The organism is Verrucomicrobiota bacterium, assembly GCA_016871675.1.
Classification (GTDB): domain Bacteria; phylum Verrucomicrobiota; class Verrucomicrobiia; order Limisphaerales; family VHCN01; genus VHCN01.
Map to the genome: position 1 here is coordinate 1 of VHCN01000025.1, position 40,962 is coordinate 40,962.

At 66.9% G+C, this 40,962-nt stretch carries 33 protein-coding genes, 1 tRNA gene and 1 pseudogene; 12 read left to right on the plus strand and 23 right to left on the minus strand.

The features are described 5' to 3' along the window. The 3 genes from FJ386_07410 to FJ386_07420 all read right to left on the minus strand — a co-directional run. The coding region (locus tag FJ386_07410) for an amino acid permease (GenBank protein ID MBM3876531.1) at positions 1 to 919 on the minus strand (919 nt) is incomplete at its 3' end. A 37-nt stretch (positions 920 to 956) separates the two neighbouring features. After that, positions 957 to 2,117 carry an iron-containing alcohol dehydrogenase gene (locus FJ386_07415; GenBank protein ID MBM3876532.1) on the minus strand — a complete coding sequence of 387 codons (1,161 nt, stop codon included), beginning with the start codon at positions 2,115 to 2,117 and terminating at the stop codon, positions 957 to 959. Positions 2,118 to 2,309: 192 nt separating this feature from the next. Further along, positions 2,310 to 3,176 (minus strand): dihydrodipicolinate synthase family protein, encoded by an 867-nt coding sequence (locus FJ386_07420; protein ID MBM3876533.1) that lies wholly within the window; start codon positions 3,174 to 3,176, stop codon positions 2,310 to 2,312. A gap of 186 nt (positions 3,177 to 3,362) precedes the next feature. Here FJ386_07420 and FJ386_07425 point away from each other — a divergent pair. The 3 genes and pseudogenes from FJ386_07425 to FJ386_07435 all read left to right on the plus strand — a co-directional run bounded on the left by FJ386_07425 (position 3,363) and on the right by FJ386_07435 (position 6,151). Beyond that, positions 3,363 to 3,512, plus strand: a pseudogene (locus tag FJ386_07425) (pyrrolo-quinoline quinone). Further along, positions 3,413 to 4,618, plus strand: coding sequence for a glycosyltransferase (locus FJ386_07430; GenBank protein ID MBM3876534.1), 1,206 nt, complete (start codon positions 3,413 to 3,415; stop codon positions 4,616 to 4,618). The pseudogene FJ386_07425 and the gene FJ386_07430 overlap by 100 nt, the downstream one beginning before the upstream one ends. Positions 4,619 to 4,693: 75 nt before the next feature. Continuing rightward, positions 4,694 to 6,151, plus strand: coding sequence for an aldehyde dehydrogenase family protein (locus FJ386_07435; GenBank protein ID MBM3876535.1), 1,458 nt, complete (start codon positions 4,694 to 4,696; stop codon positions 6,149 to 6,151). Positions 6,152 to 6,187: 36 nt separating this feature from the next. On the opposite strand, the gene FJ386_07440 is transcribed toward FJ386_07435, so the two are convergent. From FJ386_07440 to FJ386_07460, 5 genes are all read right to left on the minus strand, one after another. Then, a complete protein-coding gene (locus FJ386_07440; GenBank protein MBM3876536.1) occupies positions 6,188 to 7,696 on the minus strand; it encodes an RDD family protein in 1,509 nt (502 codons plus the stop codon). Positions 7,697 to 7,699: 3 nt separating this feature from the next. Further along, entirely contained in the window at positions 7,700 to 8,245 is a 546-nt protein-coding gene (locus tag FJ386_07445) for a hypothetical protein (protein ID MBM3876537.1), read from the minus strand. Positions 8,246 to 8,249: 4 nt separating this feature from the next. Then, entirely contained in the window at positions 8,250 to 8,858 is a 609-nt protein-coding gene (locus FJ386_07450) for a sigma-70 family RNA polymerase sigma factor (GenBank protein ID MBM3876538.1), read from the minus strand. A 165-nt stretch (positions 8,859 to 9,023) separates the two neighbouring features. Continuing rightward, a complete protein-coding gene (locus FJ386_07455; protein ID MBM3876539.1) occupies positions 9,024 to 10,283 on the minus strand; it encodes a hypothetical protein in 1,260 nt (419 codons plus the stop codon). Between the two features lie 87 nt (positions 10,284 to 10,370). Beyond that, positions 10,371 to 11,153, minus strand: a complete 783-nt coding sequence (locus FJ386_07460; GenBank protein MBM3876540.1) for a polyprenol monophosphomannose synthase — start codon at positions 11,151 to 11,153, stop codon at positions 10,371 to 10,373. A gap of 135 nt (positions 11,154 to 11,288) precedes the next feature. Between FJ386_07460 and FJ386_07465 the strand changes: the two genes are divergently transcribed. Next, positions 11,289 to 12,674 carry a hypothetical protein gene (locus FJ386_07465; protein MBM3876541.1) on the plus strand — a complete coding sequence of 462 codons (1,386 nt, stop codon included), beginning with the start codon at positions 11,289 to 11,291 and terminating at the stop codon, positions 12,672 to 12,674. Between the two features lie 68 nt (positions 12,675 to 12,742). Here the strand turns inward: FJ386_07465 and folB are convergent, their stop codons facing one another. The 3 genes from folB to FJ386_07480 all read right to left on the minus strand — a co-directional run bounded on the left by folB (position 12,743) and on the right by FJ386_07480 (position 15,668). Next, positions 12,743 to 13,303: a dihydroneopterin aldolase gene (folB, locus tag FJ386_07470; protein ID MBM3876542.1), complete on the minus strand. Its 561-nt coding sequence runs from the start codon at positions 13,301 to 13,303 to the stop codon at positions 12,743 to 12,745. A 1-nt stretch (position 13,304) separates the two neighbouring features. Continuing rightward, positions 13,305 to 14,381 (minus strand): NUDIX domain-containing protein, encoded by a 1,077-nt coding sequence (locus FJ386_07475; GenBank protein ID MBM3876543.1) that lies wholly within the window; start codon positions 14,379 to 14,381, stop codon positions 13,305 to 13,307. 75 nt (positions 14,382 to 14,456) lie between these two features. After that, positions 14,457 to 15,668, minus strand: a complete 1,212-nt coding sequence (locus tag FJ386_07480) for an MFS transporter (GenBank protein ID MBM3876544.1) — start codon at positions 15,666 to 15,668, stop codon at positions 14,457 to 14,459. A 114-nt stretch (positions 15,669 to 15,782) separates the two neighbouring features. Between FJ386_07480 and FJ386_07485 the strand changes: the two genes are divergently transcribed. From FJ386_07485 to FJ386_07495, 3 genes are read left to right on the plus strand one after another with little or no spacing between them, the layout of a single operon-like run. Further along, the gene (locus FJ386_07485; GenBank protein MBM3876545.1) at positions 15,783 to 17,075 is read left to right on the plus strand and encodes a tyrosine--tRNA ligase; all 1,293 of its coding nucleotides are present in this window, start codon (positions 15,783 to 15,785) and stop codon (positions 17,073 to 17,075) included. Positions 17,076 to 17,108: 33 nt separating this feature from the next. Further along, the gene (locus tag FJ386_07490) at positions 17,109 to 17,357 is read left to right on the plus strand and encodes a hypothetical protein (GenBank protein ID MBM3876546.1); all 249 of its coding nucleotides are present in this window, start codon (positions 17,109 to 17,111) and stop codon (positions 17,355 to 17,357) included. Further along, entirely contained in the window at positions 17,354 to 18,748 is a 1,395-nt protein-coding gene (locus tag FJ386_07495; protein ID MBM3876547.1) for an APC family permease, read from the plus strand. Before FJ386_07490 ends, FJ386_07495 begins: the two co-directional genes overlap by 4 nt. A gap of 7 nt (positions 18,749 to 18,755) precedes the next feature. On the opposite strand, the gene FJ386_07500 is transcribed toward FJ386_07495, so the two are convergent. The 5 genes from FJ386_07500 to FJ386_07520 form a co-directional block, all read right to left on the minus strand. Continuing rightward, positions 18,756 to 19,214 (minus strand): KH domain-containing protein, encoded by a 459-nt coding sequence (locus tag FJ386_07500; protein ID MBM3876548.1) that lies wholly within the window; start codon positions 19,212 to 19,214, stop codon positions 18,756 to 18,758. Between the two features lie 73 nt (positions 19,215 to 19,287). Continuing rightward, complete coding sequence (gene yidC / locus FJ386_07505; GenBank protein ID MBM3876549.1) at positions 19,288 to 21,156, minus strand: membrane protein insertase YidC; 1,869 nt, start codon at positions 21,154 to 21,156, stop codon at positions 19,288 to 19,290. Between the two features lie 15 nt (positions 21,157 to 21,171). Then, positions 21,172 to 21,462, minus strand: a complete 291-nt coding sequence (gene yidD, locus FJ386_07510) for a membrane protein insertion efficiency factor YidD (protein ID MBM3876550.1) — start codon at positions 21,460 to 21,462, stop codon at positions 21,172 to 21,174. Positions 21,463 to 21,472: 10 nt separating this feature from the next. Continuing rightward, positions 21,473 to 21,844, minus strand: coding sequence for a ribonuclease P protein component (gene rnpA, locus FJ386_07515; protein ID MBM3876551.1), 372 nt, complete (start codon positions 21,842 to 21,844; stop codon positions 21,473 to 21,475). Positions 21,845 to 21,849: 5 nt separating this feature from the next. Beyond that, positions 21,850 to 21,987, minus strand: a complete 138-nt coding sequence (locus FJ386_07520; GenBank protein ID MBM3876552.1) for a 50S ribosomal protein L34 — start codon at positions 21,985 to 21,987, stop codon at positions 21,850 to 21,852. 222 nt (positions 21,988 to 22,209) lie between these two features. Between FJ386_07520 and FJ386_07525 the strand changes: the two genes are divergently transcribed. From FJ386_07525 to FJ386_07540, 4 genes are read left to right on the plus strand one after another with little or no spacing between them, the layout of a single operon-like run. Further along, on the plus strand, positions 22,210 to 24,678 hold the full coding sequence (locus tag FJ386_07525; protein MBM3876553.1) for a DUF1553 domain-containing protein: 2,469 nt from the start codon (positions 22,210 to 22,212) through the stop codon (positions 24,676 to 24,678). A gap of 3 nt (positions 24,679 to 24,681) precedes the next feature. Continuing rightward, the gene (locus FJ386_07530) at positions 24,682 to 26,133 is read left to right on the plus strand and encodes a DUF1501 domain-containing protein (protein ID MBM3876554.1); all 1,452 of its coding nucleotides are present in this window, start codon (positions 24,682 to 24,684) and stop codon (positions 26,131 to 26,133) included. 28 nt (positions 26,134 to 26,161) lie between these two features. Further along, positions 26,162 to 27,298, plus strand: coding sequence for an aminotransferase class V-fold PLP-dependent enzyme (locus FJ386_07535; protein ID MBM3876555.1), 1,137 nt, complete (start codon positions 26,162 to 26,164; stop codon positions 27,296 to 27,298). A gap of 19 nt (positions 27,299 to 27,317) precedes the next feature. Continuing rightward, positions 27,318 to 29,183, plus strand: a complete 1,866-nt coding sequence (locus tag FJ386_07540) for a DUF4976 domain-containing protein (GenBank protein ID MBM3876556.1) — start codon at positions 27,318 to 27,320, stop codon at positions 29,181 to 29,183. A gap of 60 nt (positions 29,184 to 29,243) precedes the next feature. On the opposite strand, the gene FJ386_07545 is transcribed toward FJ386_07540, so the two are convergent. From FJ386_07545 to FJ386_07575, 7 genes are all read right to left on the minus strand, one after another. After that, positions 29,244 to 30,284 carry a hypothetical protein gene (locus tag FJ386_07545; protein MBM3876557.1) on the minus strand — a complete coding sequence of 347 codons (1,041 nt, stop codon included), beginning with the start codon at positions 30,282 to 30,284 and terminating at the stop codon, positions 29,244 to 29,246. Between the two features lie 79 nt (positions 30,285 to 30,363). Then, entirely contained in the window at positions 30,364 to 31,464 is a 1,101-nt protein-coding gene (locus FJ386_07550) for a type II secretion system protein (protein MBM3876558.1), read from the minus strand. Beyond that, on the minus strand, positions 31,413 to 33,680 hold the full coding sequence (locus tag FJ386_07555) for a YfhO family protein (protein MBM3876559.1): 2,268 nt from the start codon (positions 33,678 to 33,680) through the stop codon (positions 31,413 to 31,415). Before FJ386_07555 ends, FJ386_07550 begins: the two co-directional genes overlap by 52 nt. Next, positions 33,670 to 36,033 carry a hypothetical protein gene (locus FJ386_07560; GenBank protein MBM3876560.1) on the minus strand — a complete coding sequence of 788 codons (2,364 nt, stop codon included), beginning with the start codon at positions 36,031 to 36,033 and terminating at the stop codon, positions 33,670 to 33,672. Before FJ386_07560 ends, FJ386_07555 begins: the two co-directional genes overlap by 11 nt. Then, complete coding sequence (locus FJ386_07565) at positions 36,023 to 36,379, minus strand: YfhO family protein (protein MBM3876561.1); 357 nt, start codon at positions 36,377 to 36,379, stop codon at positions 36,023 to 36,025. Before FJ386_07565 ends, FJ386_07560 begins: the two co-directional genes overlap by 11 nt. Positions 36,380 to 36,448: 69 nt before the next feature. Next, entirely contained in the window at positions 36,449 to 39,289 is a 2,841-nt protein-coding gene (locus tag FJ386_07570) for a c-type cytochrome (GenBank protein ID MBM3876562.1), read from the minus strand. Positions 39,290 to 39,402: 113 nt separating this feature from the next. After that, positions 39,403 to 39,483, minus strand: a tRNA-Leu gene (locus tag FJ386_07575). A 366-nt stretch (positions 39,484 to 39,849) separates the two neighbouring features. On the opposite strand from FJ386_07575, the gene FJ386_07580 reads away from it, so the two are divergent. Beyond that, the gene (locus FJ386_07580; protein MBM3876563.1) at positions 39,850 to 40,641 is read left to right on the plus strand and encodes an LmbE family protein; all 792 of its coding nucleotides are present in this window, start codon (positions 39,850 to 39,852) and stop codon (positions 40,639 to 40,641) included. Positions 40,642 to 40,962: the final 321 nt, after the last annotated feature.

Consider the following 40,962-nt stretch of genomic DNA (forward strand, 5'->3'; position numbering starts at 1 on the left):
CGGCCTTCATCGTCCACGGCACCACGTTCGCGCCCTGCTCCACGCCCCCCTTCACCGAGGGCATCGCGAGCAGGATGGCGCAAATCATCACCCAGCCGAACACGCCGGACACCCACACGGAACGCACGATGCCCTTGGGCACGTTCAGCGCCGCGCCAACAGTCTCTTCGCTCGTGTGTGCCGAGGCGTCGAAGCCGGTGATGGTGTAGGCAGGCAGCAGGAAGCCGAGCGCGAAGAGCCACATCAAGTTGTCCTGCTTCGGGAACACCGCGCCGCCCTCGGGCAGTCCGCTGAAGTTTTCGAACGTCCACAGCCGCGCCCACTCGAAGTGTTTCGTCGCGAGCAGCAACGCGACGGTGAGCACCGTTGCCACGCCAAGAATCAAGTAGCCGCTCAGATCCGTGAGCCGCGTGGTGAGATGGATGCCGTAGTGGTTCAGCAGCCCTTGCGAGAGCGTCATCAGCACGATGACCATCGTGCGAGTGATGTCGGTGTTCACTTCCTTCGGCACGTCGAAGGCTGCCGTGGCGAAGTCGTAAGTGCCCGCGTTGATGGCCGCGAGCACGGTGATGAGGCCGGCCAGGTTGAACCATGCCGTCACCCAGCCGCACGCGCGACCGCCGAGGATGCTGCCCCAGTGATACAGCCCGCCCGCCGTCGGGAACGCGCTGGCCACCTGCGCCATCGTCGCCGCCACGCAGAGTGAAAACAGGCACACCAGCGGCCAGCCCAATCCGATGCTCGCCCCGCCCGCGCTGCACAAGCCGACGTGGAACGACGTGATGCCGCCCGCGAGGATGCAGATGATGGAGAGGGAGATGGCGAAGTTCGAGAAGCCGCTCATCCGGCGGGACAGCTCCTGTTCGTAGCCGAGCTGGCGGAGCAGCTTCTCGTCGTCGGGGTGGTGCTCGGAGGGCATGGTGGAAAGCGTAATGCGTAAGGCGTAAGGAGGGCGGCTACATCGAGGCTTCGTAGAGGGTTCGCAAGTCTGCCTCCGTCACGGGAACCGCGTTGGTCCTGTGGCACGGGTCGTCCCAGGCTTGGGCGACGAGGGCGTCGAGGTGCTCCGGCTTCACGCCGTGATCGCGGAGCTTGGTGTTCAGGCCGATGCTCGCAAGGAATTCCCCGATGAAGGCGATGGTGCGTTCGTCGGCCTCGCGGTCCGGACACTTCATCACTTCCAAGCCGCACGCGACGCCGACGCGACGATAGAGGCCGGGTTTGCGCGCGGCGCAGAACTTCATGCTCGCGACAAGGCAGAGGGCGTTCGCGAGGCCGTGGTGGAGGCCGCAGATGTTTGAGAGCGGGTGCGCGAGCGAGTGGACGACGCCGAGATCCTTCTGGAACGCGACCGCCCCCATCGCGGCGGCGACGAGCATCTTGCCGCGCGCGTCGAGGTCCTTGCCGCCACGCACCGCGCGGGGCAGCGCGTCCACGATGAGCCGGATGCCTTCGAGTGCGATGCCATCGCACATCGGGTGGAACGCGGGGCACGTGAAGCTCTCGAGGCAGTGCGTGAGCGCGTCCGCGCCGGTGGCGGCGGTAAGCTTCGGCGGCAGGCCGACGGTGAGTTCGGGGTCGAGGATGACGAGCTTGGCGAGCAGTTCGGGATGGAAGAGCACGGCCTTGCGCTTCGTGGCGTCGAGCGTGATGACGGAACTGCGGCCCACCTCGCTGCCGGTGCCTGCGGTCGTCGGGATCGCGATGAACGGCACGAGGCCCGACCAGTCCGGCTCGTCGTAAAATTTCGCGAGGTCGAAGCCGGGCCGCTTCACGAGCAGCCGCGCCGCTTTGCCCGCGTCCAGGGCGCTGCCGCCGCCGATGGCGAGGACGCCGTCGCAGTGCTTGTCCTGAAACAGCGCCGCCGGCTCGCGCACGTCGGACTCGATGGGATTCGGATGCACGCCGGAGTAGAGGAACCAGTTCGCCCCCTGCGCCGGCACGCCGAGCACCTGCGCGAGCGGGCGGAAGGCGTCGGTGCCGAGCAACCCGTTGTCCGTCACCACCAGCGGCCGGCGCACGCCGAGCTTCGCGAGCCGGGCGGGCAATTCCCCGAGAGCGCCGGCGCCGAACAGCGTCGTCGTCGGAAATGAAAACGTCGCGACCGCGGAACTCATGCGCTGAACAATGTCAGGCGAGGCCGCGCCGCGCACGCCGAATTCGAATCCAGTGCCGCACCACGGCCGAGGTGAACGCTGGTTCGCGCGGCCATGCTCGGCCTCGTTGGAGGGACGTTTCTGCTGGACTGCCTCACGCCGCGCGGCGCGGCGGTTCGAGGATGAGCCCATCGTCCCGCGACGAGCGCCACTTCAAGCGGCGGTCACCGCCGGTTCCACCGCCGGCTGCTGGGGCATCGCGGCCGCGTTCGCTTCCGCAAGAGCGCGCGCCACCGGGGCAATCTGTTCCTGCTGCTGCGCATTCAGCACGGAGAGGAACGGCGGCGTGGGACCGGTCTTGGCGATCCCCGAGAGTTCGACCGCGTGATGCAGCACCTTCGCCGGGCCCCATTGGTCGCGGAGATCCTCGTGTGCGATGAACTTCTCGCGGATGGCCTGAGCCTTGTCGAAATCGCCCGCCGAACACGCCTCGAAGATGTCCTGCGAAGGCCGCGGCGCGATGCAACCGGAACCCGTGGTGAAGCCCGGCAGTTTCCAGTCGCGCATGTGGCACACCGCCGGGCGCTCGCCGATGCCGCTGATGACAAACTTCGACTTCACCCGCTCAAGCAACGCGGCGAGGTAGGTGTCCTCGGCTGGATTCGCGCGCACCACGGCATACTTGATTGCGACGCAAACCCCGTCACGCACGAGGCGCGCGACTGCGTCCAGCCCGGCGTCTTTGTCGGCACCGAAACTGTTTTCCTCCTTGAGGTAGAGAATGAGTTTCGTCTCGCTCGCCTCGGCGAACTCGCGCAGGCCCACTTCGAGTCCGGCCGCGTCGCGAGGGTCGCTGCACGGCAGGTGCATGACGGCAGGAAAACGGTGCTTGCGCAGCAACCGTGTCAGGTCCATGAGCCGGCCGTGGCTCGGGCCCACGCTCGGGATCATCCACCAGTCCTGGGGCGCCGCGGTCATCCAGTCGAAGAGCACCTCGAACTCGGAGTGCCGGAGGTGGTAGAGAAACGCGTTGCCGCCGAAGAGAAACCGCGTGATCCCGCCCGAGGCGATGTGCTGCACGAGTCGTTGGCATTCCCTGAACTCGATCAAGCGTCGCGTGTCGTTCCGGCGGGGCAGCGGGGGCACGGCGAAAACCCCGCGAAGGGTTTCAGGGGTCAGGGGCGCGCGATTCATCGGGCGGCGAAACTCTCACGGGCGCGGGAGCTTTGGAAGAGCGAACTCGGCCGCGCCGGGGATGATCGAGAGCTTCGCGCCGACGACTGGCCGCAATGGCCCGGGCCGCGACGCGACGGTGTGTGGCGTGCCCCCGGCATCATCGAGAAGTTCCCCGCGAGCGGGCCGAAAGTTCGCTGGCGCACACCCATCGGCGCCGGTCACGCCGGGCCCGCGGTCGCGCTCGACCCGGAAACCGGCAAGGTCAACTGGTCCGTCCCGTTCGAAGTCCGCCCCGGGCTCACCGTGCCGGCGCCGCGGCAGTTTGGCGACCCGCACTTCCTCACGAGCCTTTACAACGGCCCGATGCTGCTGACGATCGGCGCGCCCGCCACCAACCCGTTCGACTTCGCCCGCGGCTTCTGATACACACGCGCCCTGTGACCGAGCCCGTTCCAAGCCTGCTGGTGCTCATCCCGGCCTACAACGAGGAGCAACGCATCGAGCCCGTGCTCCGCGATTACGCGGAACATTTTCGCCGGCATTACAACGGCAAGTTCCGCCTCATCGTCGTGCTCAACGGCTGCCGCGACAACACGCTCGGTGTCGTCGAACGCGTCGCGCTCGATTTTCCCGAGGTCAGCGCCGACAACTTCCCCGCGCCCATCGGCAAGGGCGGCGCGCTCATCGAGGGGCTTCGCCTCGCCCCCACCGCGGACCTCATCGGCTACGTGGATGCCGACGGCGCGACCCCCCCGCACGCGTTTCACGAACTCGCGAAACTCTGCGACGGCCGTCGCGCGGACTGCGTGGTCGGCTCACGCTGGCTCCGCGGCGCCGTGCTGCATCAAAGCCAGACGTGGGTGCGCCGCTTTACGAGCCGGTGCTTTCATCTCATCGTCGAGTCGCTTTTCTGGATGCACATCCAGGACACGCAATGCCCCGCGAAGGTGATGCGGCGCGAGGCGGCTCAGAAGATCCACGACTCGCTCCGCATCGCGGACCTCGCGTTCGACGTCAACCTCCTCTACTCGCTCAAGCGCGCGGGCTTCAAAGTCCTCGAAATCCCGACCGAGTGGACGGACAAGATCGGCTCCAAGGTCACATCCTCGCTCTTCCGCGTCTCGCTCACGATGTTCCTGTCCGTCGTGAGGCTGCGGCTGATTCATTCACCGTTCCGGCCGGTGCTCCGCTGGCTGCGCCCGCTCGATGCCTGGATTTACTGCACCCTTCGCGCGCCCGTGCCGCTCACTTCGAAGGAAGTGGCCGAGCGCAAGGCCGCGAGCGCGCAGGTCGCAACGCAGGGCCCGGCCAAGCCGACCACGCCCGGCGCGGGAATCACGTCGTAGTTTGCCGCCCGGCGCGCCCGGCCCGGACCTGCAAGTTCGCTTCCCCGGAGTGCGGCTTCCTGCTACTTCAAGCGCGTGCGCCCTTATCAAAACTTCATCGGCGGCGAATGGACCGCCGCCACGTCCGGACAGACCACGCAGACTTTCAACCCCGCGGACGCGCGCGAGACTGTCGCGCAATATCCGTTGAGCAGTCGCGACGATGCGCTCGCCGCGATCGCGTCCGCGACGTCCGCGTTCCCGTCGTGGGCCGCGCAGACGCCCGTTGCACGCGGGCGAGTGTTGAGCAAGGCCTCGCAACTGATCGAGGCGCGCAAGGCCGAACTCGCCGAACTGCTCACGCGCGAGGAAGGCAAGACGCTCGCCGAGTCCACCGGCGAAGTGCAGCGCACGGCGGACATCTTCCGTTTCTTCGGCGCGCTCGGCTATCAACTCGGCGGGCAGACCATCCCGCACGATTTGCCGGACCAACTGCTCTATACGCGCCGCGAACCGCTCGGCGTCGTTGCGCTCATCACGCCGTGGAATTTCCCCATCGCCATCCCCGCGTGGAAGCTCGCGCCCGCGCTCGTCAGTGGAAACGCGGTCGTGCTAAAGCCCGCGTCGCAGGCGCCCGCGATGTCCTGCGAACTCGCGAAGATTCTCGCCGAGGCGGGCCTCCCGAAAGGCGTGCTCAACCTCGTCATCGGCGAAGGCCGCGCGGTCGGTGGCGAGCTTGCGACGAATCCCGCCGTCGTCGCGCTCTCGTTCACCGGCTCGCACAGCGTCGGTTCGCAAATCTACCGGCAACTTGCCGGCCGCATGGCGCGCGCGCAGATGGAAATGGGCGGCAAGAATCCCACCATCGTCCTCGCGGACGCCGATCTCGACCTCGCCGCGCGGCTCGTGGCCATCGCGGGCTTCGGGCTGACAGGCCAGGCCTGCACGGCGACGAGCCGCGTCATCGTCGAGCGCGGGGTGGCGGACGCCTTCACCGCGAAACTGGTCGAAAAGGCAAACGCCGTCGTCGCGGGCAACGGCTTGAAGGCGGGCGTGACGATGGGGCCCGCGGTAAGCAAGCAGCAGCTCGCGACAAATCTCGGTTACGTGGACCTTGCCGTCGCCGAGGGCGCAACGATCGCGTGCGGCGGGCGGCGGCTCACGGACGGTGACTTCGCCCACGGCCACTTCATGCAACCGACCGTGCTCACGGGCGTCAAACCATCGGCGCGCATCGCATGCGAGGAAGTGTTCGGACCCGTCGTCGGCATCATCGAAGCGGACAACTTCGACGCCGCGCTCGCGGTGGCAAACAGCGTGGACGTGGGGCTGAGCGCGTCCCTCGTCACGCGCGACTTGAAGAAGGCGATGCTTTACACCGAGCGCATCCAGGCGGGCGTGGTGAAGGTGAATCAGATTTCAACCGGCCTTGCCTTGCAGGCGCCGTTCGGCGGGGTGAAGAAGTCGAGCACCGACTCCTTCAAGGAGCAGGGCGCGGGCGCGGTGGATTTTTACACGCGGATGAAGACCGTTTATCTGGATTACTCGGCGTGAGGCCCGGACAGGTCCCATCAGAAACCGTCGTGGCGCTCACGCCACCGTCACACCTCTCGGCACTTTCACCACAATCGTTCCCGCGATGTGGTCGTGCCACGAGCGCTTCGCGCGGCTCCAGCCCGCCCAGAAGAATCCCACAAACAACACCAGCGCCGAGAACACGCTTGCCAGCGCCCGCACGAGTGCCACGGCGAACCCGAGCGGACGGCCATCCTCGCGGACCAGCTTCAACCGCAGTGCCATCCCGCCCACGGTCGAGCCGGCCAAAGTCCAAAGTCCGACGTGATACACAAACCAACCGAGCGGCAGAAGCACAGGCACGGCTTGGGATCGCGTCACTGCCGTCACCAGCAAAACCGCTCCAAGCACGAGCATTGCATCGAGCCCCATCGCGAGCAGCCGGCGCCAGAAACCCGCGCGCGGCCACGCGCCCGCCTGCTGGATGAGTGGAGGCGTCGAGCCCGGCGCGGCGACCGCTGGATGTTCCACCGGGGCGCGAGGCGCATCGCCGCGCCGCATGCCGCCCACTGCGGCGACGACCGCGTTGCCGATGCCGAGCACTGTGAAGCCGCCCCACGCCAGGAACCCCAGCACCGGGATCATGTAAAGCAGGTGCAGCACCGCCGCGCCGGCGAGCAGCGCGACCAGCGGGGATTGCAACGCGGCGACGCCCAGTTGCCGCCCAACCTGCTGGCCCGCGTAGCGATACACCGCGACCTTGCCCAGCAGCATCGCGAGCGCGAGCGCGCACACGAGGAACGGCACGACAAGCAGGCCGATGCCGGTGAACGCGAGCAGCAGCATCGCGGGGGCGAACAGCACCACGGCGAGCAGCCCCGCGAAGAATGACCCCACGGGCTGCCGGTCCAGCGCGTCCACGCATGATTGGAGGGGCTTCGGAAAAATCACCGCGAGCAGCAGGTGAATGAACAGCATGGCCGCGACGACCCACCAAACCCATCCGAGCGACGGTGGCAAGGGACGTCCGAGCAACAGCCCGTGCGTCACCCAGTCCACGCCCATGCGCAGCTTCGGGAATTCCGTCCGCCAGTCTTCGAACCACTTGAACCCGGAGAAGTCGAAGCCCTTGTGCACCCGTGCGCGCGCGCGGATGAGCGCGTCCTCGGGCGCGTGAATCTGCCCGCCGAGCACAAACACCTCGCGCGCCACCTCGGCCTTCGCGTCCGCGCGGAGGTCGCCTCCGAGCACGACGAGTTCACGACGGATTCGCGCCGCGGGGCCGAGCGTTGCCGTCCCGAGAATCACGACGAGGTCGCCCACTTCGCCGTCAATCCTCGCGTCGCCCATCAGCACGACAACGTCCCCGACGGTTTCGCCTTCCTTGATGACAACATCCTTGCCGACACGGACGATCTCGCCGGGAGCGGACCGGACGCGAAGCATCCCATGACGGAGCTCGCGTCGGGTTTCCTCGCGCGAACGGTTCGCTTCCGGCGCGGCTTGCGGGTGAGCTCGGGGGAGAAACGCGAGCAGGCACGCCGCGAGAAGCCCCGCGCGAAGGGTGAAACACCGCGGGCGCATGACTCAACGCCGCAGGCGCGCGAGCCGCCAGCAAAGCGCGCCGAGCGTGAGCGCGCTCACATACACGGTCGAGAGAAGCATCCCGCCGGCGAAAAGGATGAGCGCGAAATCGCTGCGCGCGATCGCGGCAAGCGCGCGCGCCAGCACCGCGAGGAACTCACCCGCGGACGTTTGCGCGAACCAGCCCGCGGTCCCGGTTGTTCCCGCGGTCGCCGATTGCAATGCCCCGGCCGCAAGCCAGCCGACGACGGCCAGCACCGCGACGGCGAGCGGCGCCGAGGCCGCGCGCGCGGCGGCGGGCCATAGAAACCACGATTGCTGCCACCACGCGGGGCGCTGCCGGCGCTCGATGGCCGCGAGCACGCCGGCCGCGAGCGAATCCGGCGCATGAAGCGGCGGCAGCGCGCGGAGCTTCGTGTCGAGCGAACGACGGGCCTCGACTTCAGCGAGCACGCGTGACGCGACTTGCGCCGGGGCCGTCACCTCGGGCAGCGAGCGCAGGCTTTCGGCGAGCGGGGCGCGGCGCGGGTTGGGAGTGGCTGGTTCCATGAACTCAAATCAGTTGCACCGCGCCGGTGCGAAGCAGGTCCGGACCGGCGACTCCCGGAGCGGAGACTCCCGTGGAAAGTTCGCCCTCCTCGCTCAAGCGCAGCTTGCGCCGGAGCGCGGCGCGGCCGCGGTGGATGTCAGTCTTGACCTTGCTGAGTGACACGCCGAGTTGCCGCGCGATTTCCTCGTAGCTCAACTCGTCGAAGTGGTAGAGCACGAGCGGCACCCGCTGCGAGGACGGCAGCTTGCGAAGCGCGGCTTCGAGGACGGCGCGCTCCTGTTCCTCGTCCATCGGCTGCCCGCCTGCGTCGGGCGCGGGGACGTTGGACGCGAAGTCACGGTCATCGTCCTCGCTGCCGAGCTCGCTGAAAAACCTCCACCGCGCGCGGTAGCGCTGGAGGTGGTTGAGGCTGAGGTTGCGCGCGACCGTGCGGAGCCAGCCGCCCGCGGAAGGGCTCGCGCGCAGGTCGTCGAAGTGCTCGTGCGCGCGCAAGAAAACCTCCTGGGAAATGTCGGCGGCGTCCGGCTCGTTTCCAAGCAGGCGCACGGCGGTGCTGAACACCATGTTCTGGTGGTTGCGCATGAACGTCTCAAATTCGCCGATGTCGGGCATCGTTGTCCCGCCGGGACGGGGCGAAGCTACCTCAAGCACACCCGCCCGGCAAAGAAGTTGCAGGGCAATTCGAGGAAGGCGGGCATCGGCTCGACGCCGTGGAGGGCGGATGAGTTCATGCCCCGCCGGCCCGCGGCACGATTCAAACCAAGATTCCCTTCGTCCCTACTGTCCGTGCATCGGACGGTTCGGAGGAGGAGGAGGCAACGCCTTCCACTCAAACGTCGGCTTGTAGCTGATCGCGAGATGCGGGGTGTCGAGGCGGACGCCGCCTTGTTTGCGGGATTGGAACGCCGCCGCCAGCACGCCGGTGACGAGGAGGGTGCGCTCGACAGGCCACGTGGGCTTGCCGCTGAAGATCATCCGCTCGATGCCCTGCGTGAGCAGGGTGAAGTGCGCGAACGGCCTCGCCTCCTGTGTGTAATGCACGGTGGCCTGATGCTCCTTGCGGCCTTCCTCGCTCCACGCGGTGACCCACTCGCTGTTGGCCGAACCGGTGTCGTGCAGGAGCAGCGACTTGAATCCGTCGAGATGCTCGATGAAATACGCCGTCGGCTTGAGCGCGTCCTTGAATTCGCCCTTGAACCGGCCCTTCGCCTCGCGCGCGTTCGCGGCGGCATCGAGCAGGCTCAGGTCGAAGCGGCCCGAGGCGCCGGCCTTCCACACTTCGTCGCCCGCGACGAATTGCACGGACCGCACGCCGCTTTCACCGCCGCGCCGGCGCTCGACGATGGCCTGCATCGCCTCGAGGCCGTGGTAACTGTAGCCCTCCTGCGGGCCGTAGCTCAGTTCGATCGCCTCCTTCGCGCGCGCGCCGAGTTTCATCTCGAGCGCCGGGCGCCGCCACGTGCCAGGCACGGAGGATCCCGCCATGAACGGCACCTTCAACTCGCGCGCGGTGTCATACATCCACTTCGCGTCCTCCCAATTCCATGCAAGGTGCTTGTCGGTGAAGACGGGCACGGACTTTCCGGTGCGCCGGAAGACCGTTGCGGTCTCCTCGAAGAACCGCCGGCGCGGATACATGATCTGGTCGGTGTCGCTGCGCGGATATGTGCCGTGCTCGCCGATGAGCAGCACGCCGTCCACCGCAAGGTCCTTGCCGCCGAGTGTGAGCGCCTCGGCGATGGTCGGGAAAATCTTGAAGCCGTGCTCGGCGGCGAGCGCGCGGCTCATGTCGTTCGGCGGAACCTGATCCACAAACAGGCTGACCAACCTGAGCCTCGGGAAGGGCGGTTGTTTGTCGAGGTTCCAGCCCTGGAGCAGGCGGCTCACAATCACGTCCGCGTGTGAGTTGTGCGTGTAATGCGTGACGATCGCGGCGATGCGCTTGGTCGGCGCGTCCGCGGCGAACGCGCGAGCGGTGAGCGCGGCGGCGCCGGTGGCGGTGAGTTGTCCGATGAAGTGGCGGCGGGTGGTTTGCATGGCGGGATTCAGTGGTGCGGGGCGATGAAACTCATGCGGCGCCCGGGAACACGATGAAATCTCTGACGCCGGCCGCGGCACGCGGCGTCACCCGGAAGGCGCGCGGGCGGACTCGGGCTTCACGGCGGGCGCGGCAGGCTTCGGCCGGGGCGAACGGCGGCATCCATGCTGCAGCCACAGGCTCCAGACCATCCACAGCGCCTCGCGCACGATCTTCTTCGACATCTTCGACGTGCCCAGAAAGCGGTCGGTGAAAATGATCGGCACCTCGGCAATCGTCCACCCGTCGCGCCAGAGTTTGTGCGTGAGTTCGATCTGAAAGCTGTAGCCGTTGGACCGGACGGCCTCGAGGTCGAGCGCCTGGAGCGCATGCCGGCGGAAGCACTTGAACCCGCCCGTCGGGTCGCTGATGCGCATGCCGGTGATGAGCCGGACATACTTGCCCGCGCCGAGGCTGAGCATGAGCCGCGTGAGCGGCCAGTTGATGACGCGGATGCCATTGCAATAGCGCGAGCCGAGCACGAGGTCCGCGTGCTGCGCGGCGGCGAGGAATTTGGGGATGTCATCCGGGCTGTGCGAGAAGTCGCCGTCCATCTCGAGGATGAACTCGTAGCCGCGTTCGAGCGCCCACTTGAAGCCCGCGATGTAGGCGCGGCCAAGGCCGTCCTTCGTCTGCCGGTGCAGCACGTGGATTTGCGGGTGCTTCGCCGCAAGTTCGTCCGCGAGCCTGCCTGTGCCGTCCGGCGAGTTGTCATCCACCACGAGCATGTCCACAGGCACGGGAAGGCCGAGCACGCGCGCCGCCAGCGGAAGGAGATTGTCCTTCTCGTTGAAGGTGGGAACGACGACGAGGGTTTTGCCCGTGCTCATGCTTGCGCTTCCGTGAGACAGAGGGAAGCCAAGCGCCGCTCAAACTTCAAGGCGCAATCTCCGCGCGAATCTCCGCGCGGATCGCGCAAACCATTTCATCGCCACGGCGTTGAACGGGGTGTAACATCCGACGCGATGAAGCCACACACCCGACTGCTGTTGCTCGCGGCCGCGGTGCTCACGTTCGTGCGCGCGGCGGGCGCGGCGGATTCCTTCGTGTGGCGCGCAACGCAGGACCGCGTGGACGCCGACATCCGCGGCTGGGAACTGCCGCAACTTCTCGAGCACATCGCCAGCGCCACCGGCTGGCAGGTGTTCGTCGAGCCCGGCACGCAGCTCAAGCAGCCCGTGACGATGCGTTTCCAAAAACTCCCGCCGGGTCAGGCGCTCGACCGGTTGCTGGGCGACTTGAGCTTCGGCCTCGTGCCGCAACAATCCGGCCCGGACAAACTGCTCGTCTACCACACCTCGCGCGACGGAGCCACGCAGCGCGTCAAGCCGCGCGCCAGGCCGGGCGACGACAAGCGCATTCCCGACGAACTCATCGTCATGCTCCGGCCCGGAAGCGGCGAGGACGTCGACAAGCTCGCCGCCCGGTTCGGCGCGAAAGTCGCCGGCCGCGCGGACAAGCTGGGCGCATTTCGATTGCAGTTCGGCGACGAGGCCGCCGCAAGTGCCGCGCGCTCCGCGCTGCTCGGCAACGACAGCGTCGCCGTCGAAAACAACTATCCCGTGCAACGCCCGGCGGATCCGAACGCGCCCGCCGCCGCAGGCGTGGTCGCCCCCGGACTTGGCGTGAAACCCGGCGCGGGACCGGACTCCGGCCGGTTCATCGTCGCGCTCGTGGATTCCCCGGTGCAATCGCTCACTTCGCCCTACCGGGACTTCATCCTCCCGACCATCTCCGTGGCGGGCGAATCCACGCAGGGCGGCACGTTCCCGACGCACGGCACCTCGATGGCTGAGACCATCTTGCGCGGGTTGGACCGCTCGACGGACTCGACGACGACCCAGATGCGAATCCAACCCGTGGACGTTTATGGGGACTCACCGTCGACGACGACCTTCGAAGTCGCGAAGGGCGTCGCCGAGGCGGTCAACGGCGGCGCGTCCATCGTGAACCTCTCGCTCGGCAGCCCCGGCGACAGCCCGCTGCTGCACCGCGTCATCAAGGAAGGCTTCAACCGCGGCGTGCTGTTCACCGCGGCCGCAGGCAACGAGCCGACGACATCGGCGAATTATCCCGCGGCGTATCCCGAAGTGCTCGCCGTCACCGCGCGCGACCGCTCCGGCGCCATCGCGCCTTACGCGAACCGCGGCACGTTTGTGGACGTCGCTGCGCCCGACAGCCAGGTCGTGAACTACGCCGGGAAAAACTACGTGGTCAGCGGGACGTCCGCCTCGACGGCTTACATCAGCGGATACGCGGCGGGCCTCGTGATGGAGAACGGCGGCAAGCCCATCTCGGCGGCGAAGGCGTTGGTGCCGATCTTCACACCCGTGCCGAGAACGAGACCGTGAGGGTGGGACGAACTCAGAAGTTCCAGGTCTGAAACCGCGGCGGCTGGCCGGCCTTGGTTTCCCTCTCCTTACACCGCCCGGCGCCGGGTGACCCGGACCGCCGTGTAACGCGCCTTCTTGAGGATGAACTTCTTCACCTCCACAGTCACCTCCTGCGCCGGGAATTCCTTCAGCAAGTCGGACACGATGTCGTAAGCGAGCTTCTCGATCAGCTTCCACGCCCGGCCATCGCCAAAGCGCAGCACCCGCTCATACACGCGCTGATAGTCAATCGTGGTGGCCAAAAAATCCGTGGTGGCCGCGGCAGTGAAATCGCTCGTCAACTCGACGGAGATCAGCAGCCGCTGCGGCTTCGACCGCTCCTCGTCTGGAACGCCGACGTGATAGTGGACCTCGACGTCGTGGAGAATGATCCGGTCGGCCGCGGGCAATTCGCGTTCAGCCTTCGCGAGCCGGGAGAAATGGACCGTTGCGGAACCCTTGCTCGACGCCGGCGCGAGTTCCGCGGGTTCGGCGGGCGGCCCCTCGGGAATCACGGGCGCTGGCTCGGCGTTCGGCGGCGGCTCGGCCGGGGCGCGCGGCGCCTTCCCCTCGCCGAGCCGGTCCGGGATTTTCGGGTTCGACCGCATGCTAGTCCGCGATGCCGCGACGCACGGCCTCGAGCAGGACTCGTGTCGGCCGGTTCAAGTCCATTGCCATCGCCTCGTCGGTTGTCGCCCAGCAGAACTCGCGCGCCTCGTCGTTGAGCCGCACCGGGCCCGTGCCTGCCGCGTGACATGTGTAGTTGAGCAGGAGGAAATGTTCATCGCGGCAAAATTCCTTCGAGTGGATGCAATCCTGCACCATCACGAATTGGATGCCCGACACGTCCAGGTTCGTTTCCTCCTTCAACTCGCGGCGCAACGCGTCCTCGGACCGCTCACCCCACCTGATCTTGCCGCCGGGAATGCCCCACAGGTTTGACCACTTGTGAGTCCGCACCAGCAGCACGCGTCGCGATGCATCGAAGATCAGCGCACCGACGGTGGAGACGGGCATGCGGTCGTCGCGATGTGAGGTCGTGTGCGACGCATGAAGCGCCATGCCACCGCGCTCGAGCAGGGCGCGCAATTCGCCGAGGTGCTCGACGATCACGTCGGGGTCCGCCGCGCGCAGTTGATGCAGGTGGTTGTAGCCCGTCAGCACGGCGACGGACCCGATGCCGCCGTGTTTCGCCGTCACGACGTCGTGCTCCATGTCGCCGATGAAAATCGTCTCGCGCGCCGCCAGCCCGTTTTCGGCGAGAATCTGGTGGATCAGCTTGCGCTTGTCCCGCACGCCGGTGTAAGGCCGGTCGATGAAACTCCCGAGCCCCGACCGCGCCGATTGCACCTGCCAGTGATCAGGGTGCACGGTGCTCAGCAGAAACGTCCGCATCCCGCGCTCGCGCGACCACGCAAGGAAGTCGCGGGCGTGCGGCAGCGGCTCGACGGTGTCCTGCACCTCGCGGAAGCGCGCGTGGAACCACGACTCCAGTTGCTCCATCGCGACGCCCGGCAGGTGCCGCTCGTAAAACGGCGTGAACGGCAGGCAGAACTCGGACCGGAACCGGTCGAGCGACAGCGCTTCGCGACCCGCCTGCTCGAAGACGAAGTTCGTCGCGCGCCAGACCGCGGGCAGGTCATCCACCAGCGTGCCGGACCAGTCGAAGATGATGTTGCGGATCATGCGGGCAACGATGAGTGGCTCGCGTGACGTTGCCGGAACGGAGCGGTTTCAGGAAGTCTTTTGAGGCCCCGGGACTCACCCCGCGTCCGGCGACTTGCCGACCGCGAGGCCCTCGCCGCCCCGGCACAACCTCGCCCACGCGAGCCACGCGGCGACGAGCGCGATCCCGGCGCAGATGAGATACGGCCACGAGTGATGCAGGTCAAACAGGCTCGCCGCGAAAATCGGGCCCACGATCCGCGCGAGGCTCCCGGCACTTTGTGCGATGCCCAGCGTCGCGCCCTGCTCCGATTCGGGCGTCAGCGCCGAAATGAGCCCGAAGATCGGCGGACGCGCGAGGCTCGACCCGATGGAAAGCAGCGCCAGCACCACGAGCAGCACCGGCAAGCTCGTCGCGAAGGGCAGCGGCGCGAGCCCCGCGGCCACGAGAACGAGGCTCACCGTGATCAGCTTTGGCTCGCCGAGCCTGCGCACGAGCCGCCCGATTCCCCCGCCCTGCACGGAGGCGCCGATGGCTCCCGCGAACGCAAACAAGTAGCCGACTTGATTCGCATCGAAGTGGAAATTCACATCCACCAGCAGGCCGAGCGTCGTCTCGAAGCACGTGAAGCAAAACGTCGCGAGGAAGAAAAGCCCGATCATGAACCCCACGCGCGGCGCTCGCAGCGTGTGCAGCCACTGGCTCAGGTGCGCCCGCTGCGGGACGGATTCCGACCCCGGCTTGCGGCTCTCCGGCAGCAGCGCGCACGCGAGGAAGAAGTTCACCGCGCACAACGCCGCGGCCACGAAGCCCGGCCCGCGGATGCCAAACTTCTTCGCCGCGAACGCCCCGATCGCCGGGCCAAGGATGAATCCCAGCCCGAACGCCATCCCGATCAACCCCATGCGCCTCGATCGCTCCGCCGGCGGCGTGATGTCGGCGATGTAGGCCTGCGCGACCGTGATGCTCGCGCCGAACAGCCCGGCGAAAATGCGCGAGCCGAGCAGCACCGCGAGGGCCACCGTGCCGGCCATCCCCGACCCGAACGCGAACAGCGCATACGAACCCGTCGCGCCCGCCGTGCTGATGAGCATCACCGGCCGCCGCCCGATGCGGTCCGACAGCCGGCCCCACAGCGGCGTGCAGAGGAACTGCATCATCGAGTAACTCGCCATGATCAGCCCGATGAGCGCCCCCGGCGCGCCGAAGTCGCGGCTGTATACCGGCAGCAATGGCAGCACGATTCCGAACCCCACGAGGTCCATGAACACCGCGAGGAAGAGCACGAGCAGCGACGGTTTTTTCATCACGTCAACATCAAGGCGGCGGAGCCTAGCGGCGGGCGACGGTCGCGGCGAGAAGGATTCCGCGCGAGTTTCCACTTGTCCGCTCCGTGGCGGGTCGCGAAACTTCGCGTGTTCATGAACATCTTCGAAGACCTACAGTGGCGCGGGCTGGTCGCGGATTGCACGGACGCCGCACAGTTGCAAGCGCGGCTCGCAGCCGGACCGATCACGCTCTACTGCGGGTTCGACCCCTCCGCGGACAGCCTGCACGCGGGCAACCTCGTCCCGCTCATCGCGCTGCGGCGCTTCCAGCTTTGCGGGCATCGTCCCATCGCCGTCGCGGGCGGCGCGACGGGCAGCATCGGCGACCCGAGCGGCAAGTCCGCCGAGCGGCAGCTCCTCACCAAGGACGCGCTCGCCGCGAACATTGCGAACGTGAAGCCGCAGCTCGCGCGGCTGCTTGAGTTCGACGCCGCGAAGACGCCCGCCAACAATCCCGCGCGGCTTGTGGACAACGCGGACTGGACCGCAGGCGTGGGCCACCTCGACTTCCTGCGCGACATCGGCAAGCACTTTTCCGTAAACCAGATGGTCGCGAAGGAATCCGTCCGCGCGCGGATGGAGGACCGCGAGACGGGCATCAGCTACACCGAGTTCAGCTACATGCTGCTGCAAGCGTTCGACTACTACGTGCTCTGCCGCGACCTCGGCTGCGAGCTGCAAATCGGCGGCTCCGACCAGTGGGGCAACATCACCGCGGGCATCGACCTCATCCGCAAGAAGCTCGGTCGGCACGCGTTTGCGCTCACGCTGCCGCTCCTCACGAACGCCGACGGCACGAAGTTCGGCAAAACCGAGGCCGGCGCCGTGTGGCTCGACCCGCGGCGCACGAGCGTCTACCGCTTCTACCAGTTCTGGATTCGCACGGACGACCGCGACGTGGTGCGTTACCTGAAGTTCTTCACGTTTCTCGGTCACCACGACGTTGATGCGCTCGAGCGGGAACACACGGGCAATCCCGGCGCGCGCGCAGCCCACACAGCCCTGGCGAAGGCGGTCACGGACCTCGTGCATGGCGAGGACGCGGCTCGCGAGGCGCAGCGCGCGAGCGAGATTCTCTTCGGCGGCGGCCTCGAAGGCATCAGCGAGGCGACGTTCGCGGAGATCGTCGGCGAAGTGCCGTCGAAGTCGCTCGACGCCGCGCGCTTCGACGGCGCGGGGGTGCCGCTCATCGAATTGCTCCAGCACGCGGGACTGTGCACGTCGAAGGGGCAGGCGCGAAAGGACATCGAAGGCGGCGGCATCTACGTGAACAACGTGCGGCAGCCCGATGCGCACGCGACCGTGACGCGGAGCAGTTTGAACTTCGGAAAACACGTCCTCCTGCGAAAGGGCAAGCGCAACTATGCCGCGGTGACGGCGGTGTAGCGCAGGCTGTTCGCTCGACTTCGCGGCCGGGGTGTGCTGAAACTGCCCCACGCGATGGAGCCCGACGAGAAGTTCATCCCGCCGCCGTCCAGGAGCGCGCCGCTGCCGTCGCGCGGGTTTCGCGTGTTCGTGCTGTTCATCTTCGTGGTCGCATTCATCGTGCCGCTCGTCGTCGTGCTGCTGCTGCTGGCCAAGGGCAAGCCGAAGTGGATCAAGCCCAAGCCCGCGCCGGCACAGGCCACGAACGCACCGCCCGTGAACCCCGCGCCCGCGCCGCGATGAACCCGCCCGGCCCGACCGATTCGGCGCCCACGCCGCACCTGCACCGGCGTTTCGGGATGCTCGAGGCGACGGCGCTGAACATGTCGAACATGATCGGCATCGGGCCGTTCATCACCATCCCGGCGCTGATGTCGGCGGTGAACGGCGGCGGGCCGCAGGCGATGCTCGGTTGGTTTGTGGCGCTGCTCATCGCCATCCCCGACGGCATGGTGTGGAGCGAACTGGGCGCGGCGATGCCCGGCTCCGGCGGCACGTATCACTACCTGCGCGAGGGCTTCGGCCGGGAGAAGCTTGGCCGGTTGATGGCGTTCCTGTTCATCTGGCAGTTCGTGCTGAGCGGGCCGCTGGAAATCGCGTCGGGCTGCATCGGCTTCGCGCAGTATCTCGGCTTCCTGTATCCGCCGCTGCGGCAGGCCGATCATCAGTGGATGGCGAAGGGCGTCGCCGCGCTGGTCGCCGCGCTGGTGGTGGCGCTGCTTTACCGGCGCATCGGCACGATCGGCAAGCTGACGGTGACGCTGTGGGCCGGCACGATGCTCACGGTCGGCGTGGTGGTCGCGGGCGGCGCGATGAACTTTGACCCGAAGCTCGCGTTCGACTTTCCGCCGGGCGCGTTTGATTTCTCGATCGGCTTCGTGTTCGGCCTCGGCGCGGCGTCGCGCGTGGGGATGTATGACTACCTCGGCTACTACGATGTCTGCTACATCGGCGACGAGGTGAAGGACCCTGGCCGCGTGATCCCGCGCTCGGTGCTGCTGAGCCTCGTGACGGTTGCGGCGATTTACTTCGCCATCAACCTGTCGCTCATCGGTGTGGTGCCTTGGCGCGAATTCGTGCCGGCCAAGGATCCGCCCGACCCGGTCGCCTCAATGTTTGTCGAGCGGCTGTGGGGCGCGAAGCCGGCGGCGGTGTTCACGGTGATGGTGCTGTGGACGGCGATCGCGTCCGTGTTCGCGCTGATGCTCGGTTACTCGCGCATCCCGTATGCGGCGGCGCGCAACGGGGATTTCTTCTCCGCGTTCGGCAGGCTGCATCCGTCGAAGGATTTCCCGCACGTGTCGCTGCTGCTCATCGGCGCGGTGTCCATCCTGTGCAGCTTTGTGAACTTGATGACGGTGATCGAGGCGCTGCTGGTGATGCGCATCCTGGTGCAGTTCGTCGGGCAGGTCGGCGCGGTGATGCTGCTCCGCAGGACGCAGCCGGGCCTCGCGCGACCGTATCGCATCTGGCTGTATCCGCTGCCGTGCTTCGTCGCGCTGGCGGGCTGGCTGTTCCTCTTCGCGACGTCGGATTGGAAGGTGATCGTGTTCGGCCTTTCGACACTCGTCGCCGGGGTCGTCGCGTTCTTCTTCTGGTCGAAGGCGAAGAAAACGTGGCCGTTCGCGGCGTAGCGCGAGACTACTGCGACGCTTTCTTCGGCTTGAGGAGCATCGCCTTCTTGTCCGTGCCTTCGACCTCGATGCTCTGCGTCTCGATGTCGGGATCGTCCTTGAGGGCCTGATGGACAAGGCGGCGGTCGTAGGCGTTCATCGGCTCGAGTTCGACGATGTCGCCCCACTTGCGGACTTTGTCGGCGGCATCCTTGGCGCGCTTGAGCAACGCATCGCGAGCCTGTGCGCGGAAGCCGCCGACATCCACGGTGACTTTCGGGGCGGCCGGGTCGAGTTTGAACAGCAGCCGGTTGAGCACATACTGGAGTTCGCCGAGGGTCTGGCCCTGCCGTCCGATGAGCCGGCTGGATTCGTCGGCGGCGACGCTGAGCATGACGCCGCCGTCGTAGGGTTGCTCCTCGATGGTGGCTTCGAAGCCGAGGTGTTTCAGGAGTTGCTCGAGCGTGGCCTTGGGTTGGGTGGACATGGGCGTGTCGGTTTGGAATTCCGGGTTCCGCGGTTCGCGACTGTCGCACTGTCGCACTGCGCCAACCGGCGCGTCACTGCTTCTTTTTCTTGGGCGCAGCCTGCGCTGGCGCGGCGGCGGCGGCGGCGGCGGCGGCTTTGTCCTTCGCGTCCTTCGCGTAGGTGTATTTGGTCTGCGCGATGGTTAACAGGTTTTGCACAGTCCAGTAAAGCGTCAAGCCCGCGGAGAAGGTGTAGAGCATGACCACGAACATGAGGGGCATGTATTTCATGATCTTCTGCTGCATGGGGTCCATGCCGGGCGACGGCGGCATGAGGCGCGCCTGCCAGAGCATGGTGGCGGCCATGACGATCGGCAGCGGGTTGATCGGGAATCCGGCCACGGTCGCGACGGTGTCGGCTTGCGACAGGTCGCACGCCCAAAGGAACCGCTCGCCGCGCAGCTCAATCGCGCTCTGGAGCATCTGGTAAAACCCGATGAAGACGGGAATCTGCACAAGCATCGGCAGGCAGCCGCTCATGGGGTTGATTTTGTGCTCCTTCCAAAACTCCATCATCTTGCGCTGCTGCTGCTGCGGGTCGTCCTTGTATTTGTCCTGGAGCGCCTTGATCTGCGGCTGGAATTCCTGCATGCGCTTCATGGACCGGGTGCTCGCGGCGGTGAGCGGCCAGAACAGCAGCTTGATGATCAACGTGATGGTGATGATGCATAGCCAGTAGGGAAAACCAAACCGGTTGAGCCCGTTCATCGCGAGGAGCAGGCCCTTGGAGAAGAAGCCGAAGAAGCCGCCGAAGCCCATCTCCTGGTCCATCTCGTTCTTGAACTGGTGCGCCAGCCGCGCGAGCAGGTGGTATTCCTTCGGCCCGGTGAACAGCGTGACCTCGCGCGTGACGAGGCTGTTGGACGCGCCGGCCGGGGCGAGCGTCGTGATGCCGAAGAGCAGCGCGGTCTGGAAACCGTGCGGCTCGGCGACGATCTTGGAGTCCTCGGCGAGCAGCGCCTGCGCGGGCTTCGGCAGCGGCACCCGTCGCGACACGACTTCGGCGGCGGCGTCGTTCGTCGGCGTGATCGCCAGCATGCTGAAGAACTGATTGTGCACGCTCGCCCACGAAACGTTGCTCGCGCCTCCGGTGTAAGTCGGCCGCGGCGTGCCGGGGAAACACCCGAGCGTGCTGTTGGCAAACCAGCCCGTGCCGACATCCTCGGTCTTCTTCCCGTTGAACCACCGCGTGCCCATCAGCAAGCCCTGATCATGCAGGTCGATCGGCGTGGCCGTGCCGAACACCCACTCCTGCGGCGGCAGAAGCAGCGGCGTCGCGCCGCGGTTTTCGAGGCGCATCGTCGCGCGCAGGAGGTAGTTGCTCGAGGGCGTGAACTCCTTCGCGATCACAAGGCCGCTCGGGAGCTGCTTCTCCGCGATCAAGCCCGTCGCGGTGCGCGTCAGCTTGAACGGCGCGCCATCCTGCAACGCGTCGTTCCCGATCAGCGCAAACGCCGGCACCGGCGCCTGTGTGTTGAGCGACGCGAACTTGTTCGTGTCCTGCTCGCCGCGGAAGCACGCCACGGACTCCCGGTGGCGCTTCAACTCCACAAGCTTGAGCCCGCCGCCGTGCGACGTGAACGTGTAGCGCACGTCGGGCGTGTCGAGCACCTCGAGTTGCTCTCGCGCGGCGACGACTGGAACGGAAACGTGCGCGAGCGCCGAAGAGACCGGGGAAGCGGGCGTGTTGGGCGCGGCCGGCGGCGGGGTGATCGCGGTGGTGTTCGTCGCCGCGGGAACTCCCGTGTTCGTGACTCCGCCCGCGACGTTGGTCGCGCCGGCAACGGCATTTGTCCCAAGCGCCGAGGGATCCGCCGGCGGATACCACTTCTTCACCAGCTCAAACCAGAGCATGATGACCAGGAACGAGACGGCGAGAATGATGAGCGATTTGCGGTCCATGAAGAATCAGTCCGGTCAGCGCGGCAGCATCGCGCCCGCCACGCGCGAAACGCGGGCCGCGCGGGGCGGGGCGGTCTCGGGAACGGAGTCGTGTCCGCAACCGCCCCAGGGATGACATCGCGCGAGCCGCGCCGTCGCGAGCCACGCGCCACGAAGGGCACCGTGTCGCCGCACCGCCTCGATCGCGTAGGCCGAGCAACTCGGCGCGAACCGGCACGCGTGTCCGAACAACGCCACGAGCGCGGGCGACACGAGCCGTTGGTAGGCTCGGACCGCGAGGACGAGTGCGTGCTGGACAACGTTCATATCGGGACTCCTAACACGTGCATAGCCGCGCCTGTTTCAACGCCGCAACCAGGTCGGCTTCCACCATCGCGAGCTTGCGCCCGACGATGGATGGCCGCGCGACGAGCACGAGGTCCGCAGGTCGCACGATTTCATGCTGGTGCAATCGAAACGCCTCCCGCATGAGCCTCCGCGCGCGAGTGCGCACCGTGGCCTGGCCAATCTTCCGGCTGGTCACCACGCCGACCCGGCTCGTGGCCAGGTCGGGACGCTCGATCCAGTTGAGCGCGAGGCAGCCGCGGACGACGCGCTGTCCCACGGCTTTGGGACGCAGGAAATCGCGGCCCGTCAGGAGCCGTCGCTCACGCGGAAGTCTGCGCCGCGGTGTCGGGCCGGCGGGCATGAGGATCAAACCACCGTGAGACGCTTGCGGCCCACGCGGCGCCGGTTGGCGAGAATCTTGCGCCCGCCCTTGGTGGACATGCGCGCGCGGAAACCATGCTGCCGCACGCGGCGGATTTTCGACGGTTGATAGGTGCGTTTCATGGGTTCAAATCGGCTGGCGGCTCCGCGAGGCTCAACCTTCCGTCATCGCGGAGCGCGAAAGGTATCAGTGGCGATGGGAGTGTCAAGCGTGCCAGCGGCCATGAATAGGCTTTGCAAGCACAAGTCGAAATCGTGTCGTCCTCCCGACGCCACGCACCGCGCGATTTCGCGGGATTGCGCCGACGGGTTCGACGCGGCAGAGTATCCGCAAACCAGTCTTTCATGCGCTCCGCAGTCATTGATTCTCCGAACCACGCCAGACGGTCACGCACCGGGCCCGCGTCCGCACTGCTTGCGAGCGCCCTGCTCGCCGCCTCCCCCGCGGCGGCGCAGGACTACGAATTCTTCGAGAAACGCATCCGGCCGATTCTTGTCGAGCATTGCTACGACTGCCACAGCGAGGCTTCAAAGAAAGCCAAGGGCGGACTGCGGCTCGACACACGCGAGGCGCTGCTCAAGGGCGGCGATTCCGGCCCCGCGCTCGTCCCGGGCGAGCCCGACAAGAGCAAGCTCGTGCTCGGCGTGCGTTACGCGGACAGCGAATTCCAGATGCCGCCGAAGTCCAAACTTTCCGACGCGCTCATCAAGGACCTCGAGGCGTGGGTGAGGATGGGCGCGCCCGATCCCCGCACTGCGGCCGCGAGCGCAACGGCGCCGCGGCCGATCGACATCGCGGCGGGACGCAAGTTCTGGGCGTTCCAACCGCCAAAGGACCCGCCCGTGCCCCGAGTTCGAAACTCCTCGTGGGCGAAGTCGTCGCTCGACAAGTTCATCCTCGCGAAGCTGGAGGAACACGGCGCGAAGCCTTCATTGCCCGCGGACCGCCGCGTGTTGCTGCGCCGTGCCACCTTCGATCTCACCGGCCTTCCGCCCACGCCCCAGGAGATGGACGACTTCCTCGCGGACAAGTCGGCGGACGCGTTCTCGAAGGTCGTCGAGCGGTTGCTCGAATCCCCGCACTACGGCGAACGGTGGGGACGGCACTGGCTCGACGTCGCGCGCTACGCGGATTCGAACGGCCTCGACGAAAACGTCGCGCACGGCAACGCGTGGCGCTACCGCGACTACGTGGTGAACGCGTTCAACCGCGACAAACCCTATGACCAGTTCCTGGTCGAGCAGATCGCGGGCGACCTGTTGCCGCCGACGGCGAGCACCACGATCCGCCACGAGCGGCTCACCGCGCTCGGCTTCCTCGCGATGGGTCCGAAGCTCCTCGCCGAACCGGACAAGGTGAAGCTCGAGATGGACCTCATTGACGAGCAGATCGACACGCTCGGCCGCGCCGTCACCGCCATGACGCTCGGCTGCGCCCGCTGCCACGATCACAAATTCGACCCGCTGCCGACCGACGATTACTACGCGCTCACCGCGATCTTCAAGAGCACGCGCACGATGGACGACCTCAAGACCATCGCCAAATGGCACGAGCCGCTCGTTGCGTTGCCGGCGGACTTCGCGGCGAAGGAGGCGCACGAGAAACTCATCGCCGCGCAGAAGCTCGCCGTCACCAACGCCGTCGCCGAGGCGAACAAGGCGCTCCTCGCAAGCCTCAACACGAACGCGCTGCCACCGCAGCCTGAAAGCCGATACCCGACGAACACAACGGCGGCGTTGACGAAGTTGCGCGACGAACTCGCACGGCTCGAGAAATCGGCGCCCGAACTGCCGAGCACGATGGGCGTGACCGAGGCGACCAACATTTTGAAGGCGTTTCCCGTGTTCATCCGCGGCAACCCGCTCACACCCGGGCGCGAAGTGCCGCGGCGCTTCCCGCAAGTCATGAGCGCGCGCGAGGAGAAGCTCGGCGACCAGCAGAGCGGACGGCTCGAACTCGCCCGCTGGCTCGCGAGCGCGGAGCATCCCCTCACCGCGCGGGTGATGGTCAACCGGATCTGGCGCTGGCACTTTGGCACGGGGATCGTCGCGAGCACGGACAACTTCGGCCAGCTCGGCGAGCGGCCGGTAAACCAGCCGCTGCTCGACTGGCTCGCGCACCGCTTCATCGAAAGTGGCTGGTCGGTGAAACAACTCCACCGGCTCATCCTGCTCAGCGCGACATATCAACAATCGTCGGGCGGCGCCACGTCCGCCCACGCCGACGGACGCCTTCTCTCGCTATTCCCTCCCCGCCGCCTCGAGGCCGAGGAGATTCGCGACGCGCTGCTCGCCGTCAGCGGACTGCTCGACCGCACGATGGGCGGCAAGACCATCCCGCAGAAGAACCGCGAGTTCGTCTTCAACCACACGTCGAAGGACGAGACCGGCTACCAGTCGCTGCGCCGGTCGCTTTACCTGCCGGTCATTCGCAACAACGTGTATCCCGTGTTCGACCTGTTCGATTTTCCCGACCCGGCGCAGCAGACCGGCAACCGCGCCACCACGACCGTCCCTTCACAGGCGCTCTTCTTCATGAACAGCGACCTCATGCAGCAGGCGTCCGCCAAGCTCGCATCGGGCCTGCTCGCGGACGGCTCGTTCGACGACGCCCGCCGCGTTGCGCGCCTCTACTCGCTCGCCTACGGTCGGGCGCCGTCGGGACTCGAGCTTGGCAAGTCACTCGTCTTCCTCGACCGCGCCGCCTCGCTGGTCGAAGACCGGCAGCCTGACGCCGCGCAGCGACACGCGCAGGCCTGGACCGCGCTCTGCCAAGCCGTGCTGTCGGCGAATGAGTTTGTGTATCTGAATTGAACCATGAAACCGCGCCCCGTCGCATCCCTCTCCCGCCGCGACGCGCTCCAGCGCGCGGCGTCGGGCTTCGGCTGGCTCGCGGCTTCGGCGCTGCTCGCGGACAAGAGCGCGGCCCAATCCGCAATTCGCGGTCCGCAAGCCGCAATTCCCGCCAACCCGCTCGCCGCGCGGCCGCCGCAATTCCCGGTGCGCGCCCGGCGCGTCATCTTCCTTTTCATGAAGGGCGGGCCGTCGCACGTGGACACATTCGACTACAAGCCGCTGCTCCAGCGTGACGACCGCAAGCCGCTGCCGTTCGCCAAGCCGCGCGTCACGTTCGCCAAGACCGAAAACCTCCTCGCGTCGCCGTGGAAGTTTGAGAAGCGCGGCCAGAGCGGCATCGAGACCAGCGATCTCTTCCCGCACGTCGCGCAGTGCGTGGACGACATGTGCTTCATCAACTCACTCCACGGCACGAACCCGGCGCACGGCGGCGCGTGCCTGAAGCTCCACACGGGCAGCGACAACTTCGTGCGCCCGAGCATGGGCGCGTGGGTCGCCTACGGGCTCGGCACGGAGAACCAGAACCTGCCCGCGTTCATCACCATCTGCCCGACACTCGCGCACGGCGGGCTCAACAACTGGGGCTCGGCGTTCCTGCCCGCGCCGTTCCAGGGCACGCCCATCGGCAACGCGAGCGTGCCGTCCGACCAGGCCGCCGTGCGCTACATGAAGAACGACGCGATGCCGCGCGACCTTCAGCGCGCGCAACTCGACTTCCTCAACGAGATCAACCGCGAGCACCTCCGCCGCTCGGCCGACGCCGCGGCGCTCGAAGGTCGAATCGCATCGTTCGAGCTCGCGTTCCGGATGCAAAACGAAATGCCCGGCGCGCAGGACATTTCCGGCGAAAGCCCGGCGGTGAAGCAACTCTACGGCCTCGACGACCCGGTCACGGCGCCGTTCGGCCGGCAGTGCCTCATGGCGCGGCGGTTTGCGGAGCGCGGCGTCCGGTTCATCCAGGTGTCGCACAGCGACGGCGACGTGCAGTGGGACCAGCACGGCAACTTGCGCAAGGGCCACACGAAAAACGCCGCCGAGGTGGACAAGCCCATTGCCGGGCTGTTGAAGGACTTGAAGTCCCGCGGCCTGCTCGACGACACGCTCGTGATGTGGGGCGGCGAGTTTGGCCGAACGCCGACTTCGCAGGGCACGGCTTATGACGGGCGCGACCACAGTCCGGAAGGATTCACCATGTGGCTCGCCGGCGGCGGCGTGAAGCCCGGCATCCGCCACGGAGCGACGGACGACTACGGCTACTACGCACAGGTGAACAAGGTCCACATCCACGACCTGCACGCGACGCTGCTCGCGCTGCTCGGGCTCGACCACGAACGGCTCACCTTCCGCCACGCCGGCCGCGATTTCCGCCTCACGGACGTGCACGGACACGTCGTGAAAGAAATCTTTGCCTGAGCCCGGACCTTCGCGCAATCTGCGCCGCATGTTCACCGCAGAAAGCCGGCGGCGTGATTTCCCGTCCCTCGGTGGCATGGCCTACCTCAACACCGCGGCGGAGTGCATCCCGCCGGTGTGCGTGCGCGAGGCGCTCGAAACCTACTGGGCTGACAAGTCGCTCGGCATGCGCGGCCGCGAGGCGCACTACGCCACGCTCGAATCGGCGCGGCACGTCGCCGGGAAATTCCTCGGCCTGAGCCCCGGCGAAGTCGGCTTCTGCTCCTCCTCCTCCGAGGCCTACAATCTCCTCGCCACCGCGCTCGACTTGAAGTCCGGCGACGAAGTGGTGGTGAGCGACCTCGACTTCCCGTCGGGCGCGACACCGTGGCTCGCGTCGTCGAGCGGATGCAAGACCCGCCTGTGGCGGTCGCGCGAGGGCGCCCTGCTCGCGGACGACCTCGTGTCGCTGCTCAACGAGCGAACGCGGCTGGTGCAGGTGTCGCTCGTGAGTTTCTACAACGGCTTCCGGCTTGAGTGGGAGCCCTTCCACGGGGCCGTGCGCAGCCTCGCGCCGAACGCCGTGCTCTCCGTCGATCTCACCCAGGCGCTCGGGCGCATCGTGCTCGATTGTCCCGGCGCGGACATCGCCATCGCGAGCAGCTACAAGTGGACGCTCGGCATCCACGGCGGCTGCATCATCGGCGTGCCGCAGGACCGCGCGGGCCGGCTCACCACGCGCGCAGGCGGCTGGTATCACCTCGCGAACGCGTTCGACACGGACCGCTTCGAGCGCGCGGTGCCCAAGCCCGGCGCGGCGAGCTTCATGGTCGGGATGCCGTCCTTCCCGGCCGTTTACGCGCTGAATGCCTCGCTCCACTACCTCGATTCGATCGGCGTCGTCAACGTGGCGCATCACGCCGACCCGCTCGTGCAGCACATGCACAACGGCCTGCGCGAGCTCCGCCTCAAGCCGATGGCGCCGCACAACCCGGCCGCGTCGTCCGGCATCGTCGCCTTCCGCCACCCGCATACGGCCGAAATGCACAAGGCCCTCGAGGCCGCGGACATCCACGTGATGCACCAGGCCGGCCGCATGCGCATCGCGCTGCACGGCTACAACACCCACGGGGACGTGCGGCGCTGCCTCGACGTCCTCGCGCGCGAATTGGACAAGTCGCCCTGAACCCGCAACCCGCCCCGACATGAATTCCCATCCCGTGAGCCGCCGACTCGCCGCGCTCTTCCTCCTCCTCGCGCCCGCCTTCACGCCGTCCCTCAATGCCGCGCCCGCGCCGCCGCTCAACTTCATCTTCATCCTCATCGACGACTTCGGGTGGACGGACCTCGGCTGCTACGGCAGCAAGTTTTATCAGACGCCGAACCTCGACCGGCTCGCGGCCGAGGGCATGCGTTTCACCGACGCGTATTCCGCGTGCCCGGTGTGCTCGCCGACGCGCGCGGCGATCATGACCGGCAAGTATCCCGCGCGCCTGCAGATCACCGACTGGCTGCCCGGCCGCTCCGACCGCCCGACGCAGAAGTTGCTGCGCCCCGTCATCAAGCAGCAGTTGCCCCTCAGCGAGACGAGCCTCGCCTATGCCCTCAAGCCGCCCGGCTACACAAGCGCGAGCATCGGCAAGTGGCATCTCGGCGGCGCGGGCTTTTCGCCGCGGGCGCACGGCTTCGACGTGAACATCGCGGGCGACCACACCGGCACGCCGATGAGCTACTTCGCGCCGTTTCGGAACAACACCGGCCAGATGCCCGGCCTCGGCACCGCGCCCGAGGGCGAGTATCTCACCGACCGCCTCACGGCCGAGGCGGAGAAGTTCATCACCGCGAACACCAACCGGCCGTTCTTCCTCTACCTGCCGCACTTCACGGTGCACATCCCGCTGCGCGCGAAGGAGGCGCTCGTTGCGAAGCACGCCGCGCGCACGCCGCCCGTGGGCTCCACGCACACCAACGCCATCTACGCCGCGATGATCGAGAGCATGGACGACAGCGTCGGCCGCATCCTCAAGAAACTCGACGACCTCAAGCTCGCCGACCGCACGGTGATCTTCTTCACCGCGGACAACGGCGGGCTCGCGGTGAAGGAAGGGCCGAACACGCCGAGCACCTCAAACGCCCCACTGCGCGAGGGCAAGGGCTACCTCTACGAAGGCGGCATCCGCGTGCCCCTCATCGTCCGCTGGCCCGGCGTGGTGAAGCCCGGCGCCGTGAACGCCACGCCCGTGAGCAGCATTGATTACTTCCCAACCTTGCTCGAACTCGCGGGCGGCAAGGCCGACGCGTCGCGTCCGGTGGACGGCACATCACTCGTCCCCGTGCTGAAAGGCGGCGAACTCAAGCCGCGCCCGCTCTTCTGGCACTATCCGCACTACGCGAACCAGGGCGGCAGACCCGGCGGCGTGGTGCGCGAGGGCGATTACAAGCTCATCGAATTCTATGAAGAGGGCCGCTGGGAACTCTACAACTTGAAAGACGACCTCTCCGAGCAAACCAACCTCGCCACCAAGGAACCCGCGAAGGCCGCGCAGCTCGGCCGCAAGCTCGACGACTGGCGCGTCGCCGTGAAAGCCCAGATGATGCTCCCCAACCCGAACTTCTCCGCCGCGGCCGAGTCCGCCCCAAAGAAGGAAGCCACGCTCGTGCGGCAGGATGCGGACGGCACGGTGCTGCTTCACTCGCGCGACGCCACCGTCCACGGCGCAACGCTGCGCTACGAGCCGCAGACGAACAAAATCACGCTCGGCTTCTGGACCAAGAAGGAAGACTGGGCGAGCTGGGACTTCCAAATCGTGAAAGCCGGGCGGTTCGAGGTGGAAATCCTGCAAGGCTGCGGCAAAGGAAGCGGCGGCGCGGAGGTGGACTTCCTCGTCGCGAACCAAAAGCTCAAGCACACGGTGGTGGACACGGGGCACTTCCAGAACTTCCAGCCCTACAAGCTCGGCACCGTGGAGATCACGGTGCCCGGCCGCTACGAACTCGCCGTCAAGCCGCAGACCAAGCCCGGCGTGGCGGTGATGGATTTGCGGCAGGTCACGCTCAAGCCCGCGAAGTGACGGGAGACGCCGGGACACGGGGAGACAGCGTCCGCGTCGCCGCGTCGCCGCGTCGCCGCGTCACTTCCCCTTCTCCGCCCGTATCTGCCGTCGCGCGAGGTAGGACTTCAGAAAGGTGTCTTCCGGCGCTTCCTGCCACGCCGTGAACCAGAGGTCGCCGAGCAGTTGCGCGCCCGCGGCGAGCTGTTTGTGAAGGAAGGGCTTGCCCTGCAGCCCCAATTCGCCGTCACCGGAGAGCTTGCCGTCCTTCTCCATCTGGTAGAGCGGCTCGACGAGCTTGAACTGGTCCTCGACGAACTTCATCGCCTCGGGAAAGACGTTCTCGCGCTTCTTCGCGCCGGGGTCGAGCCACACGCGACGCGCCGGGCGCATCTCGGCGTTGAGCATGGCCTGGTCGATGCCGACCTTGCCGAGATAGCCGCCGTCAATCCACGCGTGGAACGAGGTGCGCGTGGTGTAGCCCTTCGGATTCGCCGAGGTCCAGCCGTTGTAGTTGCGCGTGGTGTGGAGCGGCTGCGAGGCATCGCCCGCGAAGTGCCCCATCGTGCCCATGAGGGCGATGATGTTCTGCTGCGCGTTCGCGATTTCTTCTGCCGCGCCGCCGTTGGCTTCATAGGTCTTGAGGTAGGAGAAGGCGGACTTGAGCTTCGCATAGTTCTCGGTGAGCACCCACGGGAGAAATCCGGGCAGCTCGCGGGTGTTGTCCTGGTTGCGCGCGGCGTCGAACGCGGGGAAGCGCTCCGGGTGGGCCTTGCGCTTGGCGTAGACGTGCGCGGTAAAGAGGTAGCGAAAGTGCGGCACGTCGGCGGGCTTGAGGTCGAGCCACGCGAGGTCCTCCATGTCGAAGTAGTGGTCGAGGTTGTTGACGTGGCGCAGCGGCAGGTCGGGCGTGTTGCGCCAGCGGTCGGGCTCGCCGGAAAGGAACGCGATGCGCTCGCGGGCCTCGGGCTTGAAGACGAACGACGGGAAGTTGGTGGGCAGCGAGGCGAGCGCGAGAAGGTTGACGGCGCGGTGGCCCTCGTAGTCCCACGCGCGCAGCGGCAGGGTTGCAAGGGCGAAGGCGGCCACGCCAGCAAGAGTGAGAATGGGAGTGAGTTTCATGAACCGGCGGGATTGACGGACCGTCCCGGCCGGGTGTTCACCGGGAGCAATGAACTGAAACCGCGCATGGGGTCGCGGCTTACGGGAACCGATTGCGATGAGCCTGATTCCAAATGACAGGCGCGCCGTTGGTCGGTTCGCCCAAAGCCGCCGTCCCTCCGGACATCGTGGCGCCGTTGGTGATGACGGACTTCTTGAAGAGTTCGGCATGGCCGTCCACGAACGTGATGTTGCCGCCAGTCTTTCCGTGGCGGTTGGCGAAGCTGCGGTAGCGATTCGCCGGGTTGACGGAATTGAAGTTGTTCGGCGTGCCGGGCACGTTCGACTCTTCGTTCGGACTGAATGACGTGTCATACATCAGAACCGTTCTGGTTGGATGGATGATTTCCGGCAAACGCGGCATGACCGGATAGGCGGATGGTCCGATCGCCTTGAGGTCGATGTTGAACGTCCAACTGAAGAAACCATTCAGCCCGCTGCCGCCCAGGGCGATGGATGCATCGTCATTCCCGATGAAACGCGCGCCCGGGCAGTGCCAGACCTTCGGATGTGTGTTGCCTGGAAACGGCATGTTCGCCTTGTTGACGGAGACGACGGAGGAACCTGGCGCAACCCAATAATTGGAAAGCGGACGCTCATTCATCCCGGCGCGGGGCAGGAGGTTGAACCACGCCGCAGGATCATCAGGGCGGCCGGTGTTCACGGCCGGTGGCCCGGCGAACACATTTCCAGGATAGAGCCCGTTCTCGCCCATGCCGTCCCGCGGAATCTTGTCATCGTAATCGCCGGAGTAGATCTGAATGGCCAGACCCCACTGCTTCGCGTTGTTGAGGCAGGTGGCTTGCTTCGCCTTGTCCTTCGCCTTCGCGAGTGCGGGCAGGAGCATGCCCGCCAGAATCGCGATGATCGCGATGACGACGAGCAGTTCGATCAGGGTGAACGCCGAGTCGGCGCGGCTGGAAGTTCGGTTGGCAGTCATGGTCGGGGCGGTCAAGGTTCGGGTCATGCCACGGCCCGCGCGAAGCACTGCTCGGCACGGTCCTGTGAATGGAGCGGACGCTAACGACGCTGCTCGCCCAATACAATCCCAAAACAGGTGAAGTTCAAGTGCCGAAGCTGCCACAATGCTCAGGCCGCCTGCGGCAACCCGCGCTTCGTGCCGCGCCAAATCCAGGCGCACACGAGCAGCGCGAGCCCGCTTAGCGCAGCGCCCGCCGCGAGTCGCGGCTCGCGATACTCCAGCACCACGCGCTTTGCCCCCGCGGGCAGCTCGATGGCTTGGAACGCGTGGTTCGCCCGCCACACGCGCGTGGCTTGGCCATCCACGGTGGCGGTCCAGCCGGGATACCACGTTTGCGCGACGACGAGCATCGCCGCGCCCGCGGTCTCCACCGTTACTTCCACGCGCCGCTGCGTGAAGCGGGCATCGAGAATCTTGGCACGCGAAGTGTCCGTCGCCTTCACGACGGCGGCGGCTTCCGCCGGGAGCAGAACTTCAACGTCGGGCTGAAACTGCTTTGAGCCCAGCGCGCGCGATGTGGCCTCGGCATCGGCGAACACCGGCCGCTGGCCGATGCTCACCCACAGACGCGGGCTGGCACGCGGCACGAACTTCATCACTTCGCCCGGCGCCGTCACATGCGACACGCCGAGGAAGTCCATCAACCGCGGGAACTCGTTCGTCGAGCCGTAGAGCAACCGGTTCACCTCCGCCGACTCGCGGGACACGAGCGTGGTCGCGCCGTTCACCTTTGGCAGGTGGTCGAGGTGGTTCAGGTTGCCCCAAAGCGCGACGCGCTGGGCTAGGAAGTCGTTCTTAAAGTCCGGCAACATGCGCGTGTGCAGGTCGAGCTCCGCGCGCGGCGAGAGCATCGCGCGCCCCTCGCCCACGCGGGGTGCCGGGTCGAGCTTGTGATACGCCTGCGCCAGCCCCGGCCCGAAGACGTCCGCCGGGATGGTCGGATTCTGTCGCGGGCTGTGCGTAACGAGGTCGAGCCAGAACAGAGCGAGCACGCCAAGCTGGAGCGCCAACTTCATGGGCTCTCGCGACTGGCCGGCGACCAGCCGCGCCACTGCCAGCACGAGCGCGAACAAGACAACCCGGACCACGGCATTCACCGCCGTCGATTGAACGTCATCCGTCGGCAGTGCCGAGTGCTTCGCCCACAACAACACGACTCCGACCACCGCAGCCGCAAGCACTGCGAAAGTGCCCGCACGTTGAACCTTGAACTTCGAACCTGGACCTTCGCCACAAGCGAACGCCGCCATCAGCGGCAGCGTGAACGCCGTCAGCAAGATGAACTTCACCGGGAAGCGCATGAACTCGACGGGCGCCAGCATCGCAATTACCGGATAAAGAAACCCGTTCGTCCCCATCGCCATCAGCACCGCGAGCGCCGTCGCCGCCGCGAGCACCCACACGCGCCGGTCGCGCATGCGCCACACGGCCAGCGCCGCGAGTGCGAGCACGCCCAGCCCCGCGTAGTAGCTCGGCAGGAACGATTGTCCCGCCTGCACGTAGATGCCCTGCGGCGTCTTGAAGCAGTGGAACAGCGGCACGATGAAGTTCGCCCAGCCCCACGCCGGCAGCGACCAGAAGCCCGCGCCAAACTCTCCGCCGCCAAAGCCCCTCGCCCGTTGTGAGACGGACAGCAGTTGGAAAAATGGCATCAAGATCACCGCGCACAAACCGGCCACCAACGCGACGGTCGCGAGAAACCGGCCGGCGACCTGCCGCTTATTGACCCGTGACCCGTCATCCGTAGTTCCAGCAAGCGCCGCGCACAGCCCCCAAGTCATGAGAATGAGTTCCGGCGCGCCCGACATCATCTGCATCGCGCCGGCGAGCGCGGCAAGGACGACGTTCCGGCCGCCTTCCGCGCCCGCGCGTTGCACGAGCAGCACCACCCACGGCATCCAGCCGAACGTGACGAGGTAGTTCGGATAGATGTGGCTTGTCAGCGACGTGCCGCCGAACACGAACGCCACGCCCGCGACGCCCGCGGCGAAGGACGAACCCGTCCAGCGATGCGCCAGCGCGTGCATGCCAAGGCCGCCGAGCATCCAGTGCGCGAGGCAGAACACGCCCAGCCCCCACGGCAGCGGCAGCAGCAGGTAGATCAGCGAGCCCGGATACAGCGCGAGCGTGTTCCATTGCGCGAGGAACGGCGCGCCGCAGTTCACGTAGGGATTCCACAGTGGCAGCTCGCCATTCCAGAAGCACTCGCGCGCGTAGAACACGAACGGATAGCCGAGGAACCCGTAGTCGCGGTAGAAAAACGCGCCCGTCCCGAGCACCACGCCGGGAAACGTGGCGAACAACAGCACGCCGAGAAGGAGCGCGAAGCGGCGCGGATTAAACCAGGCGGAACCGTCCATTGCGTCATTGGCCATGGGTCAATCGCTTCCCCCGCCTCCACATCACGCCGCACACGGCAAGCGCGGCGAGCGAGATGAGGCAGCCGATGCGGAACTTCCGGTCTTCATACGCGAGGCGCACGCGGTGCGTGCCCGCGGGAACTTCAAGCGCCTGAAACGCGTGGTTCGCGCGCAGCAGCGGCACGGGCTTGTCGTCCACGTATGCCTTCCACGGATGATAAAACGTCTGCGCGATGGCGACGAGGGCGGGGACGTCCGCCGTGACTTCGCATTCCACACGATTTGCCGACCAAGACTGCTCGCGAAGGCTCGCCAATGACGGGCCGGTCACCGCAACCTTCGACCGGTATTCGGCCGGCAGGTGCACCTGGCCCCGTGGGTCGAACAAACCAGAGAATAGCAACTGCAATGTAGCCGAACTTTCCCTCTTCTCCCCGAACAGGGGCCGTTGACCGGCAGTGATGAATGGGAGACTTGATGGCCGACTCACCCCGGCAAGATTCGTCATCCCTGTGAGCACGTTTCCCACCCCAAGGAAGTTCAACAGCGCTTCGCTTGGCGCTGCATTCGAGGCGTAAATCCAGCTTTGCAACTCGTCCTGCTCGCGAATGCGCAGCGTGGAGGAGCCGTTCACCTTCGGCACACCGTCGAGCGCGTTGAGGTTCGACCAGAACGCGCGCCGCTTGAGGGCGAATTCCTGCGCCCAGTTCGTGGCACCGATGTGGAGCAGCGTCCGCTCGGCATCAGGCGAGATCATCAGCCGGCCATCGCCAGGCCTGAGCGCGATGCCTGTGGCTTCACGGCCGAGATTCGGCGCGAAGAGCTTCGCATCGAGCGTCGGATTCTGGTTCTTCAGATGCGTCAATCCGTCCGCCGCAATCAAGGCAAGTGTTGCAAGCCCTGCGAGCAAGCTCGTGCGCTGGCGCGGTCCGGCGCAGGCGTTGAACAGCATCGCCAGCGAACAACCGAAGAACAGCATCCGACCAACCGTGTTCGCCACGGTTTCGTCGAAGCGGTCGTAGGTCAGCGGGTGGCCGCGCATCCACCACAGCACGAGCAGCGCGATCGCCGGCACCAGCGTGGCGAGGACGAGCAGCGGCTGCCATTCAGTCGCCGATGGCCGATGGCCCATGGCCCATGGACCTGATGCCGTCGCGTCGCTCGCGCCGTCACGGGACAGGCACCACTTCACGCCGAATGCCGCGAGCAGCGACACGACGAACGCGACGAGGATCAGGAACTTCACCAGGTAGCGCGCGATGCCCACGACCGGGATGACCTTGTGCAGGAGCGGGAAGAGCGGCCCGTTGTTGCCCATCGCCAGGAGCACGGCGACCACGCCAAGCGCGGCGAGCAGCACCACGCGGCGGTCGCGCACGCGCCACACGGCCAGCGCCGCGAGCGCGAGCGCGGCGGCGCCTGCGTAACACGAGGTGAGGAACTCCTGTCCCTGCATGAAATAGAACTCCTGCGGCGACATCGCGCAGCGGAACATCGGCACGAGCAGGTTCGCCCAGCCCCACGCGGGCAGCGCCCACTTGCCGACGGCCTGCGACGGGTCGCGCTGCGAATGCGTGAGCAGGTCGAAGAATGGCAGCAGTTGCGCGGCACAAAGGGCCGAGACGAGTGCGAGGATGAGCGCAAATCGCAATCCGTAATGCGTCACCGGAACCCGGCTTCCGTCTTCCGTCTTTCGTTCCACGGATTCCACCGACAGAAGGCCGCCCAGCACGATCCACGTGAACACCACAATCTCCGGCGTGCCCGCAAGCATCTGCATCGAGGCGGCGAGCGCGGCGAGGACGACTGTGCGGCCGCCTTCCTTCCACGCGCGCTGGACAAGCAGCACAACCCACGGCATCCAGCCGAGGGCGACGGTGTAGTTCGGCCAGATGAGGCACGCGAGCGTGATGCCGTTGAAGACGAACACCGTTCCCGCGACAGCCGCGCCGAAGCGCGAATGGGTCCAACGCTCCGCCAGCTTGAACATGCCGATGCCGCCGAGCCACAAGTGCAGGAGGCAGAACACACCGAGCGACCACGGCAGCGGAAGCAGCACGTAGAACAGCGTGCCCGGATAGAGCACCATCGTGCCCCATTGCGCGAGGAAGGGCGCGCCGCAGTTGCTCAGCGGGTTCCACAGCGGCAATTCGCCCGACCAAATGGACTCGCGATGGTAATGCACAAATGGATACGCGAGCACGCCGTAGTCCGAGCGGAAAAACGACTCCGCGCCGAGCCACACCGTCGGGAATGCGGCGAACAGCGCCGCGAGCAGAAACAGCGCGAACCTCGGCAGCGTGAAACACGCGTCGAGTGTGGCAACACGGCCGCCCGCGCCCGCCGGAATGGTTGCATCACGGCTCATTCGGAGCGCCTCGGCGAAACCGCGAGACTGCGAGTCCAGCCACGCAGATCAACAGCCCGGTCATCGACAGCAGCACGCCAAGCCGGAATGCCCTGTCCTCATACACCACGCGCACGCGGCTCGAGCCGGCGGGCACTTCGAGCGCTTGATACGCGCGGTTCGCGCGCCAAAGGGTCGTGGGCTGGTCGTTCACGCAGGCTCGCCACGGATGATACCAAGTCTGCGCGAGCACCACGAGCGCGGGGTGGAGCACGAACAGGATCAACGCGACGAGCGCGAGGAAGCGGCCGGGAGTGAAATGCGCGCCCACCTCGCTGATCGGGCGGGCGGGCACGGAGGCGGTCATGCGCGATGAGTTTTCCAAAAACTGCAAGCCACCCAAAGGCAAAAGTCCGGCGACCCGCGGGGCAGGTCGTCAACGCGCGCCCGCGCGGGGCGGGGCCGCGCCGGTTTCGAGAAACGCGATCAGGTCGAGGATTTCGTCGCGCGACAGGGTGTCGAGGAGATTGCCCGGCATCGGCGAGACGGCGGAGACGCGGCTCGATTTGACGGCGGCCTTCGGCACGCGCGCGACCTGCTCGGGCGCGAGTGACGTGCGGATGTGGAGCACGCCGGCTTCCTCGCGCACGAACTGGCCGGCCACGGTCGAGCCGTCCTGCAGCGTGTATTCCGTGCCGCGGTGCTTCTCGTCCACCACGCGCGAAGGATCGAGCATGGATTCGAGCATCGCGCGGCGGTCGAAGCGACGCCCGACATCGGTGAGATCCGGCCCGAGGCCGGCGCCTTCGCCGCCGAAGCGGTGGCACGCGGTGCACTGCGCCGCGGCGAACGCCTCGCGGCCGAGCTTGATGGATCGGCCCTTGAGCGGCGCGGAGACATCGGCGAGCAAGTCGTCCATCTGCCATTGCCTGACGAATATGCGCGGTTTCGGCGGCGGCGCCGCGACGGGCTTGGGCGGCGGCGGGTCGAGCAGCGAGGCGAGCGCGGCGCGCTCGGCACTGGTGAGCGTGGCCATCGCGTCCTTCCGTGTGTCGGCAATGTATGCCGGCAAAGTGCGGCCGCCGGTGAATCCCGCGGCCTTGTCGAACCACTTGAAGCAGGTGCGGCGCTCGTCGAGCGTCCACCCGCGCGCGACGTTGCGGAGCAGGAACATGAACTGCAACTGCTCCTCCTGCGACTTCGCGCGCGCGACGAGCGGCAGCGTCTTGCGGACGACGTTTTGTGATTCGAGGTAGACCAGCAACTCGCACAACTCGGCGTTGAGACGCGGGCTCGAAGTCGGATAGATGGAATCGAATCTCGCCGCCATGCGCGCACACGTCGCAGCATCGGGCCGGCCCAAGCGGACGAACGCGAGCTGATAAGTTCGGCACAGGTCAACCCGCTGGCCGTCGGAGAGCTTTGCCCACGGCAGTTGGTCAAGCGCATCGAGCAAGGCAGGCTGCGAGTTCGTGCCGCCGCTGCGGGCAAGCGCGAGGAGCGCCGTGAGCGCGGCTGGTGTGCGGCGTTCGTTCAATGCGCGCTGCTGCCAGCTTGCGGCGTCCTGATGCTCGATGGCGACTCGCGCCGCGTGGCGAATCCACGGGTCACCGCTTCCCAGTTGGGGCCAGGCAACGTCCACGGCTGCGGCGGATTGCTTCCCGTGATGCGCCTCGAGTTGGCGACGGAGTTCCCTCGCCTCGGCGGCTTCGCGCTCGAGTTTCAAATCCGCAGCGCGCGGCGCGGCCGGTTCCGAGGGCTTCACGCCAGCGACGCGATACAAGCCCGCCTGCGTCCCGCGTCCGCCGGTCGTGAACCACATCGCGCCGTCGGGGCCGAACACCATGTCGGTCACGTTCAGCGGCCTGCCGGTGAGAAACGCCTCGGTCGCGCCCGAATAGCTCGCGCCTTTCGGCTTCAGATGCACGGCGAGGATGCGGCCGTAAGCCCAGTCGCAGATGAAGAGCGCGTCGCGATACTTCGCGGGGAAGTTCGCCGAGTTGCAGAACGCCACGCCGGTGGGTGATGCCACGCCGATGTCCGCCACGGGCGCGAGCGCGTCCGGCCAGTCGGTGGGCCACATGCTCGTGCCGCGGCGCCAGCCGTATTCGCCGCCGGAGACGACGTGATGCACGCGGTTGGGCCGATACCACGGCGCGCCGACGTCCCATTCCATGTCGGCGTCGAACGTGAACATCTCGCCGTGACGGTTGAACGCGAGGTCGTAGGGATTGCGGAAGCCACCGGCGACGATTTCCCAGCGCGTGCCTTCGGCGTCTGTGCGCATCACGTGGCCGCACGGTGCTTTCGCGTCGCTGTCGAAGAGGCGGTTGTCCCACGGGCACGGCAGCAGCCGGTCCTCGGCGAAGTTCTTGTAAGGCGATGTCGGCGCGAGGTCCGCGGGCAGCCGCACGTTGTTGCCGTGGACGAAGTAGATCATGCCGTCCGGTCCAAGCGCCAGGCCGTTGCGCCCGTGGCCGACGCCGCCCCCGGTGGACTTGAGCAGCTTGACCTCGTCGAACGTGTCGTCGCCGCGCGTCGAGCGGAGGCGGTAGAGCGCCTTCGAGTTGTTGGCGTTCACGTAGAGCGCGCCGTGCGCGTAAAGCAGGCCGCGGCATTCGAGGAGGTTCTCGTTGATGACCTCGACCTTCGCGACGCCGCCGACCGGCGCGAGCGTGAAGCGCAGCAGGCCGGACTTTTCGCGCGCGACCGTGAGCCGGCCCTGCGGGTCGAACGCGAGGCTGACCCACGAGCCCTCGTCCTCCTGCGCCGAGCGGACGAGCTCGACTGCGAAGCCCGGCGGCGCGGTGATGTTCGCGACGGGCGTGGCCTGCTTGGTGCCGAGGCTGCCGCGCCACGCGTTGTAGGCGTCGAACGAGCGCGTCGGGTCGAACGGGTCGCCCCACGGCGGCGGGCCGGCGGGGCCGAGCACTTGCACACGCGCCCAGTCCACCGCGACGAATGCGCCCGTGACGGGGTTCGTCGCGGCCGTCGTCGAGGCAAGCCACGAGCCGTCGGACAGAATGTGCGCGTTCACGGCGGTCACGAGCTTGAAAAGAAGCGCGGGCGAGTTCGTGGGATTGGAGGCGCGGACCTCGATGGCGTTTGCGCCCGGACGGAGCAGCGACGAAACATCTGTGGTCGAGGCACGGAGGAAGCCGTGTGAAACCGCGGCGGGCTTGCCGTTGATGAACACGGCGGCTTCTCCGGAGCAAGCCACGGATAATCCGGCCGCGCCGGGCGCAGCGGCGAGGTTGAAGCGCTTGACAAAGAACACCGCGGCGCCGGGCGCTGGAACCGTTGCCGCGCGAATCCACTGGGGCGCAGCGACCGCCGAGGAGGCCGCGGCAAAACAGACGAGGGCGCAGAGGAGCCGGCGCGGCCCGTGGATGCGAGCGAGAGGACTTGAACCTCCAACCCTTGCGGGACCAGATCCTAAGTCTGGCGCGTCTGCCATTCCGCCACGCTCGCTGGAGTTGAGGGGCCGCATTGTGTTCCGCCGGACGCTGCTGGCTCGGAACGCTAGCAGCGGGCGCGCGGCGGGCGCAAGCCCGTTGCCTCATGGAAAAGGTCGGGGGAGGATTCTGAGCCGTGAGGCATGAAGGACCCGCTCACGTTCGGGGTCGCGGGACACTACACGCTAGTGGACATCCTCATCCGTCCCGCGCCGACCACGGCAAACAACACGACGTTCATTCCGGGGGCGAACATCCCCTCGGGCTGGCCGCTCATTCCGTCCGGCTTGGCCAACGGCTCGGTGGCTGCGCCCACCACGAGATGCCACGCTGACAGGTCTTCGCAACGCCGCGCCGACGTGGTAGGAAGAGGCCGTTCGCCATGCCAACTGCCATCGCCATCGCCGCGCATCCGGACGACATCGAGTTCCAAGTCGCCGGCACGCTCGTCTTGCTCCAGCAGGCCGGGTGGGAAACGCACTATCTCAACCTCTCCACCGGCAACTGCGGCAGCGCGACGATGAGCGCCGCCCGGACGCGTCGCGTGCGCCTCGCCGAGGGCGAGGCCGCCGCGCGACTGCTCGGCGCGCACTTCCACCCGCCGATGTGCGATGACCTCGAGATTCTTTACGACCTTGCCACGCTGCGCCGGCTTGCATCGGTCCTCCGCGCCGTGAAGCCGTCGGTCGTGCTTACGCATTCGCCTCGCGATTACATGGAGGATCACATGAACACCTGCCGCCTCGCGGTCACCGCCGCGTTCTCGCGCGGGATGCCGAATTTCAAGGTCACGCCACATCGCGCGCCGTCCGACGCCGACGTGACGCTCTATCACTTCATGCCGCACGGGTTGTGCGACGGGTTGCGCGAGCCCGTGGTGCCCCACGCGTTTGTGAACACGACTCCGGTCCACACGACAAAACTCGCCGCGCTCGCCGCGCACAAATCGCAGCAAGGCTGGCTCGACGTCAGCCAGGGGATGAACTCCTACCTCCAGACGATGGAGGACAGCTCGCGTGAACTCGGCCGGATGTCGCGGAAATTCAAGCTCGCCGAAGGGCTGCGCCGGCATCTGCACCTCGGTTTCAGCGGCTCGCCCGTGGACCCGCTGCGCGACGCTCTCGGGAAAAACTACCTTCTGAACCGGCGCGCGACGGCGAGGCACGAGGCTTGACCGAAGCAACCCAGAATTCCCGTGGCTACACTTCCGCCATCGGCGATGTGCACCAGAAGGTGCTGCCCTTCCCCACCGTGCCGCGCGGCATGACCGGCATTGGCAACGGCAGGTTTGATGTGGCGCTCCACAAGGCTCTGTCCCGTTGGAAAGGCTACTTGGCCAGTTCGCCGATTTCCCCTGCCGACGCCACCCGGTGCAGCACCAACGTCCTCCCCATCAACCCGCGGTAGTAGGCGTCGTGGAAGTAGAAGATTTCTGCGCCGAGGATGAGCGAGGGGACGATGATAGAGTCGGCGGGGAACTTCTTCGTCACGCCTT

Excerpts from the sequence above, each read along its gene's own strand:
- FJ386_07415 (MBM3876532.1), bottom strand. The coding sequence starts at position 2,117 with ATGAGTTCCGCGGTCGCGACGTTTTCATTTCCGACGACGACGCTGTTC.
- FJ386_07440 (MBM3876536.1), bottom strand. The coding sequence starts at position 7,696 with ATGCGCCCGCGGTGTTTCACCCTTCGCGCGGGGCTTCTCGCGGCGTGC.
- FJ386_07445 (MBM3876537.1), bottom strand. The coding sequence starts at position 8,245 with ATGGAACCAGCCACTCCCAACCCGCGCCGCGCCCCGCTCGCCGAAAGC.
- FJ386_07450 (MBM3876538.1), bottom strand. The coding sequence starts at position 8,858 with ATGCCCGACATCGGCGAATTTGAGACGTTCATGCGCAACCACCAGAAC.
- FJ386_07455 (MBM3876539.1), bottom strand. The coding sequence starts at position 10,283 with ATGCAAACCACCCGCCGCCACTTCATCGGACAACTCACCGCCACCGGC.
- FJ386_07460 (MBM3876540.1), bottom strand. The coding sequence starts at position 11,153 with ATGAGCACGGGCAAAACCCTCGTCGTCGTTCCCACCTTCAACGAGAAG.
- FJ386_07465 (MBM3876541.1), top strand. The coding sequence starts at position 11,289 with ATGAAGCCACACACCCGACTGCTGTTGCTCGCGGCCGCGGTGCTCACG.
- folB (MBM3876542.1), bottom strand. The coding sequence starts at position 13,303 with ATGCGGTCGAACCCGAAAATCCCGGACCGGCTCGGCGAGGGGAAGGCG.
- FJ386_07475 (MBM3876543.1), bottom strand. The coding sequence starts at position 14,381 with ATGATCCGCAACATCATCTTCGACTGGTCCGGCACGCTGGTGGATGAC.
- FJ386_07480 (MBM3876544.1), bottom strand. The coding sequence starts at position 15,668 with ATGAAAAAACCGTCGCTGCTCGTGCTCTTCCTCGCGGTGTTCATGGAC.
- FJ386_07485 (MBM3876545.1), top strand. The coding sequence starts at position 15,783 with ATGAACATCTTCGAAGACCTACAGTGGCGCGGGCTGGTCGCGGATTGC.
- FJ386_07495 (MBM3876547.1), top strand. The coding sequence starts at position 17,354 with ATGAACCCGCCCGGCCCGACCGATTCGGCGCCCACGCCGCACCTGCAC.
- FJ386_07500 (MBM3876548.1), bottom strand. The coding sequence starts at position 19,214 with ATGTCCACCCAACCCAAGGCCACGCTCGAGCAACTCCTGAAACACCTC.
- yidC (MBM3876549.1), bottom strand. The coding sequence starts at position 21,156 with ATGGACCGCAAATCGCTCATCATTCTCGCCGTCTCGTTCCTGGTCATC.
- yidD (MBM3876550.1), bottom strand. The coding sequence starts at position 21,462 with ATGAACGTTGTCCAGCACGCACTCGTCCTCGCGGTCCGAGCCTACCAA.
- rnpA (MBM3876551.1), bottom strand. The coding sequence starts at position 21,844 with ATGCCCGCCGGCCCGACACCGCGGCGCAGACTTCCGCGTGAGCGACGG.
- FJ386_07520 (MBM3876552.1), bottom strand. The coding sequence starts at position 21,987 with ATGAAACGCACCTATCAACCGTCGAAAATCCGCCGCGTGCGGCAGCAT.
- FJ386_07525 (MBM3876553.1), top strand. The coding sequence starts at position 22,210 with ATGCGCTCCGCAGTCATTGATTCTCCGAACCACGCCAGACGGTCACGC.
- FJ386_07530 (MBM3876554.1), top strand. The coding sequence starts at position 24,682 with ATGAAACCGCGCCCCGTCGCATCCCTCTCCCGCCGCGACGCGCTCCAG.
- FJ386_07535 (MBM3876555.1), top strand. The coding sequence starts at position 26,162 with ATGTTCACCGCAGAAAGCCGGCGGCGTGATTTCCCGTCCCTCGGTGGC.
- FJ386_07540 (MBM3876556.1), top strand. The coding sequence starts at position 27,318 with ATGAATTCCCATCCCGTGAGCCGCCGACTCGCCGCGCTCTTCCTCCTC.
- FJ386_07545 (MBM3876557.1), bottom strand. The coding sequence starts at position 30,284 with ATGAAACTCACTCCCATTCTCACTCTTGCTGGCGTGGCCGCCTTCGCC.
- FJ386_07555 (MBM3876559.1), bottom strand. The coding sequence starts at position 33,680 with ATGGCCAATGACGCAATGGACGGTTCCGCCTGGTTTAATCCGCGCCGC.
- FJ386_07560 (MBM3876560.1), bottom strand. The coding sequence starts at position 36,033 with ATGAGCCGTGATGCAACCATTCCGGCGGGCGCGGGCGGCCGTGTTGCC.
- FJ386_07565 (MBM3876561.1), bottom strand. The coding sequence starts at position 36,379 with ATGACCGCCTCCGTGCCCGCCCGCCCGATCAGCGAGGTGGGCGCGCAT.
- FJ386_07580 (MBM3876563.1), top strand. The coding sequence starts at position 39,850 with ATGCCAACTGCCATCGCCATCGCCGCGCATCCGGACGACATCGAGTTC.